We start from the raw sequence: 56,675 nt of genomic DNA, 5'->3' as shown, positions 1-56,675 counted from the left end.
GGAGCAGGAAGCACAGCAAAGGGACGACACCGAGGACGCGTGAGCGCCTATAATGTCCGGGCCATTTTTTTGCTGAACAAAATGGTCCCCTGCTTCACGCTTTCTTAGGCGCCTCACATAGAGATTCCAGATCCATGAAAAAACTGCTCGCGGCACTGGCTTCCAGTGTCCTGATACTTTCTTCCGCCGTCGCCCAGACCCTTCCTGCCCCGACCATCGCCGCCAAGTCCTGGCTGCTGCTCGATGCCACCAGCGGCCAGCTGATCGCCGCGCAGGACCCGAACTTGCGCGTCGAGCCGGCTTCGCTGACCAAGATCATGACCGCCTACCTCACGTTCGAGGCACTGCGCGACAAGAAGCTCGACATCAACCAGAAAGTCAATGTCTCCGTACGTGCCTGGAAGGTCGACTCCTCCAGCTCGAAGATGTTCATCGATCCGGCGGTGCCGGTGTCGATCGACGACCTGCTGCACGGCCTCATGGTCCAGTCGGGCAACGACGCCGCCGTGGCGCTGGCCGAAGCGGTGGCCGGCGATGAAGCCACCTTCGTCACGCTGATGAACCGCGAGGCAAAACGCCTCGGCATGACGAACACCCGCTTCGCCAACCCGCACGGCCTGCCCAGCCCGGACAATTTCACCACCGCGCGCGACCTGTCGGTCCTGGCCAAGCACGTGATCCAGGAATTCCCTCAGTACTACAAGATCGACTCGGTCAAGAGCTTCACCTACAACAAGATCACGCAGCAGAACCGCAACCGCCTGCTGTGGCTCGATCCGACCGTGGACGGCATGAAGACGGGCCACACGGAATCGGCCGGCTATTGCATGGTGGCGTCGGCCAAGCGGCCAAGCGGCAACATCGAGCGCCGGCTGATCTCGGTGGTGATGGGCACCAACTCGGATGCGACCCGAACGGCCGAAAGCCAGAAGCTGCTGAACTGGGGCTTCCAGAACTTCGATACCGTGAAACTGTATGCCAAGGGCCAGGCCGTCGACACGCCGCAGATCTGGAAAGGCTCGAAGAACACCATGAAGATCGGCTTCCGCCAGGATGTGATGGTAACGGTCCCGAAGGGTGTGGCTGCCAAGATGAAGCCTGTGCTGGAACGGAAAGACCCGCTGGTGGCGCCGGTACCGGAAGGCGCCAACGTGGGCAAGCTGAAGATGATGGTCGATGGCAAACCGCTGCTGGAACTGCCGGTCGTTGCGCTGGAAACGGTGGAACAGGCATCGATCTTCGGACGTGCCTGGGACTCGATGCGCCTGTGGCTGAAATAAGGCTTCACGCAAGCTGCAAAAAGCCCGCCACCCGGCGGGCTTTTTTTATCCTCGCCGCTCTATAATCGTCGCTCCATTCAAATTGAAAGAAGGCCGCCCATGACTTCCTGCCCCGCCGTCCGCACCGCCGAAAATGGTCCCGCGCTGTCCCGCATCGTCGCCGGCATGTGGCGCATGGCGGAATGGAAGATGGCGCCGCAGGAGCGCCTGGCGCTGATCGAGCACTGCATCGAACTGGGCGTGACGAGCTTCGATCATGCCGATATCTACGGGCATTACAAGGTGGAAGAGCTGTTCGGCGAAGCGCTTGCCCTGCGGCCGGCGCTGCGCGAGCGGATGCAGCTCGTGAGCAAGTGCGGCATCCAGCTGGTATCGCCGGCGCGCCCGGCGCACGCGATCAAGCAGTACGATACGTCGGCGGCGCATATCACTGCCTCCGTCGACAATTCGCTGACAGCGCTGCGCACCGACTTCCTCGACCTGCTGCTGATCCACCGCCCCGACCCGCTGATGGATTTCGACGAGATTGCCGAAACCTTCGAGGGCTTGCGCGCGGCGGGCAAGGTAAAGCATTTCGGCGTATCGAATTTCAGCCGGCACCAGTTCGAATGCCTGCATCGACGCATTCCGCTGACCACCAACCAGGTGGAGTTCTCGCCGCTGCACACGGCACCGCTGTACGATGAAACGTTCGACGGCCTGCAGGATCTGGGCGTGGCGCCGATGATCTGGTCGCCGCTGGCTGGCGGCCGCCTGTTCCGCGACGATCCCGCCACCGCGGAGCTGCGCGCCACGATCGCGCGCATCGCCACGGAAATCGAACAGCCGTTCGGCAGCGTGGTTTTTGCGTGGATCATGCAACTGCCTTCGAGCCCGATCCCGCTGACGGGCAGCGGGCGCATCGAGGCGATCGAAGAGGCGGTGCGCGCCACGCAGTTCAAGCTGTCGCGCACCCAGTGGTTCGAGATCCTGGGTGCGGCCCAGGGGCATGAAGTACCCTGAAGCCTCGCGGTTCAGCCACGCGGTTCAGTCGTCCTCGTAGACGAGCGGCGGCGGGATGCCCTTCCAGCCGCTCTTCCAGGCGAGATTGAGCGCCAGCGTGGCGGCGATGTACACCACGAAGAACAGCACGAAGTAATAGAAACGCAGCCAGACGAGCAAGCCCACGTTCACCAGCAGCAGCACCAGCGCGGCCATGCTTTTCTTTTGCTTGGAGCTGGGGAAGCGGATCGTGGACACCATCAGGCTGCCCACGACGAACAGCAGCGCCACCATCAGCCAGCCGTGCAGGCTCGTCTCCGGCGGGAACGGCCACGCCACCACCACCGATGCCACGCAGGCGGCGCCCGCCGTGATCGGCATGCCCACGAAATACTTCGGATCGGTACGGCCCACGCTCACGTTGAAGCGGGCCAGGCGCAGCGCGCCGCAGGCCACGAAGATGAATGCCGCCAGGCCGCCGACACGAAGCAGCGTGGGATCGGCCGGCCCGATCTGCACGAACGCATAGCAATACAGCAGTATCGCCGGCCCGATACCGAAGTTCATCACGTCGGCGATCGAATCGAGCTGCACGCCGAACTCCGAACTCGTGCCGGTGGCGCGCGCGACAAATCCATCCAGTGCATCGAAGATGCCTGCCAGGACCAGCAGCGCGGCGGCCAAGCGGTAATCCTGCGGAAAACCGATGTGCGCATTGTCCACGGAAATCACGATGCTGCCGAAACCGCAGGCGATCGACAGCAGCGTCACGAAACTGGGCAGGGCAAATTTGGCGCGTTGCATGCGCCGGGTGCGCGTGTTTTTCAATTGGCTGGCCTTTGATGGGTAGACCTTATTGTAACGCCGGCATCCGGTACATCGCTGCCCAGCCCGAATGGTAACAGGCGTAACAAGGGCCGCCACGGCACCTGATCTGGCATAAAATCCGTCGATGGCCGGGCTAGCCGGTAACAAAAAAAAATGGAGAACTGCCATGCGTGCGGCACGTATGCGGAACCTGCAATGGAAAGCGCGATTGCCCGCCTTGCCGATGGCGCCGGCGCTAGCTGCCTGTGATGGCGGTCATACGCAACCGGCCGCTCACCATGCAGGCAGGCGACAGGAATGACCAATCCCGTACTCGACATCGAGGGAGGCATCGCGCGATTGCTGGGCAACAGCGCGATCTATTTCAGCGCCTTGAAGCGCTTTAGCGTGCACATGGCCGCCGTGCGCGCCATGAAGGCGCAGCTCGCGGCTGGCGATCATGCCGCCGCCTGCCGCAACGTCCACACGTTGCGCGGGGCGGCCGGGCTGCTGGGTGCGGGCGAAGTGCAGGCAATCGCTATCGAAGTGGAGAAAGCGCTGGCATGCGGCCACCCGGTGCATGCGCTGCTGGACGATCTCGAAGCGGCGCTGCAACGCGTGCAGGCGTGCATTGACGTGACCGTACCAAAGGATGCCGCCATACCGGTCAAACCGGTACCGCCGGCCGCGATGCGCGACGTGCCGGAACTGCTCGACCGCCTTGGCGCGCTGCTCGACGAGGGCAACGGCATGGCGATCGATATTCTGGACAAGTATGGAATAGTGCTGGAAAAGGCACTGGGGGCGGCTGCCTGGCAGACCATCCTGGCAGCGGCGCGGGATTACGACTTCGACCGCGCCCACACAGTGCTGCAGGGCGCACGTTCGATCGCCAGGCGCTGAACACCTTGGCCGCCGCAGCCGGTTACCACAACCCGACCGGCGAAACACGTGCATCAGCGGGTGTATTCGGCTTCTTCGTCGAACGACGACGCGCAATCCTTGCCGCAAAAGCGCTTCACGCTGTCGAGCGGTTTTTCGCAATACCAGCAAGAGCCCTTGGGCGGCAGCGTTTGCCGCGGCCGCGGCGCTGCGGCCATGGTCGGCATCATCGCTGGCCTCATTGTCGGCATCAGCGACAGCGCGCCGTCCGGTGCCACCTGTTCCTGGGTCGTTTCCATGCTCTTCCCCTCTCCAGACACATCAACTGCTAGCAAGATTACGTCAGTGGAAGTAAGCGGACGTGACCAACATCAATACCTTAAGCCTTGTCGCTCGCCGCGCCAGACAGTGTTGCTCAAATCAATCATAGCAGCATTAAATCAGGCCAACAGGCCGGTTTACGTGCGCCAGCACACGCAACGGGGTCAATCACGGCGTGGTTGCTATAAAGCGAAGAGTGACTAAAAATTTTTTAATGGAAATGAACAGGGCGATAGGGCTACGCCATGCAACGCTGTAAAAGCTGCGGCAGGGAAAGCTCCGAACACAAGCAGATGCGATGCCGGTAGCCTTATTTGCCGCTCACTTGCCAATACAAAACCGGCTGAAGATCACGCCCAGCAGATCGTCCGAAGAGAACGCCCCGGTGATCGTGGAGAGCTGCACTTGCGCCAGCCGCAGTTCTTCAGCGAACAGGTCGAGCGACTGATCGGTTTGCGCTGCGTGCTCCTCGGCATGGTCCAGGTGGCGCGCGGCCGATTTCAGCGCGATCAGGTGCCGCTCGCGGGCCAGGTACAGCGATTCGCCCGTCTGCTGCCAGCCCGCGATGCGCAACAATTCCTTGCGCAACAGGTCGATGCCGGTGTGATCGTGTGCCGACAGATAGATGTGCGTGGCATCGTCGCTCGCATCGATCGAGGGCTTGTGGCCCGACAGGTCGATCTTGTTCCAGATGCGCAGCACCGGCACGCCGGCAGGGAATGCCGCGAGGATCGATTCGTCCGCACGGGTGGGGCCGTGGTTCGCATCCAGCATGTGCAGGATCACGTCCGCCTTGCCCACTTCGCCCCAGGTGCGCTCGATGCCGATGCGCTCGACCAGGTCCACCGCCTCGTCATGCCCACGGATCCCGGCCGTGTCGATGATGTTCAGGGGAATGCCTTCGATCTGGATCGTTTCGCTGACCTTGTCGCGCGTGGTGCCGGCGATCGGCGTGACGATGGCAACATCCGCCCCTGCCAGCGCATTGAGGAGTGACGACTTGCCAACGTTCGGCTGGCCCACCAGCACCACGTTCAGCCCTTCGCGCAGCAGCGCGCCCTGGGATGCCTGGCGGAATACGTGATCGACCGACTCGACGATACCGCGCAGCTGGCCGCGGGCATCGGATTTTTCCAGGAAGTCGATTTCCTCTTCCGGGAAGTCCAGCGTGGCTTCCACCAGCATGCGCAGGTGCGTGACACGGTCGACCAGCGCATGGATCGCCTGCGAGAAGGCGCCGGACAGCGATTGCGAAGCGGACTTTGCCGCCGCCTCGGTGGATGCATCGATCAGGTCGGCCACCGCTTCGGCCTGCGCCAGGTCGAGCTTGTCGTTCATGTAGGCGCGGCGCGTGAACTCGCCCGGTTCGGCCAGGCGCAGGCCAACGTCATGGCCGGCCTCGAGCACGCGTTGCAGCAGCATCTGCAATACCACGGGGCCGCCGTGACCCTGCAACTCCAGCACATCCTCGCCCGTGTACGAGTGAGGGCCCTTGAAGTAGATCGCGATGCCCTGGTCGATCAGCGTGCCATCGGCCTGCGTGAATGCGATATAGGTGGCATGGCGCGGTTTCAGCTCCACGCCATTGAACAACACCTGTGCCAGCGGCTTCAGGTTCTTGCCGGAGGCGCGCACGACGCCGATGCCGCCGCGGCCCGGGGCGGTAGCGATCGCGGCGATGGGGAAAGTATCGAGATTCATGGATCGATTTTAATGGAACGAAAAAAAACCCGTGTCGCGCACGGGTTTCGTTTTTGCTGGAACGCCACGGATGTTGCTGTGAAAATGGGGTACGTCCCCATTTTCAGAGCAACTTTCCTTACTTCGCGTCCGGCATCATCTTCTTCGTGATTACCCACTGCTGGGCAATCGAGAACAGGTTGTTGACAACCCAGTACAGCACGAGGCCGGACGGGAAGAACAGGAACATCACCGAGAACGCCAGCGGCATGAACAGCATCATCTTCGCCTGCATCGGATCGGCCGGCTGCGGATTGAGCTTCATCGTCACATACATCGAGATCGCGTACAGCACTGGCAGGATGAAGAACGGATCCGGCTTGGTCAGGTCGGTGATCCAGCCCAGCCATGGCGCACCGCGCATTTCGACGGACGAGTTCAGCACCCAGTACAGCGCGATGAAGACCGGCATCTGCACCACGATCGGCAGGCAGCCGCCCAGCGGGTTGATCTTCTCCGTCTTGTACAGCTCCATCATGGCCTGGTTCATCTTCGTCGGATCGCCTTTGAAGCGTTCGCGGATCGACGTCATCTTCGGCGTGACCAGCTTCATCTTCGCCATGCTGCGATAGCTGGCGGCGGACAGCGGGAAGAAGATCAGCTTGATCAGGATCGTGAAGGCAATGATCGTCCAGCCCCAGTTGCCCAGCGCGGCGTGGATATGCTCCATCACCCACCACATCGGCTTGGCGACGATCGTCAGCATGCCGTAGTCCTTCACGCGTTCCAGGCCCGGCGACAGCTTTTCGAGCACGGTCTCTTCCTGCGGGCCGGAATACAGCTTGGCGCTGTTCGACACGGTGGCACCCGGCGCGAGTGCGCCCAGCGGCTGCACTACGCCGATCGAGTAGGTATTGTGGCCGACCTTGCGCGTAAAGATGTCATGCATCTGCTTCTGTTGCGGCACCAGTGCGGAAACAAAGAAGTGCTGCGAGATCGCCACCCAGCCATTGTCGGCCTTGGTCGGATGATCCGGCACGAAGTTCGGGTTCTCGCGCTTGGACGCGTCTTCCTTCTCGACTTTCTCGAACGACAGCTTCTGGTAGTGATCCGCTTCCGTGTACAGCGTTGGGCCCGTGAAGCTCGGGTTGAACCACGAGGAACCTTCCGGCTTGTTGCCGTCGTGGACCAGCTGCAGGTACAGCTCCGGGGTCACCGGTGCGGTGCCGGTATTGGTCACGTCGTGGCGCACGTCGATCGTGTAGTCGCCGCGCTTGAACGTGAACGTCTTGGTCAGGCGCACACCGCCCTGCTCCGCGTCCATCACCAGTTGCACCTGGTTGCCGCTGTCGAGCACGCGCGGGCCCGGACGAACGGTAAAGCCGGTGTTATGGTTCGGCAGGTTGGCTGCGCCCACCAGGCCGGTCTGCGCCAGGTACACGCGGTCGCCCGCCTGCTGGAACAGCCGCTGGTTCTTCGTGGGGTCGAAGCCGTCCTTGAACTTCAACAGTTCGAGGCGCTTGATCTGCCCACCCAGCGTGTCGATGTCCACCTTGAACACGTCGGTGGTGATGGTCACGATCTGGCTCTGGAATGGCGCCGCGGTACCCGGCACGGCAGCAGCGCCGGCAGTGGTACCGACAGCGGCGGGAACGCCGGCCGGGGTGGTCTTGGCATCGGCCTGGGCGGTCTTCGGCGGCGGCGCCGCGAACATGGACGGCCGGCCGGTGTAAATCATCCACTCGTTCCACAGGGCGACCAGCGAAACGGCGAAGACGATCCACAGGATTGTGCGTTTATTGAGATCCATTGGGTCAAGTCAGGAGTGGTTGCAACCGCAAGCGGTCGATGAGGAATGCTTCGGCGGAACGGGATCGAATCCGCCGGCGTTCCACGGATGGCAGCGGCAAATGCGGCGCACCGCCAGCCAGCCGCCCTTCGCCGGGCCATGCTCGCGCAGCGCTTCGAGCGCGTAATTCGAGCAGTTGGGGAAGAAACGGCAGCTGGGCGGCATCAGCGGGCTGATGGCGATCTGGTAGCCGCGCACGAAAAGTAGCACGAGCTTCAAGAGCGCCGATTTCATCGCCGCACTTTCGACTGCGCCGCGAACAGGCGCGCCAGCTCGACGCGCAGCTCGGCCTTCAGCTTTGCATTCGTGGCCGGGCCGGCCTTGGTGTTGACCGCCTTCGACAGGCGCACGACACAATCGATGGCCGGCAAGCCCGTGGTGCGGAACAATTCGCGTGTTACGCGCTTGATGGTATTGCGCGTGACCGCGCGAGGTGCAAGGCGTTTGGCAACGACAACGCCCAGCCGCGCATGAGGCAGCTGATTCGGGCGGGTATAGAGCACGAAGTGCGCGCTTTTCTGGGCCGGGCGCAAACGAAAAACGGATGAAAATTCATCCGTTTTAACGATGCGCCGAGCGCGCGCGAAGTCGTGGGAACCTTCGCCTGTCGAGCCGTTGGAACTGCTGTCCACGCTCAGCGAACGAGCGACGGCTTATACAGCCAGACGCTTGCGGCCCTTGGCGCGGCGTGCGTTCAGAACCTGACGGCCACCACGGGTAGCCATACGTGCACGGAAACCGTGGGTGCGCTTGCGACGCACGACGGAAGGTTGGTAAGTACGTTTCATGTTGGTCTCGCTAAAGAAGCAAAAAAATGCAAAATCGGGATGCCGCACCGCTGACAAGTCAGACTTGGCGCCAGTTCGTCCCTTCAGTTATTGGTGCCAATGACATTTCGCGCACTTATGCCAACACGTCCGGCACAAGCTGGCCAATCTCATCGCCCGCAAGGATCCGCGCTGATCGTAAACTGAAAAAACACGGAGTACGGGCGGGGAACCCTGAATTATCAGCATTCAGGCATGCCTTGTCAACAGCGGAACCGACTTGCAAAGCCGCTTTTCGGCCGTTTTTTCGGCGATTTCCGGCACAACCCTGTGGATAACTTGTGGGATTCGGAGTTAGAATAGCGTGTTACGTGTGGCGCATATGCGTCAGTTGCCGCGCCGTTACCAACGGAACCCGCGGCCGACACATGCTGCCCTCTCACAGCTTTTGCAGATAGACGATTCATGGAAAATTTCTGGCAGACCTGTTCCGCCCAACTGGAACTGGAGCTGACGCCGCAACAATTCAGCGCGTGGATCAAACCACTGGTGCCGCTCGATTACGAGAACGGCAAGCTGCGCATCGCGGCGCCCAACCGCTTCAAGCTCGACTGGGTGAAGTCCCAGTTCGCCAGTCGCATCACCGCCCTGGCATCGCAATACTGGGAAGCGCCGATCGAGGTGCAGTTCGTGCTGAACCCCGTGCTGAACCCGCCGCGCCCCAAGCCCACGGAGAACACCAGCACCGTGCCCAGCGTGCCGAACGGCGGCGGCGCACCCGCCATGCATCCGGCGGATGTGCGCACCGGCGACCCGGTCACGCCACCCGCGGGCAATGAGTATGCGAACCAGCGTGGCCGCGAGCAAAGCCGCATCAACACCGATCTCACGTTCGAAAGCTTCGTGACCGGTAAGGCCAACCAGCTGGCGCGCGCCGCCGCGATCCAGGTCGCCAATAACCCGGGTGTGTCGTACAACCCGCTGTTCTTCTACGGCGGCGTGGGCCTGGGTAAAACCCACCTGATCCATGCGATCGGCAACCAGGTGATGGCCGACCAGCCGGGCGCGCGCATCCGCTACATCCACGCCGAGCAATATGTGCGCGATGTGGTGACGGCCTATCAGCGCAAGGGCTTCGACGATTTCAAGCATTACTACCACTCGCTGGACATGCTGCTGATCGATGATATCCAGTTCTTCGGCGGCAAGAGCCGCACGCAGGAAGAATTCTTCTATGCGTTCGAGGCGCTGATCGCCGCGAAGAAGCAGATCATCATCACGTCGGACACGTATCCGAAAGAGATCACGGGCATGGACGATCGCCTGATCTCCCGCTTCGACTCCGGCCTGACGGTGGCGATCGAGCCGCCGGAGCTGGAAATGCGCGTGGCGATCCTGCTGAAGAAGGCAAAGTCCGAAGGCGTCACGCTGTCCGACGACGTGGCCTTCTTCGTGGCCAAGCACCTGCGCTCGAACGTGCGCGAGCTGGAAGGCGCGCTGCGCAAGATCCTGGCTTACTCGCGCTTCCACGGCAAGGACATCTCGATCGACATCGTGAAGGAAGCGCTGAAGGACCTGCTCTCGGTGCAGAACCGCCAGATCAGCGTGGAGAACATCCAGAAAACAGTGGCGGACTTCTTCAACATCAAGGTCGCGGACATGTATTCGAAGCGCCGCCCGGCCAACATCGCAAGGCCGCGCCAGATCGCGATGTACCTGGCGAAGGAACTGACGCAGAAGAGCCTGCCGGAGATCGGCGAGCTGTTCGGCGGCCGCGATCACACCACGGTGCTGCACGCCGTGCGCAAGATCGCCCAGGACCGCACCAAGAACCCGGAGTGCAACCATGAGTTGCACGTGCTGGAGCAAACGCTCAAAGGTTGAAGAACCAGCATTGAAAATGCGGCGCGCGCCCTGGTTGCAATACGGACCAACTGGCCTGCGGCGCCGCTTTGCCTTCTGGCTCCGCAACCTTTAGCATTACAAACTAGTTATTAATCTTTTATCGAGGATATCCATGCAACTGGTCAAAACCACCCGAGATACGTTACTCCGGCCACTGCAGATCGTGAGCGGTATTGTCGAGCGTCGGCATACGATGCCGATTCTGGCCAATATCCTCATCCGCAAGGAAGGCGAAGCCGTTTCGTTCCTGTCCACCGATACGGAAGTGCAGATCACGACGAACGCCAACATCGGCTCCGGTGCCGACATTACCGGCACCACCGTGGCCGCGCGCAAGCTGCTCGACATCCTGCGCGCGCTGCCGGAATCGGGCGACGTGTCGCTCACGCTGGTCAACAAGCGCCTGACGGTACAAAGCGGCAAATCGCGCTTTGCGCTGCAAACGCTGGCCGCCGAGGAATTCCCCACCGTGCAGGAAGCGGAAACCTTCAATGCCTCGTTCACGCTGCCGCAAAAAACGCTGAAGCACCTGTTCAACATGGTGCACTTCTCGATGGCCCAGCAGGACATCCGCTACTACCTGAACGGCCTGCTGCTGGTGCTGGACGGCGAGAACGTGATCGCCGTGGCCACCGACGGCCACCGCCTCGCCTTCTGCCAGGTGAAAACGGAGCAGGCGTTCGAACGCCAGGAAGTGATCATCCCGCGCAAGACCATCATCGAGCTGCAGCGCCTGCTGGAAGAGAACGATGAACCGGTGCAGCTGGACATCGCCGCCAACCAGGTGAAACTGGGCTTTACCGACATCGAGCTGATCTCCAAGCTGGTCGAGGGCAAGTTCCCCGACTACACGCGCGTGATCCCGAAGGGCTACAAGAACGACTTCACGATCGGCCGCGACGAGCTGCTGCGCTCGCTGCAGCGCGCCGCCATCATGACCAGCGACAAGTTCAAGGGCGTGCGCTGCATCATCAGCCCGGGTTCGCTGAAGATCTCGTCCACCAACGCCGATCAGGAAGAAGCGGTCGAGGAACTGGAAATCGATTACGGCGGCGACAGCCTCGACATCGGCTTCAACGTCACCTATTTGCTGGACGTGCTGAACAACCTGAAGTGCGAGCAGGTCAATGTGGCGCTGGGCGATTCGAATTCGTCCGCCCTGATCTCGATTCCGGACAATCCCGACTTCAAGTATGTCGTGATGCCGATGCGGATCTGATCCCGCCCAATTGCGCGCAGTTAGAAATCGACAGTAATACGTTTTTTGAGAAAGTAGTCCATGTCCGAACGCCAAAACCTAGTACCAGTGCAGGTCAACTCCGAGGATTACGGCGCCTCCTCGATCCAGATCCTGGAAGGCCTGGAAGCAGTCCGCAAGCGCCCCGGCATGTATATCGGTGACACCTCGGACGGCACCGGCCTGCATCACCTGGTATTCGAAGTGCTGGACAACTCGATCGACGAATCGCTGGCCGGCTACTGCACCGAAATCCACGTGACGATCCATTCGGATAACTCGATCTCGATCACCGACAATGGCCGCGGCATTCCTGTCGGCCTGAAGATGGACGACAAGCACGAACCGAAGCGCTCCGCCGCCGAGATCGTGCTGACCGAACTGCACGCGGGCGGCAAGTTCGACCAGAACTCGTACAAGGTGTCCGGCGGCCTGCACGGCGTGGGCGTATCGTGCGTGAACGCGCTGTCGAAACTGCTGCGCGTGACGGTGCGCCGCGACGGCAAGGTGCACCAGATGGAATTCGTGCGCGGCGTGCCGCAAAATCGCGAAATCGAGATCCGCGACGGCGTGGCCGTCTCGCCGATCAAGGTCATCGGCGAAACCGACAAGCGCGGCACCGACGTGCACTTCTGGGCCGACGAAGAGATCTTCAGCCACGTGGAATTCCACTACGAGATCCTGGCCAAGCGCATCCGCGAACTTTCGTTCCTGAACAACGGCGTGAACATCAAGCTGTCCGACCAGCGCACCGGCAAGGATGAAATCTTCGCGTTCGAGGGCGGCACGCGCGGCTTCGTGGAATACATCAACAAGGCCAAGACGGTGCTGCACCCGACCGTGTTCCAGGCCACCGGCGACCGCATGTCCGACCAGAACACGAATATCTCCGTGGACGTGTCGATGCAATGGAACGATGCCTTCAATGAACAGGTACTCTGCTTCACGAACAACATTCCGCAGCGCGACGGCGGCACCCACCTGACCGGCCTGCGCGCGGCAATGACGCGCGTGATCAACAAGTACATCGACGAACACGACTTCGCCAAGAAGGCCAAGGTGGAAATCTCCGGCGACGACATGCGCGAAGGCCTGACCTGCGTGCTGTCGGTGAAAGTACCGGAACCGAAGTTCTCGTCGCAGACGAAGGACAAGCTGGTGTCCTCCGAGGTGCGAGGCCCCGTCGAGGAAATCGTGGCGAAGACGCTGACGGACTTCCTGGCGGAGAAGCCGAACGACGCCAAGATCATCTGCGGCAAGATCGTGGAAGCCGCACGCGCCCGCGAAGCGGCCCGCAAGGCCCGCGACCTGACGCGCCGGAAAGGCGTGATGGATGGCCTGGGCCTGTCGTCGAAACTGGCCGACTGCCAGGAGCGCGACCCGGCGCTGGCCGAGCTGTACATCGTCGAGGGTGACTCCGCAGGCGGTTCCGCCAAGCAGGGCCGCGACCGCAAGTTCCAGGCGATCCTGCCGCTGCGCGGCAAGGTGCTGAACGTGGAAAAGGCGCGCTTCGAGAAGATGCTGTCGTCCGAGCAGATCACCACGCTGATCGCCACGCTGGGCACGTCGATCGGTCCGGATGAATTCAACGTCGAGAAGCTGCGCTACCACCGCATCATCATCATGACCGACGCGGACGTCGACGGCGCCCACATCCGCACCCTGCTGCTCACGCTGTTCTACCGCCAGATGCCGCAACTGGTGGAACGCGGCCACATCTACATCGCCCAGCCGCCACTGTACAAGGTGAAGTCTGGCCGCGACGAGCGCTACCTGAAGGACGATACGGAAGAAGCCAGCTACATGATGACGGTGGCGCTGAACACCGCCGTGCTCACGCCGCGCGAAGGCGCCGACCCGATCACCGGGGAACCGCTGACCGAACTGGCCCGCCAGTACAACCTGGCCAACGCCGTGATGCTGCGCCTGACCCGCGTGATCGACCGCGCCGCGCTGACCGCCATCATGACCGGCGTGCAGCTCGACCTGTCCACGATGGACGCCGCCCGCGCCTCCGCGCAGGCGCTGGCCGACAACATCAACGACCCGGCAGTGACGGTGTCGGTGCGCTCGGACGATCTGTCGGACAAGCACCTGCTGTGGATCGAGCGCCTCCACCACGGCAATGTGCGTGTCTCCACGATCGATGCGGACTTCGTCAGCGGCGCCGATTACGGCGTTCTGTCCACCGCCGCTGCCACCTTCACCGGTTTGATCGGTGAGGGTGCCATCATTCGCCGTGGCGAAGGCGAGCGCACCAAGGAATTCGCCGTGCGGGACTTCCACGAAGCGATGCAATGGCTGCGCGACGAAGCCGAGCGCACCGTGTCGAAGCAGCGCTACAAAGGTCTGGGCGAGATGAATCCCGAGCAGCTGTGGGAAACCACGATGGATCCGACCGTGCGGCGTTTGCTGAAGGTGCAGATCGAGGATGCCATCGCGGCGGACCAGATCTTCACCACGCTGATGGGCGACGATGTCGAACCGCGTCGTAACTTCATCGAGACGAATGCGCTGCGGGCGGGGAATATCGACGTTTGATGTTCTTGCGCTGTCATTGAAAAGGGGCCTTGCGGCCCCTTTTTTATTGCGCGCTCGTACCCGGGTTCTTCCGGCGGCGCGCCACCGCGCCGATGGCCCCCAGGCCAAGCAGCATCATGCCGTACGTCGAGGGCTCCGGCACGGCGGCAACCGAGTACCCGAACGTGAACGTGGCCGAATTCCAGACGGCGTCGGCGCCCGGCAGGCTGTCGATGTTCTCTGCAAATTCGAGACGCAGGATGCCGTCCGCCCCGACGCTGAAACTGTAGTCTCCCTGCTCCGCATCCGTATCCAGGCCACGGAAGTCCACGCTGCCCGAGTAATGCTCGGTCCCCGCATGGTAGCCCCCGTTCGGATCAGCCAACAAGCTGGGCAGGAAGTAAAGCTGGTTCCATTGCTGGCTGTCGCTGAGCTGCATGAATGCCTCGTTGAGCATGCTGCCCTGGTTGGCGGTGAGCGTCACATCCCACGCCATCGTGTTCAGGTGCGCCCTGGAGCCCAGGTCGATCTCCACGATCGTATTGCCTTCCCAGCTGAGATACGTGTTGCTTGCCACATCGGACAGCGTGACCGTCTTGACCAGATCCGCGGCGTTGGCGGTTCCACTCAAGGCGCATGCCGCGATGGCGGCGAACATCACACTGCGTACCAGTTTCAGGTTTTTCACTCGTTGCCCTTTCAGGTTGGGTGCTTCGCTTGGTATCAAAAACATAGCACCGGCTGGACAGTTTGGCTGTCCCCCGAAAGAGTATTGAGACAAAAGCGGCTTGAAATACAACTATCCGGCACGTCGTCCCGGCATCCCGCAATATCAGGCAGGAGTCGCCGCCTTTTGCCGCACCATCCGCGCAATAGTCACCAGATTGACCACGGCGATCACCACTTCCAGCGCCGTGCCGCCGATCGAATCGGAAATCACGTTATTGGCGATCCAGAAGATCGTCCCGACCAGCATCACGAGCCGCATCGGAATGCCCTGCAACAGGAACAGCGCCAGCGTGCCGAGTCACGATGCGCCGAGAGGCAGCCAGTCGCTGGGCTGCTTTGCGAAGTACAGGCCAAGGCAGATATTGATCGCCACCACGGCCAGTGCTACCCACACGGAGCGGGTGCGCAGCGCGAGCAGGGAGCGCAGCAGGGACATGGTGGAACTCGCCACAGCAGTGGGGTTGCCGAGCAGCGTGAAGTGCACGACATAGGCCAGGCATTCGCCGGCCATGAACAGTTTGAAGCGGCGATCGTCGGTCTGCAGGAAGGAGCCGACGCCGAGAACGAACGCAACGTAGCCGACGCATTGCGCCGGCGAGAACCAGTCGATGGACATTGAAACAGGGAAGTGAAAAGCGGCTGGCGATTATACCCAAGGCACACCACACCTGCCGCCGGTCCCCCCCGGGTCTTAGCCTAATGTATCGGCCCAGATATTCGCGGCCCAGCTCAGCGCATACTCCCCTTCGAGCGCGTTCGCTTCCTTCGACAGCCCGCCCGAACCCGGCACCACGAGCAGGGTCTTCCTGGCCGCATCCCACGCATGGACCGATGCGACATGGATCACCTCCCGGTCCGACACGAAGCTGTAGCAGGTGTTGGTCAGCACCGGCGCCGTATTCGGCGCGCGGTCCGCGAGCAGGTCGACCACGGCGGCGGCGCATATCTTGGCATGCTGGTTTGCCATGTGGGCGGACTTGGGCATCAGCGGCGCGGTCTGGATCGCGTCGCCGATCACGTGCACGTACGGTGCCCGCTTCGATTCGAACGTGATGAAGTCGACCTCGCACCAGCGCCCGTTGACGTTGGCGAGGCCGGCAGCGGATGCGATCGCGCCGGCGCGGTGCGGCGGGATCGCGTTCAGCACATCGGCCTTCACCTTTTCACCGAGCTCCGACACCGCTGTGCGGCCGGCCGCATCGATTTCCACCGTCCGGTAGCCGGGCCGGTATTCGACGATCCCGCCATACCGCTCTTTCCAGATGCGCTTGAACAGCGGCCCTTTCGACACCACGTCCTCGTTCGCGTCGAGCAGCAGCACCTTCGAGCGAGGCTTGTGGCGGCTGAAGTAGTGCGCCACCTGGCATGCCCGTTCGTATGGTCCGGGCGGGCAGCGGTAGGGCGCCGGCGGCACTGTCAGCGCATACACGCCGCCATCCGGCATCGCTTCCAGCTGCGCGCGCAGCGCCACGGTCTGCGCACCGGCTTTCCAGGCATGCAGGATCGGCCCGTCGGCCGCCATGCCCGGCAATTCGTTGAACAGGAATTCGATGCCGGGCGAAACGATCAGCCGGTCATACGTCAACCGGTCGCCGCCTGCCAGCACCACCATGCGCTTGTCGGTATCGATGGCGGTGGCGCTATCCCGCACGATGCGGATGCCATGCCGGGTGCCCAGCGCATCGTAGCCATGCGTCAGGTCGCCGATGCGGCGCGAACCACCCAGCACCAGGTTCGACAGCGGGCACGAGATGAAGGCCGGATTCGGTTCCACCAGTGTCACGTCCACTTCACCCGCACTCCACAGCCGCACGTAGCGTGCCGCAGCGGCGCCGCCGTAGCCGCCGCCGATGACGACCACGTGCGCCTTCGCGCGCGGCGCAACACTAGCGCAGCCGGCCAGCACCATTGCCGCGCCGGCCGCCTGCAACAGGTCGCGGCGCTTCATGGCTTTTCTCCCTTTTCTCCCTGCTGCGCGGCGAACCAGGCGGCAACCTGCTCGAGCTGCTCGTCCGTATATCCCTTGGCGAGCTGGGTCATGATCGTGGCCGGCCGGCTGCCGTCCTTGAATGCCTTCAGGCTGGCCAGCAGCGTTTCCTTCGGTTGCCCGGCCAGCGGCGGCAGCGCCGTGCCGCTGGTATTACCGCGCGTGCCGTGGCAGGCGGTGCACGTGGCGGCCAGCCGCTCGCCGGCGCTCACCGGCTCGGCGGCAAACGCCGGTGCGCACACCAGCGCCGGCACCAGTATCAACGTCGCCAGCATCATGAACTTCATGGTCGAACTCCCGGAGATTCCATTGTCATGCCTTCGGCCCGCAATGCCAGCCACGCTTCGAGATCGACGAGTTCCTGTGCATCGGGCGGCGGCACGGCGGCCCGCACGCCGGTCATGCAGTTGCGCAGGCGCCGCTGCAGGCTGCCCATGCCTTGCCATTCCAGCCGGTAGATCGGGTAGGCGTTGGCATGTCCCTGCGGGATCGTGGCGCCGGCCAGCTTGCGGCCCCAGTTGGCGTCGTGGCACTGCGCGCAGGACATATTCAGTTGCCCGATGCGCTGGCCGAACAGTTTCCTGCCCCGGTCGGCCGCCGCCCGCGTGCCGGCATCGCGCGGCGGCGCGACGGGCATGCCGCGCGACTGCAGCGCGATATACGACTGCAGCGCCAGCACCTCATCGGCATCCGGCTTCGAGGGCGGCATGCCCTGCTTGCCGGTGCGGCACTGCTCGATGCGCTGGCCCAGCGTGATCACCTTGCCGGTGCCCTTGTCGAATGCCGGAAAGCGTGCCGCCACGCCACGCATGCTCTTCGTTGCGTCGCCGTGGCACGCGGCGCAGCTTTTTTTCGCCCCCGTATTCCAGGCAGCCTCCCCGTTCGCTACCCATAGCATCCCTGGATTTTGCGTATCGTCGCGCTGCATCGCGCGCGTGGATTCGCCCATGAAGTCGGCGCCGGACTTGCGCACGTCTTCTGCCGATGCTTGTGTCGATGCCTGTGTCGATGCCTGTGCCGATGCGGCCAGGGCCACCAACGCCAGCGCGGCAGGCAGCATTCTCATGACGTGACAGCAAGCGCCATGCGCTCGGTCTGCGTAAATCCGCTGTCGCCGGACCAGGAGAATTCCAGCGTGCCGGTATTCGTCGCCACCGTGAAAAATGCGATGTACGGATTGGCGGAAATCGCCGGGTGCAGCTCGGCGGCAAACACCTGTTCGCCATCGTACTTGCACGTGAACTGGCGGATGATGTCCTGCGGTACGGCCTTGCCATCGGCACCGGGGCGGTAGCCGGATTCCATCGGATGGGCGATCAGCGCGCGGATCTCGATCACTTCGCCCGCCCTGGCGGTTTTCGGCATGTGGATCAGGGCCCGCGCCATTACATGGCCTCCCCTTCGATGCAGGCGGCCAGCGTGACGATCACGTCGACTGCCTGCTGCCAGCAGCTGCCATCGCTCATCTTCGCCACGGCCACCAGCTTTTGCGACGTGGCAAGACGGATGCGGGTCGATACCTCCGCCTTGCCCGCGCGCGGGCCCAGCGTGAACCGCACCACGTCGGTTTCCGGATTCTTCTCGTTGAAGATGGCGATGCCGGTCACGTGGTCTTCTTTCGTCAAGGGACTCTCGACGCGGATCGTCACGGGCACCGCATTGCCGTTGTCGATCAGTTGGGCGATCTCGAATTTTATCCGGCCTGTTTGCGGCAGACGGTTGCCGGTATAGGCCGAGATCGCGGACGCCATCTGCTGCGGCGTGGCGGCGGCCGGGCGCACGAGCGCCAGCAGCGTGCCGGCGGCAAGCAGGTGGCGGCGGTGGCGGTTCGGCTTCGATGGTCTCATGGCGCATCCTTCAGCGTGACAAGGTAGGCTACGACATCCTCGATCTGCTGGGCGCTCAGGATCGTCTTGCCCGCATGGGCGGGCGCCACGCGCGTCAACCCTTCGGTGCGATAGTACGACGGCATGATCGTGGCCGGGTTCAGGCGGGAAGAGTCGGCGATGCGCAGGCGCAGTTGCGGAACTGTCCAGCGCGCGCCGGCGCCGGCCAGGCTCGGTGCCAGGTCGCCCTGGAAGCGCTCCTCGGTGATCGGGGCCGAGTGGCACAGCAGGCACAGGCCCACGTGGCGGTCGGCCACGATGGCGCGGCCGCGCTGGGGGTCGCCGGTGGTGGCGCCGGGGAGAGGAGCCGGGATACCGTCGGCAATGGCGAAAGAAGACGCGCACGCCAACAATACCGGGGACAGCCGGATCGCCGTACCGCCCCATGCCAGCGCCCGCGGCAAAGGCCAACGCCGCGGGATGACGGGGTCTGTCCCCTGCGGCATGTTGCTACGCCTTCTTCAGGCTATGGTTCTTCAGCGGCAGGTCCCGGATCCGCTTGCCGGTAGCGGCGAAAATCGCGTTCAGCACGGCAGGTGCCGCCACGGCGATCGTCGGCTCGCCCACGCCGCCCCAGAACCCGCCGGACGGAATGATGATCGTCTCCACGGCCGGCATCTCGTCCAGCTTCATGACCTGGTAGGTGTCGAAGTTGGATTGCTCCATCTGCCCGTCCTTGACCGTGCATTCGCCGTACAGCGCGGCGGACAGGCCGTAGACGAACGAACCTTCCACCTGCGCCTCGATCTGCTGCGGGTTCACGGCATGGCCCGGGTCGGTGGCGGCCACGATGCGGTGGATCTTCAGCTTGCCTTCCTTGTCCACCGAAACTTCGGCGCAGGCGGCCACGTAGCTGCCGAAGCCATGCGTTTGTGCCAGGCCACGGAAGACGCCTTTCTTTGGCTTCTTGTTCCAGCCGATCCGCGCGGCCACCGCGTCCAGCACGGCCAGGTGCTTCGGGCTGTCCTTCATCAGCTTGCGGCGCAGCGCCAGCGGGTCCTGCTTCGTGGCGTGCGCGATCTCGTCGAGGAAGCATTCCAGGTAGATGGCATTCTGGTTCAGGTTCACGCCGCGCCAGAAACCCGGCGGCACGGGCGGATTGCGCATCGCGTGGTCCACCAGCAGGTTCGGCACCGTGTAGCCGATCGACGCATCCGTGCCCGGCGCGTTCAGGCCCTGGAACACGGCGCCATCCTTGCCGTTCTTGATATTGCCGGGGAAGAGCGATGCCACGATCGACTGGCCCGAGATGCGCATGTGCAGCGCCGTCAGGTTGCCCGCCTTGTCCAGCCCCGCCGACAGTTTGCACTGCGTGACCGGGTGATAACGGCCGTGCAGCATGTCTTCCTCGCGGGTCCAGATCAGTTTTACCGGCGTGCCCGGCATTTCCTTTGCGATCTGCACCGTCTGGCGCACCCAGTCGTGCACGGCACCGCGGCGCCCGAAGCCGCCGCCCAGGTGGATTTTATAGACGTCGCACTTGTCCTGCGGCAGGCCGGCCGCTTCCGATGCGGCGGCCAGCGCCGCCTCGCCGTTCTGCGTGGGCGTCCAGACCTCGCAGCGCTCCGGCGTCCAGCGCGCGGTGGCGTTCATCGTTTCCATCGTCGCATGGTTCTGGTGCGGATACGAATACACGGCTTCGATGCGGCGCGCGGCCCCTGCAAGCGCAGCCTTCGCGTCGCCATTCGCGTTGCCGACCGCCGCTTCCGGCGCATCCAGCCCTGCCTTCAAGGTTGCCGCCACATCCTTGCTGGACAGGCTCGCGTTCGGGCCCTTGTCCCATTCGATCGGCAGCGCATCGAGCGCGGTCTTGGCGCGCCACCACGTATCGGCCACCACGGCCACGGCGGAATCCCCGACCTGCAGCACCTTCTTCACGCCCGGCTTGTCCTTGATCGCCTCGGCATTGAAGCTCTTCACTTTGCCGCCGAATACCGGGCAATCCTTGATCGCCGCGTTCAGCATGCCGGGCATGGCGAGGTCCATGCCGTAGATTTGCTTGCCGGTGGTCTTGTCGACGGTATCCAGCCGCGCCAGCCGCTTGCCGGCGATCTTCCACGCCTTCGGATCCTTCACCACGATGTCCTGCGGCGCTTCCAGCTTGCCGGCCGCATCGGCCACCTTGCCATACGTGACGGTGCGCCCGCTCGGCACGTGCGTGATCACGCTGTTCGCGGCGCGGCATTCCGTTGCCGGCACGCCCCACTGCGTGGCCGCAGCCTGCACCAGCATCATCCGCGCGGCGGCGCCGCCCTTGCGCACGTACTCATGCGAGCCGCGCACGCCGTTGCTGCCGCCGGTGGAAAAACTGCCCCACACGCGCTTGCGGGCCAGGTTCGTGCCCGGCGTCGGGTATTCGGTGGTGACCTTGCTCCAGTCCGCGTCCAGTTCTTCCGCCACCAGTTGGGCCAGGCCCGTCAGGGTACCCTGCCCCATCTCGGAACGTGCGATGCGGATGACGATCGTATCGTCCGGCTTCACCACGACCCAGGCATTCACCTCGGGCGATGGGGCAGACTGCGCCTGCGTGGCGAACGGAATGTGGAAGGCGACGACGAGGCCGGCGGACTGGCCGAGGAAGCGGCGGCGCGATGGAGAGACGGCGGCGCTCATGCCTTGCTCCCTTCGCGGTGTTCGATGGCCAGGCCGGCGCTCTTCGGATCGCCGCCGCGCGCCACCACGTGGATCGCCTTGCGCACGCGGTTGTAGGTGCCGCAACGGCAGATGTTCGTCATCGCCATGTCGATGTCGGCATCGGTGGGTTTCGGTTTTTCCTTCAGCAGCGCGGTGGCCGCCATGATCATGCCGCTCTGGCAAAAGCCGCATTGGGGCACGTCCAGTGCCGTCCAGGCTTTTTGTACCGGATGCGAGCCATCCGGGGACAGGCCCTCGATCGTCACGATCTTCATCTGTTCGGTCACCGTGGACACGGGCCGCACGCAGCTGCGCATCGCCTCGCCATCGATGTGCACGGTGCAGGCGCCGCACTGGGCGATGCCGCAGCCGTACTTGGTGCCGGTCAGGCCCAGCTGTTCGCGCAGCACCCATAGCAGCGGGGTATCGTCTTCCGCGTCGAATTCGCGGACCTGTCCGTTCACGTTCAGCTTCATGCCTGGTCTCCTGAAGAGGTTGGGTGCGTAGCGCAATTGATTACTTGTTTTATACCTTTCTATATTCGTCCCAGCAACTTTGGACATGTATCAATTTTTTTACAGAAGGTTTTGTCACACGGTGAGTGACCGCAACTAGGCGCGTCGGAGAAACTGGGGACGTACCGGATCGCCGAACCGCCTGGTTTCAGGCAAGATTTCCTGGAAACCAGGGTACGTCCCCAGTTTTGCCGTCAGCTATTGGGAGAGTTCCTTGCGCAACTCTCGTGCCAGTGCGCGGCGGGGTTCTTCGGGCAGCCAGGTGCCGACGTCGACAGTGATACCGCGTGCGATGAGCAGGATCGGGTCGCGCCGCCGTTGCGGGGGCACGATGCGCAGCCAGGTGGGATCGAGCGAGATGGTGGAGGTGCGGCCGCCACGCACCTTTTCGACGGACAGCGTGCCGGGCTCATAGACGATGCGGTCGCAATCGGTGGCATGCCGGCTGTAGACGACGAAGGCCACCGTCACGGCGCCCATTTCCAGTGCGGAAAATACCAGCACGTACCAGGCGCCTTGCCAGGTGAAGAACACGCCCACGGCCAGCGATACCGCGAGCAGCGCCGCCCATGCGGCCGTGGTTTGCCGTGGTGTCAGCGAACAGTTGCGCCGCACCAGCCATTCCCGCCTGCCGCCATCGATGGGCCAATCGCGTTTCACGGTGCGCCCTCCTTCCATGCATTGTACGAAAGGCAGCGAAACCGGCAAGCACGGATCGGAAAATCAGATCGCCGGCTGTGCCTCGCGCGGCAGCGCCAGCGTGAACACGGAACCTTCGCCCTGCCGGCTGGCCACCGCCAGCGTTCCCCGGTGCGCCTCGGCCAGCTGGCGCGAGATGTACAGCCCCAGGCCCAGTCCGGATGGCACGCCATTGCCGGCCACCCGCTCGTAGGGCAGGAAAATGCGTGCCTGCATGGCTTCGTCGATGCCGGGGCCCTGGTCGATCACGTCCACCCGCGCCTCGGTGTCGGTGGCCGTCAGGCGGATGCGCACCGGCTTGCCGCCGCCATAGCGCAGCGCATTGGTCAGCAGGTTGACGATCACCTGCTCGATGCGGAACTCATCCCACCAGCCGCTCACGGTATCGGGCGCCTCGAGTTCGAAGGTGGTGCCGGCATCCTGCGCCTGTCGCGACAGGTCGTCCGTCAGGCGGCGCAGCATGGCTTGCAATTCGGTCCAGGCGGGCCGGATCGACAGCACGCCGCTGCGGATGCGCGACACGTCCATCATGTCGTCGATCAGCCGGATCATGGCCTGGATCTGGCGGCCATCGCCCTCCACCATCTTTTCCAGCGCCGGCTTGCCGAACGCTTCGAGGTTGCCGCGCTCGAGCTGCATCTTGCGCATCTGCGTGCCCAGGAACAGGGTGTTCAGCGGCGTTCTCAACTCGTGCGCCACCATCGACATGAACTCGTCGCGCACGCGCAGCGCATAGCGCAGTTCTTCCTGGGCAGCGCGCAGCTCGTTCATCATGGCGTGCTGCTCTTCCACCCGGCGGCGGATCTCCATGCGCTGGCAATGCAGGTCGACGAACACATTGACCTTGCTGCGCACCGCGTCGGGATCGAGCGGCTTGTAGAGGAAGTCGACCGCGCCCGTTTCATAGCCCTTGAACGCGTAGTTCAGTTCCTTGCCGGCCGCGCTCACGAACACGATCGGAATATGGCGCGTCTTGTCCGTGCCGCGCATCAGTTCGGCCAGCTCGAAACCATCCATGCCCGGCATCTGCACGTCCAGGATCGCCAGCGCGAAATCGTGCTCGAGCAGCAGCGTCAGCGCTTCCTCGCCGGACGATGCCTGGTACACGGCGCGGTTGTCCGCCCGGATGATGGCGTTCAGCGCGCGCAGGTTTTCCGGCAGGTCGTCGACAATCAACAGCTTCGTCACGTTGCCGACGGGGTGTCCAGGTGCGCCGTTCGTCAATCCCAGGCTGCATTCCTTGTTGGGCACATTATTCATTGCAAATTCTCCATCGACAGTTGCAGCAACCTGCGGATGTCCCGCAGCGGCAGCACCAGGTCCGGCGCGCGCAGCCGGATCGCTTCATTCGGCATCACGCTCACTTGCGCTTCCGCCGGGTCCTGCACCACCGTCAGGCCGCCAGCCTCGCCGATCGCGGCCAGCCCCGCCGCGCCATCGTGGTTGGCGCCGGTGAGCAGGATGCCTACCAGTTCGGGGCCGTACACGTCGGCCGCCGTTTCCATCGTGATGTCGATCGCCGGCCGGGCAAAATGCACGGGCGGTTCGAGGCTCAGCGAAAACACGCGATCGGCCTCGATCGACAGGTGGTAATCGGCCGGCGCGAAGTACAGCGTGCCGGCCACAGGTGCTCCTTTGTCCACCGCTTCCTCCACCTGCAAGGCGAGGCGCTGGCTGAACACTTCCACCAGCTGGTTCTGGCGCGCGCGCATCACATGCAGCACCGTCAGCACCGGGTACGGGAATCCGCGCGGCAAGCCCGGCAAAATCTCGATCAGCGCATTCACGCCACCGGCGGAAGCGCCGATGACGATCGCCGAGATGCGGCGTCCCGCCAGTGCCGATGCGAGGGTAGCGTCATCCATTACAGTTTCCTGAACAGCCGCTCGCGCTTGACGATCGGTTCGAACAGAGGACCATAGGGCGAGAAGTCGATGCTCTCCTTGCTGCCCAGGCCCAGGAAGCCACGATGGCACAGCGACTCGTGGAACAAGCCCAGCGCACGCTCCTGCAGCTTCTTTTTAAAATAGATCATCACGTTGCGGCAACTGATGAACTGCGTTTCCGCGAACACCGCATCGGTGGCCAGGCTGTGATCCGCGAACGTCACGTTCTCGGCCAGCGAGCGGTCGAACAAAGCGGCATTGTACGCCGCCGTGTAGTAGTCCGAGAAGGCGCAACGGCCGCCCGCGGCCTGGTAGTTTTCCGTGTACGCCCGCATGTTATCCAGCGGGAAAACACCTTTCTTGGCCTTTTCCAGCGACTGCGGGTTGATGTCGGTTGCGTAGATGATACTGCGTTCGAGCAGCCCTTCCTCCTTGAGCAGGATGGCCAGCGAATACACTTCCTCGCCGGTGCTGCAGCCGGCCACCCAGATCTTCAGCGACGGGTAGGTGGACAGGACGGGCATCACGTGCTCGCGCAGCGCCGCGTAGTAGGTCGGGTCGCGGAACATCTCGGTGACGGGAATCGTCAGGTATTGCAGCAGTTCGGAAAACGCGGCCGGCTCGTGCAGCACGCGCGATTGCAGCTGCGAGATCGTCTCGCAGCTCATTTCCTTCATCGCATGCAGCACACGGCGCTTCTGCGAAGCGCCGGTGTAGTCGCGGAAGTCGTAGCTGTACTTCAGGTAGATCGCCTCCATCAGCATTTTCAGCTCGATGTCGGTATCGCTGTGCTGGGCGCGGATTGGCTGCATCGTCGTCATCTCAGATACGGTCCAGGGCCGGCATCCATACCCGCAGCAGCGAGTACAGGCGCGACAGGTCGATCGGCTTGGCCAGGTAATCGTTGGCGCCCGCCGCAATGCACTGCTCCTGGTCATCCTTCATCGCCTTGGCGGTGATGGCGATGATCGGCAGCCGGTTCCAGCGGCCGTCGGCACGGATGCGGCGCGTGGCTTCCAGGCCGTCCATGCCCGGCATCATCACGTCCATCAGCACCAGGTCGATATCCTGCACCTGTTCCAGCTTGTCCAGGGCCTCGAAGCCATTGCGGCCGATCTCCACGATGGCGCCCTTCTGCTCCAGCGCCGAAGTGAGCGCGAAGATGTTGCGCACGTCGTCGTCCACCAGCAGGATGCGGCGGCCTTCGAACACGCGGTCGCGCGAACGCACCGTCTTGAGCATCGTCTGCCGTTCGGACGACAGTTCCGATTCCACCTTGTGCAGGAACAGCGTCACCTCGTCGAGCAGGCGCTCCGGCGAGCGGGCGCCCTTGATGATGATCGAGCGCGAATACTTGTGCAGATCCGCTTCCTCGGCGCGCGTGAGGTTGCGGCCCGTGTACACGATCACCGGCGGGAACGAGGCGATCTCCTCGTGCGACATGCGCTGCAGCAGTTCGTTGCCCTGCATGTCCGGCAGCTTCAGGTCGATGATCATGCAGTCGAAGACATTGGTGCGCAGCAGGGCCAGCGCTTCTCCGCCCGAGGCCACCGCCTCGATCTCGATATCCTCGTCCGAGATCAGCTGCACCACGCTGTCGCGCTGGCGCGCGTCGTCCTCCACCAGCAGGATGCGCTTGATCTTCTGCGTGAACTTCTGCTCCAGGCGGGCGAATACTTCCTGCAGGTCCTCGCGCGAGGCCGGCTTCAGCGCGAAGCCCACCGCGCCCATGTGCAGCGCCGCCTCGCCCGCGTCCGACGCCGATACCACGTGCACCGGGATGTGGCGGGTGCGCGGATTATCCTTCAGCAGCTGCAGCACGGAGAGGCCGGAGCGGTCGGGCAGGCGGATGTCCAGCAGGATCGCCGTCGGCTGGTACTTCTCGGCCATCTGCAAGCCTTCGTCCGCTGCGAACGCGACCAGGCAACGGTAATCCATTTCGTGTGCCAGGTCGTACAGGATATGCGCGAACGCCGGTTCGTCCTCGATCACGAGCACGGTGCGCTCGGGCGGCGCCGGCTTTTCACGGTCGTCATCGAACGGGCGCTGCACGGGCGCGGGCGCCGGCGCGGTGGCGAACGATACGGCGGCAGGCGTGGCCGGCACGGGTACCGGGGCTGGCGCCGGCGCCGGCGCCAGCGACGATTCCACGCGGTGTGGCGCCGCCGACCATTGCATCGGCAAGGTCAGCGTGAATGTGCTGCCCTGGCCCACCGTGCTGTGCAGCGTGATCGTGCCGCCCAGCAGCATGGCCAGGTCGCGCGAGATCGACAGGCCCAGGCCCGTGCCGCCGTACTTGCGGCTGGTGGTGCCATCGGCCTGCTGGAAGGCGCCGAAGATGGCCTCGTGCTGGTCGGCGCGGATGCCGATGCCGGTATCTGTCACCGCGAAGCACACCTGGCCGTTCGATCCCGGTTCCACGCGCAGCGTCACCGCTCCCTCATCGGTGAACTTCAGGGCGTTGGACAGCAGGTTCTTCAGGATCTGTTCCAGTCGCTGGCAATCCGTATACACGGTGTCCGGCAGGCCCGGCGCCAGCGCCAGCACGAAATCCAGCCCCTTCTGGCGGGCCAGCGGTTCGAACGTGCGGCGCAGGCCTTCCATCACCTGCTGCAGGCGCAGCTCTTCCGGGTTCAGCTCCAGCTTGCCGGCCTCCACCTTGGAGATGTCGAGGATGTCGTTGATCAGGTTCAGCAGGTCGTTGCCGGCCGAGTAGATCGTTTGCGCGAAGCGCACCTGTTCCTCGTTCAGGTTGCCCTGTGTATTGTCGGACAGCAGCTTGGCCAGGATCAGCGAGCTGTTCAGCGGCGTGCGCAGCTCGTGCGACATATTGGCCAGGAACTGCGATTTGTACTGGCTGGCGCGCTCCAGGTCGCGCGCCCGCTCTTCCAGCTGGGACTGGGCATCGTTCAGCGCCGTGTTTTTCTGGTCCAGCGCCAGGGCCTGCTCGGCCAGCTGCTCGTTGGTCTGTTCCAGCTCCGCCTTCTGGTTTTCCAGGCTGGCCTGCGATTCCTCCAGCACGCGCGACTGCTCTTCCAGCTCCTCGTTCGCCGTGCGCAGCTCTTCCTGCTGCACCTGCAGTTCCTCGTTCAGCTGCTGCGTTTCCACCAGCAGCTCCTGCATGCGCTGGCGCGCCAGCGTGGCTTCGATCGCGGTACCGATATTGTCCGCCACCAGGTTCAGGAATTCCGTTTCCTTCTCGCCCACGGGGTGCAGGAAGCCCAGCTCGATCACGCCGTTGACGCGGCCATCGCTGGCCACCGGCAGCACCAGCACCTGCGTGGGCGTGGCGCTGCCCAGCGCCGACGACAGTTTCAGGTAGTCGGGCGGCAGGTTTTCCAGGTGGATCAGGCGGCGCATCATCGCGGCCTGGCCCACCACGCCTTCGTCGGGTGCCAGCAGGCGACCCCGTTCTTCATCCTCGGCCGAGAAGCCGAAGGCGGCGGTGCGGCGCATCAGGCCGTCCGATTCGCGCACATACATCGCGCCCACCACGACATCGAGGTAGCGCGCCAGGAAATGCAGCAGTGTCGTCGACAGGGCCTGGGTCGAGAGCTGGCCGATGCCCTGCTCCGCCATCTGGCTCTGGCCCGAGCGCATCCACGATTGCCGCTGCACACGCTCGGCATGCTTGCCCTGCTCCGACAGGGCTTCGTTATAGGCCTCGGACAGGCGCATCAGCTCCTTGCGGCCGAACCAGGCCAGGAAACCGCTGAGCACGAGGCTGACGGTAAGGAAGCCCACCACCGTGATGTAGGTGACGCTCTTGGCATCGCGGTTGCGGTCCATGCGCAGCCGCTCCTCGGCGGAGATGAAGGCGATGAACAAGGACCGTAATTCGTCGAATTCGATCTTGCCGCGCTGCGCCCGCACCGTGGACAGGTAGTCGCCGCCGTTCTTGCGCAGATCGATCATTTCCTGCGCCGCCCGCTCCCATTGCGTCTGCTGGGCGCGAATATTGCGCAGCAGGTCGACCTGGGTGGGGTTGTCAGCCACCAGTTCGGTCAGCGTCCGCAATGCGGTGTCGAACTTGGGCCGGGCCAGCTTGTAGGGTGCCAGGAACGATTCCTCGCCGGTCAGCAGGTAGCCGCGCATGCCGGTTTCCATGTCCACAGCCAGCTTGCGCATTTCCTGGGCATTTCCGACCACCCGCTCGGAATGCTCGACCAGGGTCAGCGCATTCAGCAGGTAGGCAAATACGGCAATGAAGACGGCCGCGCTAACGATGCCCGCGGCCAGCGGCAGCGTGATGTTACGGAACAGAATGCGGCGGAAACTCTGGTCGTCGATGCGGGTGTGAGGCATATGCGCGAACTGGACGGGAAAAGGACAAGTTTATCCTAAGTGCAACGAATGCTGCCAGGTTGGGCAATTGTGCGTGCATCGCTATAATCGGCCAGACACCCACCGCCAGGACAAATCAAGATGCGCAAGCTGATACTGCCGACCCTGCTGCTGCCCGTCCTTCTGGCCGGCTGCTACAACGATTCCGCCACTTACTATGCGGACAGCACCCAGGAACACACATTGACCGTGCGGCGCCAGCAAGACTATTTCTGGAGCGAGCAAGGTCGCTTCGTGCTGATGGCCACCCGCCTGCCCGATTGCCAGCGGCGCATCGACCTGGCCGAACTGCCGCTGGAAGACACGACCATGGAACTGTTCAGCGAAGGCGACAACCAGTGGGCGCTGCGCGCCGGTAGCCAGGTGTGGCACGTGGAAACGCAAACGTGTTCACTCGTTTCCACGGAGGGGCCGGCCACGGGAACGAAGGTAGGCGATTTCAAGGCGGAAATCGATGAGATCACTTTCACCGAAACCGGCGAAAAATAGTTGTCGAAAATGGGGCGGTATGGCGACCCCATTCGCCAGAAAATTTCACCTTACCCAGCACCGAGATCAAGTATTTCTTGAGCAACGTTGCCGAAAAAATGGGGTACGTCCCCATTTTTTCGGCAACGTTTTTTGAACAGCCGGAGCTCGCGGTTTCAGTCCCGGGCCAGCGCCAGGAACTCGGTGCGCAGCGCCAGGTTCGGCTGCAGTTCGCCCAGCATGGCCGACGTGATCGTTTCCTCGCCTGGCGTGCGGATGCCGCGGCTTTCCATGCACATGTGCCGGCATTTCACGACAACGCCCACGGCCTTCGGTTCCAGCACTTCCATCAGCGTATTGGCGATCTGCACCGTCATGCGTTCCTGCACCTGCAGGCGCTTGGAGAAGCAGTCGACCAGGCGGGTCAGCTTCGACAGGCCGACGATCTTGCCATTCGGCACGTAACCGACAGTGGCCTTGCCGAAGAACGGCGCAAGGTGGTGTTCGCAGTGGCTGTACACAGGGATATTGCGCACGACGATCAGCTCGTTGTACTCCTCCGCGCCATCCTCGAACGCCTTCAGCAGCTCGACCGGATCCTGGTCATAGCCGGACGTCCAGTGCTTCCAGGCCTTGGCCACGCGGTGCGGGGTTTCCGCCAGGCCCGGGCGATCCGGGTCTTCCCCCAGCGAGGTCAGGAAACGGCGCCAGTCGTGATCGGAAAATGCGTCTTTAGACATGATGAATGCTGCTCAAATGAAAGGGTATCCGCCAGTATACATAAAATAGTGACCTTTCACCGGCCACCGCGCCCCGGACGATGCGCCGCCAGCAGCGCGCTGGCGATCGACACGGCGTGCGGCGACTCCGGCCAGTCGTCGTCCGGCCCGAACCAGCGCGCATCCTCGATCTCGGCCGGATCGACACGGATCTCGCCATCCAGGTACTCGGCGGTGAAGGCGATCATCAGCGAATTCGGGAAGGGCCACGACTGGCTCTTGAAGTACTGCAGGTTATGCACGCGCAGGCCCACTTCCTCGTACACCTCGCGGTGGATCGCTTCCTCGATCGATTCGCCCGCTTCCAGGAAACCGGCCAGCGCCGTATAGCGCCGCACCGGCGTGTTCGTATGCAGTGCCAGCAGCACCTGGTCGCCCTTGCGGATCAACACCATCATCGCCGGGCAGATCTGCGGATACGCGGTGAAGCCGCATGCCGCGCATTTGTAGGCGCGCTCGCCGGTGGCGCGTGCCATCGGCGTTGCGCACACGCCGCAATAACGGTGCGTGCGTGCCCATTCGGCGATCTGGCTGGCCCGTCCCGCCAGGCCGAGGAAGCCGTCGTCGGCAATGCCGAACAGCGCGCGCAGGTTGTGCCATGCATGGCTGTCGTCGGGCAGCGCATCGTCGTCGACCCACGCGGCACGGCAATAGCGGCCGTGCCAGGTGCCGACCGGGTGCAGCCGTTCCGGCGGGATGTCCAGCCCGGCGAGACCGGCGGGCAGCGCCCGTTCCGCGCCATCCAGGCCGGTACCGCGCAACAGGAGCTTGCCACGATGGAAGACAAACGTGAGCGGCGGCTGGGCCGGCTTCGCATCACTGCGTGGGGTGTCGATCAATGGAACAAAAGCGGATGGCGTCTGGAGCATGGCGGTATCGTTGTGCTTCGGGTGCCCCATCTTACCGAGTTCGGCGGGTACGCGTTGATTGGTTGTCACAGTTACTTAAAGGCTACAAAATCCACGCTGGCGCCACAGTTGACAGAGTATGATTACGCTTCACTTACCGCCGGCCAGAGACCACCACCGATGAGCGTACCCGCGATCCCCGATGCATTGTTCCGCCAGGCCGAACGCGGCGTACTGCCGCTCGGAGAGCTGTTCGAGGGAGCGCAAACGCTGATCGATGAAGGCGCCCCGCACGCGGCGATCCGGCTCTATGAAACCTGGCTGGAGCACACCCGTTCGCCGCTGGCCTATGCGGTGTGGTTCAACCTGGCGATCGCCTACGGCGGCACAGGCAACGACACCAGTGCCGAGCGGGGCTACATCAAAGCCATTTCCGAGAATCCCCGTTTCATCGAGGCGCGCCTGAACCTGGGCACGCTGTACGAACGCCTGGGGCGGCCGGACGATGCGCTGGCCACGTGGAACGCGGTGCTGGCGGAGGTTCCCGACCTTGCCGAGCAGCAGAAGCTGCACGTGCAGACCCTGAACAACCTCGGCCGCCTGCTGGAGATCCGCAAGCGCCTGCCGGAAGCCGAGGATATGCTGACGCGCAGCCTGGCGCTCAATCCGGACCAGCCGAACGTGCTCACGCACTGGGTACACCTGCGCCAGAAGCTGTGCCGCTGGCCCGTGTATCAGCCGTTCGCCGGTATCACGGTGGAAACGATGCGGCGCCATACCTCCGCGCTGGCCATGCTGGGCGCGTCGTCCGATCCGGCCGAGCAGCTGGCCGCATCGCGCAACTTCATCGCCGAGAAGGTGGCCGATGCCGGCCCGGCGCTGGCGCCGCCGGATGGCTACCCGCACAAGCGCATGCGCATCGGCTACCTGTCCTCCGACCTGTGCTCGCACGCCGTGTCGATCCTCACCGCCGAACTGTACGAGCTGCATGACCGCTCGCGCGTGGAAGTCTATGCATTCTCGTGGAGCCGCGAGGACAATTCGCCGCTGCGCGCCCGCGTGGTGGGCGCGATGGATCACTATATTCGCATCGACCGCATGACGGATGAGGAAGCGGCGCGCTGCATCCGCTCGCACGAGATCGACGTGCTGGTCGACCTGCACGGCCTCACGCTGGGTGCCCGCCCCGGGATCCTCGGCTGGCGGCCGGCGCCGGTGCAGCTCACGTGGCTGGGCTTCCCCGGGCCGACGGCCATTCCCGGCGTCGATTACGTGGTGGCGGATGCGTTCGTGCTGCCGCCCGAGCTGGAGCCGCACTTCACCGAGAAGCCGCTGCGCATGCCGCACACGTTCCAGATCAACGACCGCCAGCGCGCGATCGGCGCCACGCCGGAACGCGCGGCCAGCGGCCTGCCGGAAGGAACGGAGAGCGCGCAAGGCGCATTCGTGTTCTGCTCGTTCAACATCAATTTCAAGTTCACGCCGGACGTGTTCGACGCGTGGATGCGCATCCTGCGCCGGGTGCCCGATAGCGTCTTGTGGATCGTGGCCGATGCCGACGCCACGCGCAGCAACCTGGTGCGCGAGGCCGAGGCGCGTGGCGTCGCCGGCAACCGGCTGCTGTTCGCCGGTCGCGTGCCGCCGGCCGAATACCTGGCCCGCTTCCGCCTGGCCGACCTGTTCCTCGACACCAATCCGTTCAACGGCGGCACCACCGCCAGCGATGCGCTGTGGGCCGGGCTGCCCGTGCTGACATGGGCGGGCCAGACGTTCTGCTCGCGGATGGCCGGCAGCCTGCTGCATGCGGTGGGCCTGCCGGAGCTGGTCACGCATTCGCTGGCGGACTACGAGGAAACCGCCGTGGCGCTGGCCACCGACCTGGCACGCATGGCGGAACTGCGCGCCCGCCTGGCCGCGAACCGCGATGCCAGCCCGCTGTTCGACACACCGCGTTTCGTGCGCGACTATGAAGACCTGCTGGCCACGGTCGTGAAGCGTCCGGCCGGTCTGCCGCTGTCGGACGAAGCGGATCCGATCCGTACCCACGCGGTGCCGGAACCTTCGCCGGGGCAGCTCAGCGTGCAGCAGGACAGCATGCTGGCCCTGATGCGTCCGGGCATGCACAGCGTCGTCGAAGTGGGCGGCGCCACGCTGGCACAGGCCTGGCGCGCGCGCGAAACGAAATCGCACTTCACCGCCATCACGACGGATCCGGAAGCCGGCGGCTGGAGCACGAACGTGATCCGCGCCGACCCGGAAGCGATGGACGACGTGCAATGGCAGCAGGCCGCGCCGGGCCAGTGCTGGCTGTTCCCGGAAACGCTGGAGCGGCTGCGCGATCCCTGGGCGTTCCTGCAGCGGTTGCGCAGCCAGGCGCTGGGCCGGGTGGAAGTCATCGCCTGCGTGAACAATGCCCAGAACTGGCTGGTGCAGTCGCTGCTCGCCTCCGGCAATTTCCATTACCAGGCCGGCGGCGTGCCGGACCGCCGCAACCTGCACCTGTTCACGCGCGCCTCGGTGGCGGCCTTGCTGCAGGAATGCGGTTTTGCCTTGGTCGAGATGACGGCCGTGCATGCGCACCAACCCACGCCCGCAGTGCTCGCTGCGATCCGGCAGCTCGCCGAAGCCGCCGGTACCGATCCTGTGCTGGCCGAGCAGGATGCGCTGCCTTATCAATACCTGGTGCGCGCGGTCGCCGCCTGACGGGGATACGAACCGGACAGGGCTGGCAGGGCCTGCACGGCCCTCAGTGCGATCGCTGCCTTCCCTTCTTTGCCCCAGGGAGCAACGATCGTGAATCCGGCAATCCAGGCCTCTGCTGCACGACCGTATGATCCGGTGTCAGGACAAGCTGGCAGATGTGTTCAGCGAGACCCCGGACCCTGATTGAAAGCGGCGGCGATGGCGCTGATTACGCTGGATTCAGCAGCCGATATTGGCCGCTTCGATTGCAGCCACGCAACTGGCGGACAGCGCGCCAAACTGCACGGGCGACAATACGCTGATCTGGTTCGACGTCAATACGATTGGCTGGCTGGCCGCTTGCGCCAACTTGAAAGCGGGCACCTGTGCAGCGGTAATTACCTCGGTCCGGCTGTTGTTCGATGCCTGGCGGTGCAGCGCGTCGCGCGCGGCAAAGTCCACCGTGGCCAGCGCGGCATTTTGCTCGGCGGTCAGATCGGCTATTGATGCAGTCATACCGGGGACGATATTCATAGACTTCTCCTGGAAAATTTCGACATTCGCCATACCGAAGCCTGCAACAGGGCTTCAACCCAGCAAGATGACGACATTCTGTTATACGACAGCCGATCGCACGATGATGCGGTGAGGAAACTTAACCGCCAGTATAGCGAAATTTTTGCTGCAGAGAACTTTCAGACGGTTCTCTGTTGTGCCCAGGGAACGATGTTTCGATAACGTTAGCAGGCGATCAATCGGGCTTGGGTTCCCAATGTGCCAGAAACGGACGGGCGAGACCTGCGTGTGGTGCTCGGCGGTGACAATGCCGGCGTCCTGTGGCCAGTGCAGGTGCGAGGCGGGCAGTGTATCTGTCGCCATTCAGAAGGCTGAAAGATCATGTCGATAACGAAAAGCCCGCTGTTCTTTCGAACAGCGGGCTGCAATCGGCAAAAAGCGATCGATGCGATCAGAACGGAATATCGTCGTCCATGTCCGAGAAGTTCGGAGCCGGCTTCGGTGCCGGGCGCGGTGCCGGTGCGGCAGCCTGCGGGCGCGGCGCCGGGCGGCTTGGCGGAGCATCGTAGCCGCCCATGTCGTCGCCACCCATCGCATCGCCGCCACCCATGCCCTGGCGGCCACCCAGCATCTGCATTTCCTGCGCAATGATGTCGGTTGCGTATTTTTCAACGCCATCCTTGTCCGTGTACTTGCGGGTTTGCAGGCGGCCTTCGACGTAGACCGACGAACCCTTCTTCAGGTACTGGCCCACGATTTCCGCCAGGCGGCCGAAGAACGAGATGCGGTGCCACTCGGTGATTTCCTTTTGCTCGCCCGTGTTGCGGTCTTTCGACTTGAACGACGTGGCGACGGCAATGTTGGCGATGGCATCGCCGCTCGGCATGTAGCGGATCTCCGGATCGCGGCCCAGGTTGCCGACGATGATGACTTTGTTGACAGATGCCATGTAGTACTCCTGCGTAAATTTTTACCAAACGAACATTATAAGACAGCGCCTGTGTGGACGGCATACCACGCGACGGATGAATTTTTGATGCCAAGTCTGGGGGTTTCCGCGTGACGTGCGCAGCGGAATTTGAATACTGGTATTATATACAGTATTCGTCGACCACGGTTCGTTCTCGTCCTGATCCGTATCAAAATCGTCCGAAGGCCTTGAAATCGAATCGAACGCCAGCATAGTGGCTAGGTTTGGTCTCCGGACGCCGCACTTTATTGCATATTTTCATTGTCAATCATGAAGCGGGCGATCAATCCAGGTGGGCCGTCTCCTGTCGTTTCCTCGCATACTCAAGGCACATACATACATGGAAGAAATCCGCATTCGCGGCGCGCGCACCCATAACCTGAAGAACATCAACCTCGACCTGCCTCGCAACAAGCTGATCGTGATCACCGGGCTGTCCGGTTCCGGCAAGTCGTCGCTGGCGTTCGACACGCTGTATGCCGAAGGCCAGCGCCGCTACGTCGAGTCGCTGTCGGCGTATGCGCGCCAGTTCCTGCAGCTGATGGAAAAGCCGGACGTGGACATGATCGAGGGCCTGTCGCCGGCCATCTCGATCGAGCAGAAGGCCACGTCGCACAATCCGCGCTCCACGGTCGGCACGGTGACGGAAATCCACGATTACCTGCGCCTGCTGTATGCCCGCGTGGGCACGCCGTATTGCATCAACCACCCGGACCATGCGCTGTCGGCGCAATCGGTGTCGCAGATGGTCGATGCCGTGCTGGCCATGCCGGAAGGCACCAAGCTGATGATCATGGCGCCCGTGGTGGCGAACCGCAAGGGCGAGCACGTGGACCTGTTCGGGCAGATGCAGGCCCAGGGCTTCGTGCGCTTCCGCGTGCAGAGCGGCACGCACGAGGCGAAGATCTACGAAGTGGACGATTTGCCGAAGCTGAAGAAAACGGAAAAGCACACGATCGACGTCGTCATCGACCGCATCAAGGTGAATCCGGACATCAAGCAGCGCCTGGCCGAAAGCTTCGAAACGGCGCTGCGCCTGGCCGATGGCCGCGCGGTCGCCTACGACATGGATGCGGGCACCGAGCATGTGTATTCGAACAAGTTCGCCTGCACCAGCTGCGGCTATTCGCTGCAGGAACTGGAGCCGCGCCTGTTCTCCTTCAATAACCCGATGGGTGCCTGCCCCGAATGCGACGGCCTGGGCCACATCGAGTTCTTCGATCCGAAGCGCATCGTGGCATTCCCGAACCTGTCGCTGGCCTCGGGTGCCGTGAAGGGCTGGGACCGCCGGAACCAGTTCTATTTCTTGATGCTGCAAAGCCTGGCGAACCATTATGGTTTCGACCTCGATGCGCCGTTCGAGAAACTGAACGCCACTGCGCAGAACGCCGTGCTGCACGGCTCGGGCAAGACCGAGATCGCGTTCTCCTATGTCAACGAGCGTGGCCGCGCCGTGATCAAGGAGCACACGTTCGAAGGCGTGGTGAACAACCTGGCGCGCCGCTACCGCGAAACGGATTCGATGGCCGTCAAGGAAGAGCTGGCCAAGTTCATCAACGAGAAGAAGTGCCCCACGTGCGAAGGCGCGCGCCTGCGCGTGGAAGCACGGCACGTGAAGGTGGGCACCGGCAAGCAGGAAAAGGCGATCTACGAGATCGCCGAGAAGCCGTTGCGCGACACGCTGTCGTTCTTCGAGCAGCTGAAGCTGAAGGGTGCGAAGCGCGACATCGCCGACCGCATCGTCAAGGAAATCGTGTCGCGCCTCTCGTTCCTGAACAACGTGGGGCTCGATTACCTGTCGCTGGACCGTTCCGCCGATACGCTGTCGGGCGGCGAAGCCCAGCGCATCCGCCTGGCGTCGCAGATCGGTTCCGGGCTGACGGGCGTGATGTACGTGCTCGACGAGCCGTCGATCGGCCTGCACCAGCGCGACAACGACCGCCTGATCGACACGCTGAAGCACCTGCGCGACATCGGCAACAGCGTGCTGGTGGTGGAGCACGACGAGGATGCGATCCGCACCGCCGACTACATCGTCGACATGGGTAAAGGCGCAGGCGTGCATGGCGGCGACGTGATCGCGGCCGGTTCGCTGAAGGATATCCTGAAGAACAAGGAATCGCTGACGGCGCAGTACCTGAACGGTTCGAAGAAAATCGAAGTGCCGGCGAAACGCCACCCGGCCGACCCGAACCGCCAGCTGGTGATCACGGGCGCCAAGGGCAACAACCTGAAGAACCAGACCCTGATGGTGCCGGTGGGCTTGCTCACCTGCGTGACGGGTGTGTCCGGTTCGGGCAAATCGACGCTGGTCAACGACACGCTGTACCCTGCCCTGTCGCGCCACCTGTACGGTTCGCAGAGCGAGCCGGCGGAGCACGAATCGATCAGCGGCCTGGAACATTTCGACAAGGTCATCTCCGTCGACCAGGCGCCGATCGGCCGCACGCCGCGTTCGAATCCGGCCACCTACACGGGCGTGTTCACGCCGATCCGCGACCTGTTCTCCACGGTGCCGACGGCGAAGGAACGCGGCTACACCGCGGGCCGTTTCTCGTTCAACGTGAAGGGCGGCCGCTGCGAAGCGTGCCAGGGCGACGGCGTGCTGAAAGTGGAAATGCACTTCCTGCCGGACGTGTACGTGCCGTGCGACGTGTGCCACGGCAAGCGCTACAACCGCGAGACGCTCGAGGTCCACTACAAGGGCAAGAGCATCACCGAAGTGCTGGACATGACGGTGGAAGACGCGCACGAGTTCTTCAAGCCCGTGCCGACGATCGCCCGCAAGCTGCACACACTGCTCGACGTGGGCCTCGGCTACATCAAGCTGGGGCAGAGCGCCACCACGCTGTCCGGCGGCGAGGCGCAGCGCGTGAAGCTGTCGCTCGAACTGTCCAAGCGCGACACCGGCCGCACGCTGTACATCCTCGATGAACCGACGACGGGCCTGCACTTCCACGACATCGACCTGCTGCTGAAGGTGATCCACCGCCTGCGCGACCAGGGCAACACGCTCGTCATCATCGAGCACAACCTGGACGTGATCAAGACCGCCGACTGGATCGTCGACCTGGGCCCCGAAGGCGGCGCGGGTGGCGGGCGCATTATCGCCACCGGCACGCCGGAGGACGTGGCGAAGAATCCGGAGAGCGTGACCGGAAAATACCTGGTGCCGCTGCTGAAGAAGAAGTAATCCTCCGCAATGCCCCACGAGCCGGCTCCCAGCGAGCCGGCTTTTTTTCGCCCTCATATTGCCAGGCAAACAAACTGGGGACGTACCCCTGTTTAGAAGAAATACCGGCACTGAAGGCAGCGCCTGCCAGGCAGTCAGCTGTCAAGACGTGTTTCGCGACGCTGGTAGTTTCCTGGAAACAGGGGTACGTCCCCTGTTTTGCTCAGTAGAACGTGAAGTCCTCATTGCACTTCGGAACAGCACGTACCACGTCCGATACGACATGCCACACCAGCCCTGCAACGGGCAGCACCAGCAACCATAGAGCGGCCATGACAGCCTCCTCGATCATTATTTCGCACAGGTGTGCGAAATTAGGGTGAATAAAAGGCGGGCATGGCCCGGCCACCTCGCGGCTATTCCACTTCGTTGAAACTCCTGTACGTCGAGATCAGGCGGTTGAATGCCCGTGTCATCCGCTTCGGCGCCGTATCGTCGCGCAGGAAGCGCACGTCGTGCATCACGCCGATGATCAGGCTGTAGATCTCGAACACCAGCTGTTCGGGGTCGGTATCCGGCCGCAGGTGGCCCGCTTCCATGGCCTGCAGCACCGTCTTGCGCAGCGAAGCGCGCCAGCGCGCCACGCCCTGTTCCAGCCGGTCGCGCAGCGGGCCGGCCAGGTCGTCGAATTCAAAGGCGCCCGCCGTATAAAGGCATGCGCCGCGCGGTGCTTCGTCGCTGCCCTTCTTCAGCCACAGGTTCACCTGCATCACGAGCCGCGGCAAGCCTTTCGCCGCCGCCATCGACGGCATGAACACTTCTTCCGCGAAGCGGCGGTCGTATTCATCCAGCACCGCGCCCTGCAGCGCCTCGAGCGACCCGACACGCGAAAACACGCCACTCTTGCTGATGCCCGTGCGCTTGGCCAGTTCGCCCAGCGACAGCTTGCCGATGCCTTCGGCGGCGGCCATGTCCATTGCTGCGGAGATGATCGTGGCGTAGGTCGTTTCGCTTTTGGCAGTGGTATTCATGCATTAACTTTAGCACAGGTGTGCGAAACTGCAAGGGATTTAGGGCGGGTCGCGAACCTGTTCTTCTAGCGAACGCCACCGAAGACTGGATGGCTGGACAATTGCGCCATGCCACGTGGCACAAGGGAGGGATATGGGAGGCATTGCATTGTGGGTCCAGGCCGGATTCTGGGGTTTCGTGGCGGGTTCGGCCCTGCTGCTGGGTGCGGCCGTGGGCTACTGGATGCCTGTACCGCAGCGTGTGATCGCCGCCATCATGGCGTTCGGCAGCGGCGTGCTGATCTCGGCACTGTCGTTCGACCTGATGGATGAAGCGTTCCGCCAGGGCGGTTTCAATGCCACCGCGATCGGCTTCCTGGGCGGGGCGATCCTTTTCACAGTGGCAAACCGGATATTGTCGTCATTCGGCGCCAAGCACCGCAAGCGCTCCAGCGGGCGGCAGGTCGATGAAGGCAATGGCACCGCGCTTGCGGTCGGCGCGCTGATGGACGGGATACCGGAATCGATCGTCATCGGCCTGTCGCTGCTGAAAGGCGGGGCCGTCAGTACCGTGACCGTGGCGGCGATCTTCCTGTCGAATATTCCGGAGGGGCTTTCCAGCGCCGCCGGCATGAAGCGGGCGGGCCGTTCGGTGCGGTACATCTTCGGCATCTGGGGTGGCATCGCGCTGGCATCGGGCGCGGCGGCGCTGGTCGGGTATTCGGCATTCCAGCGCTTTTCGCCGGCCGTGATCGCAGCCACCACGGCCGTGGCGGCCGGCGCCATCCTGGCGATGCTGGTCGATACGATGATCCCCGAAGCGTTCGAGGAAGCGCATGACTATGCGGGCCTGATCACCGTTGCCGGTTTCCTGGCCGCGTTCGCACTGTCGAAGCTTGGCGGTGCCTGACGCTCCGGCCAGAGACGCGACCGGGCTGCAGGCCAAGGATGGAAACCGCCCTTCGGGCCAAGGGTGGGAGGCCGGCCTCAGGCCAAGGTGGAGACCGGCCTCAAGCCGTTAGCGCGGCGGCAGCGATTCCAGCAGCGCCGCGGTATCGGCAGCTCCCATCCTGCGCGCCGCTTCCAGGATCGACACGCCGGCGGCATCGGCGGCGAACGGGTCGGCGCCCCGCCCGATCAGCAGGCGTGCGATGTCGACGCGGTTGAACATCGCGGCAAACATCAAAGGCGTCTTGCCATCCCGCCCCGGTCCGTCGGGCTGCGCGCCGCCATCGAGCAGCAGCGTGGCGATCGCCAGGTCACCCTTGAACGCGGCGCCCATCAGCGGGCTCTGGCCGGCGTCGTTCTGCAATTCCGGGTCGGCACCGCGCTCGAGCAGCACCCTGGTCGTGTCGGGGTGACCGTTGTAACTGGCCAGCATCAGCAAACTGTCGCCCCGTTCGTTGCGCAGGTTGGCCGGCATGCCCTGCTCCAGCAGCGTGGCCAGCGCTTCCGTTTCGCCGCCGCGGGCCATCTGGAAGACCTTGCGGGCGAACGCGAGGGTGTCGTCGTCGAGCTGATTGGGATCGGGATGGTTCATGCAATGCTCCTGGTGGTTCGGCAGGCCACAGCATACCGTGTTGGCGGCAGTCGCGGCGGGCGTAAAAAAAGCGCGCACCTCACGGTGCGCGCTTGCCGTACATTCCCCGAAGCCGGATCAGCCCAGGCGTTGCTCCAGCTTGGCCTTATTGGCCAGCAACTCCTGCGGCAGGCGGTACGCCAGCTTGTCGAACAGTTCGGCGTGCAGCTTCAGCTCTTCACGCCAGGCATCCTTGTCGATCGACGTGATCGTCTCGAATTCTTCCGGCGAGAACGGGATGCCGTCCCAGTGCAGGTCGCCGTAGCGCGGCGTGGTGCCGAACAGCGTTTCGATGCCGCCGGCCGTGCCTTCGATGCGCTCCAGCATCCACTTCAGCACGCGCATGTTGTCGCCGAAGCCAGGCCATACGAAGTGGCCGTGCTCGTCGGTGCGGAACCAGTTGACGCAGAAGATCTTCGGCAGCGCCGCCGGGTTGGCCGCCTGCACTTTCTTGCCGAGGTCCAGCCAGTGCTGGAAGTACTCGCTCATGTTGTAGCCGATGAATGGCAGCATCGCGAACGGATCGCGGCGCACCACGCCCATCTGGCCGGCGGCGGCCGCGGTGGTTTCCGAACCCATCGTGGCAGCCATGTACACGCCTTCGACCCAGTCGCGCGCCTCGGTGGCCAGCGGCACCGTGGTGGAACGGCGGCCGCCGAAGATGAAGGCCGAGATCGGCACGCCGGCCGGGTCGTCCCAGGCCGGGTCGATCACCGGGTTCTGCACGGCGGACACGGTGAAGCGCGCGTTCGGGTGCGCAGCCTTGGTGCCGGAAGCCGGCGTCCAGTCTTTACCTTGCCAGTCGATCAGGTGCGCGGGCGCTTCCTTCGTCATGCCTTCCCACCACACGTCGCCGTCGTCGGTCAGCGCCACGTTCGTGAAGATGACGTTTTCCTTCAGCGAAGCCATGCAGTTGGAGTTGGTTTTCTCGTTCGTGCCCGGGGCCACGCCGAAGTAGCCCGCTTCCGGGTTGATCGCATACAGGCGGCCATCGGCACCCGGCTTGATCCAGGCGATGTCGTCGCCGATCGTGGTGATCTTCCAGCCCTTGAACGATGCGGGCGGGATCAGCATGGCGAAGTTGGTCTTGCCGCAGGCGGACGGGAACGCCGCCGCCACGTAGTGCTTTTTACCTTCCGGCGATTCCACGCCCAGGATCAGCATGTGCTCGGCCAGCCAGCCGGCGCCGCCCTGCTGCGCTTCCTGGTAACCCATGTTCGACGCGATGCGCAGCGCAAAGCACTTCTTGCCCAGCAGCGCGTTGCCGCCGTAGCCGGAACCGTAGGACCAGATTTCACGGGTTTCCGGGAAATGCACGATGTACTTGGTCTTGTTGCAAGGCCATGCCACATCCTTCTGGCCGGCGGCCAGCGGTGCGCCCACGGTGTGCACGCATGGCACGAAGTCGCCGTTCTCGCCCAGCACGTCGTACACGGCCTTGCCCATGCGCGTCATCATGCGCATGTTGACGGCCACGTACGGCGAGTCGGACAGTTCCACGCCGATGTGCGCGATCGGCGAACCCAGCGGGCCCATCGAGAACGGCACCACGTACAGCGTGCGGCCGACCATGGCGCCATCGAACAGGCCGTTCAGCGTGCCGCGCATTTCGGTCGGGTCGATCCAGTTGTTCGTGGGGCCGGCTTCTTCCTTGTTGGCCGAGCAGATGAACGTGCGGTCTTCCACGCGCGCCACGTCGGTGGGATCGGAGCACGCCAGGTAGGAGTTCGGGCGCTTTTCCGCGTTCAGCTTTTTCATCGTGCCCGCAGCCACCATCTCGGCGCACAGGCGGTCATACTCTTCCTGCGAGCCGTCGCACCAGTAGATACGGTCGGGCTTGGTCAACGCGGCCACTTCGGCCACCCAATTGATCAGCTTTTGATGTTTGATGTAAGCTGGCGCGTTCATCGCGGCGATGCCCTCCATCACGGGTTGGTTCATGGTACTACCTCCAATGCAATAAAGAATTCTGTCTCGTTCCGCGCTGTTCTCACGTGCGTTGCCCCGTGTGTCGTTCGGATGGCAGGATCGTCGTCAGCTTTTGGCTTGCGCGCGGAAGTGCATGAAAATGCATCGGCGGTACGGCGGTCTGTCGGTGCGCCCGATAGCGAGATCAAGGGCGCGCTCCCGGCGCTATTGTGAGCGCTACAACGGGAGTTGGAACGAGTAAGTGGAACGAATATTTGCCGGAGCACACTGCGGCGCTCAACGGCTTGATCGATTGTACACCCGCCCTAAAAGCTTTCCGACAAAAATGTAGGAAAAATGGTTGACTAAAGTAGTAAGCTATTCGAGATATTCACAATCCCGTTAACTAGCTACCAATTAAAAAGGAAATTCGTCTAACTCCCATGAAAATTGCCATACTCGACGATTACCAGGATGCGGTGCATGAACTGGACTGCTTTTCACTTATCGACAGTCATGACGTAAAAGTATTCAATCACTCCACGCGGGGCCTGGGCCAGCTCGCTGCCCGGCTGGCGCCATTCGATGCGGTGGTGCTGATCCGCGAACGCACGGCACTGAACCGGGCCGTGCTGGCCAAGTTGCCGAACCTGAAATTGATATCGCAAACAGGCAAGGCCAGCGGGCATATCGACGTGGCCGCCGCCACGGAGCTCGGCATCGCGATCGCGGAAGGAACGGGTTCGCCGGTGGCACCGGCCGAGCTGACGTGGGCACTGATCATGGCGGCCCAGCGCAAGATCGTTCCCTATGCCGCCAACCTGAAGGACGGCACCTGGCAGACGGCGTCGACCAGCCAGCCATTCACTACGCTCGGCACGGTACTGAAAGGCCGCACACTCGCGATCTGGGGGTACGGCAAGATCGGCAAGCTCGTGGCCGGCTATGGCAAGGCGTTCGGCATGGCGGTCATGGTCTGGGGCAGCGACGCGAGCCGCGCGGCAGCCGTGGCCGACGGCCATGCGGCGGCACCCTCGCGCGAAGCGTTCTTCGAGGAAGCGGACGTGCTGACCCTGCACCTGCGCCTGGCGGATGCCACGCGCGGCATCGTTGGCGCGGAAGACCTGGCGCGGATGAAGCCGACGGCGCTGTTCGTGAACACCAGCCGTGCCGAACTGGTGGCCGAGGGCGCATTGGAAGCGGCACTCAGGTCAGGCCGCCCCGGCGCCGCGGCGCTGGACGTGTTTGAAAACGAGCCGCTGCCGGCCGACTCGGTGCTGCTGCGCATGCCGCACGTGCTGGCCACGCCGCACCTGGGCTACGTGGAAAAGGACAGCTACGAGCTGTACTTCAGCCACGCCTTCCAGAACCTCGTCGATTTCTTCGATGGACAGTGCAGGACGATCCTCAACCCCGACTACCGGAATCACTTGCGCAACAAGGGCTGAGCCCTACAGCTGAGCCCCGGGGAAATCAGGCTTCCGGAATGCCGGTGAGGTTGATGCGCGGTGCCGGCATCGCATGCACCTTCGACCACAGCCCGGCCCAGCCGGGTGGCCAGCCGATGACGGGGCCGCTGTAAGGCGCCAGCCCGGCGCGCACGGGTACCACCGGCACCGGCGGCATGTCCGTCAATGGCGCGCCGGCGGGGCGCTGCATGTCCAGGCTGTACATATAGCCGGGCAGCAGCGCATCGCACACGCCGGCGAACCACGCCGTGTGGTCCTCATCCTTGCCCAGCGCCTGCGCCAGGCCTTGCGGATCGAATTTCGCCAGCGCATGGATCAGTTCCTCCGTGGTGGCGCCGGGCGAGTCGCCCCACCCCATCACGGGATTGACGTTGTAGTCGGCCCCCGAGCCATACCAGCCCTCGCGCCAGGAACGCTGCATCCAGTCGCGCTGGCCGGTGAACAGGTGCCAGCGCCAGTGCAGGCCGGAAGGCTTGGGCCATGCATACAGGTAGAGCTTCTGGTAGCCGGCCTGGTGCAGCGCGCGCACCATCGCCATCAGCCGCGCATGCGGCATGCGGTCGGGTGGCGCGCGGCGGAACAGGATCGCTTCGCCGTCGGCGTATTGCACTTCGTCGGTGGACAGGTTCAGGTCGAGCGTGCGCGACTCGCTGCCGAAACGGGCGGAGATCCACCCGGTCAGCAAATTGACAGCCGTGATCACGCCATAGCCGCGGTGGCGATGGAAGATGACGGTTCCCGGGGCGGGCGTTTTCACGGTCATGGCGAAATGGGCAAAGAACCTGGTGGGTCACCTGGCGACTGATCGTAGGTTAAAAGCGTGTATTTCCGCGCCGTTGCCAAGTGACCCACTAGTGTACTCAACGACGTGACAACATGCCAGACGAGTGTCAACAAAGTTTTTTGTTGACGGTGCGACGCGGGCGCGGGCTATCATTGAGCATTCCTGCAACTTTTTACGAAACACCATGACTTTGCGCATCATCGCCACGGGCGGCACCTTCGACAAGCATTACAACGAACTGAACGGCACACTGGGCTTCGCCGACAGCCACCTGCCGGCGGCCATCGCCCGCGCCCGCATCACCGCGCCCGTCGAGCTGGAACTGCTGCCTCTGCTCGATTCGCTCGACATGCAGGATGCCGACCGGGAGCGCGTGCTGGCCTCCTGCCAGGCTGCGCCGGAACGGGCCATCGTCATCGTGCACGGTACCGACACGATGAAGGAAACCGCCGCGGTGCTCGGCCCCGCCGCACTGGACAAGACAATCGTGTTCACCGGCGCGATGATTCCCTACGAGATCGACGGCTCCGACGCCCTGTTCAACCTGGGCTTCGCCTGCGGTGTCGCGCAGGCGCTGCCGGCAGGCGTGTATGTCGCGATGAACGGCCGCATCTTCGCGTGGGACAACGTGCAGAAAAACCGGGCGGCCGGCGTGTTCCAGCCAATGTAATTCGGGGTGTAATTCGGGGTGTAATTCGGGGATGTAATTCGGAATGTAACGCGGGGAATGTCGTGCCGGGAATGTAGTGCCGGGAATGTAGCGCGGGGAAGTTGGTACGGGAAGGCCGGCGCGAAAGCGCGGGCAGACGGCAGGGCCGGCTGGCGGCCCTGCCGTGCGGGTCAGGCGGTGGCTTCGCCGCCCAGTGCTTCGACGATGTCCCTCAGCAGCAGCGACAGTTCGCCCGTCATCAGCATGAAGTCGCCGTCGAAACGCTCGTCGTCGTTGCGGGTCACGGCATCGTTTTCCTTCAGCACGTCGAGCGGCTTCACGCTCTTGATCGCCAGCGATTCGGTCAGCACGAACGAAATCTTGCTTTCCCACGTCATGGCCAAGCGCGTGCACTGCTTGCCGGCGGCGATGTGGCGGCGCACTTCCTCGGGTTCCAGCGTGTGGCGCACATAGCGCACGGCCGCCTTGCTCTCACCGGTCGCGCGCAGTTCCGTATCCATGTCGACGGTAAAGCCGGCCGGCGCTTCGTCTTCCTGCAGCCAGGCTGTCATGACCCCGACCGGCGAGCGCTGCACGCGCAGGCTTTCCAGCGGCATGCGGTCGACTGCCTTCAGCAGCAGCTTGATCACGTCGTCCGCCTTGGCCGGGCTGGCCGCGTCGACAACCAGCCAGCCATTGACAGGGTCGATCCACGTCCACACATTGCTGCGGATCGTGAACGCGCGCGGCAGCAGTTCGTCGTGCACGCGCTCCTTCAATTCCTTCATCGCCTTCTTGCCGGGAGCGAAACCTTGCTGTTCTTCCATCTCGGCGGCGCGGGCCTTTGCGACCTGGTTGACCACGGTCGACGGCAGCAGTTTCTTCTCGGTGCCGAGCAGCAGCAGCATCTGCCCGTTCACCACGTGCACGAGCGATTCGTTACCGCGCGGCGAGTCCCAGCCCTGGCGCAGCATCTCGTTGCTGCTGGCCGGCGTGAACGCCGCGGGGCGCAGTGCCTCATCGAGTTTTTCGGGAGCGAACGCCCACGGAGCGGGCAGTCGGTAGATCTGTAGATTCTTGAACCACATGCTCAAATGACCTTGTTTTACGCGTTGCAAAGCTCAGCATTTTACACCCGGTCGGGCAGGCGAACCATCGCGATTTTCTGCGGAATCGTGATGCACCGGAGGCTCTCATGCACACAGATGCTGGTTGGACGTCCATCGCGTTGACGCTGAAGCTTGAGTACGGGCAAGTGTGATTAGTTTCCATCGACTAATGTCGAGTGAGCACACATTTTCTTACTTCGATGGAGGCATGGGATGGCACGTGAACAGAACGCATCCAGGGGCCTTGCGTCGGCACAGTCCAGGATACAGGCATGATCCGCATCCGGATCGTCATCCTGTCGGCAGCGTGGGCATTTGCCTTTTCTGCTGCAGCGGCCACCGGGCTGGAGGTGCGTCCATGGCCGGAGCCCACCAATTGCCAGGGATGCATGACGATTCAGTTCGAGGAGCTGGAGATGCGTTTGCCGGTTGCAATGATGGGTCGGCTGTTTTCCTTCGCCGATGCATCGGGCCTGCACTTCCTGCCGCCAGGCGGCCCGCGCCGGGCACTGCTGCTGTTTGCCACCAGCCGGGAAAAGGTTATCGGGAAATATTCCACGATCGACCGGGTTACCGGTGCACGACAGTTCTTTGACAAGCTGGGCAGTGATGAACGTTACGCCGCAGCCTGGAAAGCGGAGGGCGTTGAGCGCGCCGCCAGGTATTCGAAAGCTTTCAACGGCAAATTGCATGTGTACTGGATCGAAGCGGCGCCGGGCGATACGCAATACGTGCAGATCGTCATCGACGGTGGAGACAAGATCTACACGCTGGCTGGTAATGTCACGCCGCAATGGTACGAAGCGGTGCTATCCAACCTTCGCATTGCCCCCATACCGTAGTCCTCACCCCGGAAACAATTCTCCCTGCTCCCCTGCCCTGTACCGCTCGGCCTCGTCGAGCGGTACCAGCGCGCTGACCCGCACGCCCAGCAGGCGCAGGCGCTGCTCCAGCGGCACGCGCCGCAGGCATTCGCCGGCGGCGCGCCGGATCATGGCGGCATCGGCCGTGGGCGACGGCAGCGTGACATCGCGCGTCACGGTGCGGAAATCGGCATAGCGCAGCTTGATGCCCACGGTGCGGCCGGCGTAGCGCTTGCGGTGCAGGTCTTCGGACAGCCGCGTGCACAGCCGCGTGAAGATTTCGGACAGCGTGTCGCGGTCATGTTTCGCATGCAGGTCGCGCTCGAACGTGGTTTCGCGGCTCACGCCCTTCGGATCGGACCGCGTGACGACTTCGCGCTCGTCATGCCCGTGCGCCACGCGGTGCAGCCACTCGGCGGAATTGAGGCCGAAGTGTTCCTGCAACAGCTTCGGGTCGGCTTGCGCCAGCTGGCCCACCGTTTCGATGCCGAGCGATGTCAGCTTGGCATAGGCTTTCGGGCCGATGCCGTTGATCTTCTTTGCCGACAGCGGCCAGATACGCGCCGGCACGTCGTCCAGCGACACGATGGTGAGGCCATCGGGCTTGTCCAGGTCCGAGCTGATCTTCGCCAGCAGCTTGTTGGGCGCGATGCCGATCGAGCACGTCAGTCCGGTGGCCTCCTTCACGGCCGCCTTCAGCCGCATGCCCAGGGCCCGCGTTTCTTCCGGGTGATCGGTGAGGTCGAGGTAGATCTCGTCGATGCCGCGGTCTTCGATATCGGGCACGATCTCCGCCACGGCGGCCTTGAACAGCCGCGAATAACGTTTGTAGGACTCGAAATCGGTCGGCAGCAGGATCGCCTCGGGCGCCAGCGCCGCCGCCTTCATCGTGCCCATCGCGGAAAACACGCCGAGCGCCCGCGCTTCGTAGGTAGACGTGGTGACGACGCCGCGGCCCGCGTAGTCGCGCAGCTTCGCGAAGCGGCGCGTGCCGTCCGGCTGCAGCACCGGCTGGTGCCGCGAGCCGCCGCCCACCACCACGGGCAGGCCGCGCAGTTCCGGGTAGCGCAGCAATTCCACCGATGCGAAAAACGCATCCATGTCGAGGTGGGCAATGCGGCGCGGCGGTAGCATGACTGATCGGCGGACTTGTACAGATAGCGCGCAAGGCGCGGACACTGTGATTATATCCAGTGTGCACCACGCTCCGCCAGCGCCTGGCGCGTTGCATTAATTGGTTTATTTTTCAATCACTTAGTGCTTTTTTATCCATCGTATTTACGCAACAGTAGCAATGCACAAGTATCGTGCGCGGGAGGAAGGCGCGTACCATCGGGTCTTTCAACCACGCACGCGAACATGGCTGCCAGACTCCGTCTTTATTGCTGGGTTCCCCTTCTGGCCTGCGCCCTGCCCGCCGCGGCGCAAACGTCGGTCACGATCATGGGCGGTGTCGATGCCTTCGTGGGTTCGATGAAAAACAGCGGCGACGCCGCCCGCACCACGGTGCTTGGCAGCGGCGGCATGACCACGTCGTGGTTCGGCTTCCGCGGCAAGGAAGAACTGGGCGACGGCCTGTACGCGGAGTTTTACCTGACCGGCTTTTTCCAGACCGATACCGGCACGTCCGGCCGCTTCGGCGGCGACAACCTGTTCTCGCGCGATGCCAACGTGGCCCTCGTGGGCCGCCTCGGCCGGCTGCAGGTGGGGCGCGCCTCGGCACCCAGCTTCCTGCCGAACATCCTGTTCAACCCGTTCGGCGATTCGTTCACCTTCTCGCCGCTGGTGCTGCACTCCTACGTGCCCACCGGGCCGTTCGGCACCCGCACCTGGGCCTCCACCAACGCCGGCGACAGCGGCTGGAGCAACCAGGTCGTGTACACCACGCCGTCGTTCGGCGGCGCGCGTGCGAGCCTGCATTACCAGGCCGGCGAGCAGGCCGGCAACGCGGACTGCAACAACCTGGCCGTCAGCACGATGGTCAACAGGGGCCCGCTGGCATTGACCGCGTTCGTGCATCGCGTGCGCGTCAGCAACCCGAATGCGGGCAACGCCATCATCGACCCCACGCGCAGCCCGGTGAACTACGCATTGCTGGACGGGCAGCGCGCCGTGTTCGTCGGCGCCACCTACGATTTCACGCGCATCAAGCTGTACGGCACCTGGCAGCGCACCGTCAACGACGCGGCCGGGGCCGAGGGGCTGCGCGACCGCACCGTCAGCCTGGGCTTCGCAGTGCCCGCCGGCCCCGGCGCGGTGCTGTTCGACGTGGCCGATACCCTCCGCGAAGGCACGTTGTTCGGCAACGAGCGTTCGCGCCGCACGGCATCGCTCGGCTATGACTACCGGCTGTCGAAACGCACCGACCTGTACTCGGTCGCCATGCGCGACCGCATCACCATGCTGCCTTCCGCCATGAGCTATGGCATTGGCGTGCGCCACTCACTCTGACCGAAGGGAACTCGATCGTGAACCTCTCCAACATGCGCATCGGCGCCCGTCTCGCCCTCGGCTTCGCGGTGGCCATCGTCATCATGTTCATCATGTCGCTCGTCGGCATCAGCCGTATCCAGGAAGTGGCCGCGCGAACCGACCAGCTCGTGAATGACCGCTATGTCAAGGTCACGCTGCTCAACGACATGCGCAGCCAGGTCAATCGGGGCGCGCAGGCGGTGCGCAATGCGATGCTGACGCCGGACGCGGCGCAGACGCAGGAATTCCTGCGCCAGATGGCCGAGGCGGACGAAGCCGGCGGCGTCTCGGCCGGGAAAATGGCGAAGTCCGACCTGACACCGGATGTGCGCGCCGTGTTCGATCAGCAGAACACCGCGTATTACGCGTACAAGGAACTGCTCGACAAGGCGATCGCGCAATACCGCGGCGGCGACCGCGAAGGTGCGGTGCAAGCCATGTTCGCCCGTGTAATCCCGGCGCAGACGGTGTATTTCCGCCACCTCGACGAACTGCTGAAAAAGCAGCGCGACCTGATGACGCACGATGCCGAAGCGGCGACGGCGGCGGCGAAATCGGCCACCACGCTGATGATCGTGCTGCTGGTGGTGGCCACGATCGTGTCGGCCGTGATCGGCTGGCTGATCACGCGCTCCGTTACCGGCCCCGTCAGCGAAGCCGTGCAGATCGCCGAAACGGTGGCGGCGGGCGACCTGACGGCGCAGATCGTCACCACGCGCAAGGACGAGATGGGCCGCCTGCTGGGCGCCCTGCGCGACATGACGGCGGCGCTGACCGGCACCGTGCGCACGGTGCGCGACAGCACCGACACGATCAATACCGCGGCGGCCGAGATCGCTTCCGGCAACATGGACCTGTCCAACCGCACCGAGCAGCAAGCGGCCAGCCTCGAGGAAACCGCATCGTCGATGGAGGAACTCACGTCCACCGTGCAGGCCAACGCGGAAAACGCGCGCCAGGCGAACCAGCTGGTGGTCTCGGCCGCCAACCACGCGAACGAAGGCGGCCAGGTGGTGAGCCAGGTCGTGGAAACGATGGGCTCGATCAAGGAAAGCTCGTCGAAGATCGTCGACATCATCGGCGTCATCGACGGCATCGCGTTCCAGACCAATATCCTGGCGCTGAACGCCGCGGTGGAAGCGGCGCGCGCCGGCGAACAGGGCCGCGGTTTCGCGGTGGTGGCATCGGAGGTGCGCAACCTGGCGCAGCGCTCGGCCAGCGCCGCGCGCGAGATCAAGGAACTGATCAACGATTCGGTCGACAAGGTCGACGCGGGCAGCCGCCTGGTGGACCAGGCCGGCACCACGATGGACCGTATCGTGACGTCGGTACAGCAGGTGGCGGACATCATGAACGACATCGCGTCCGCCAGCCAGGAGCAGAGTTCCGGCATCGCCCAGGTGAACACCACGATCACCACGATGGATACCGCCACGCAGCAGAATGCCGCGCTGGTCGAAGAAGCGGCCGCTGCCGCCGCCAGCATGCGCGAGCAGGCGCAGCGCCTGGTGGCCGCGATCTCCACATTCCGCATCGACGACCGCGCCGTCGCGCCGGCCTTCCCCGCGCCCGCCGTTTCGTCCCCGGTGCGGCCGACGGTCCCGCCGGCATCCGCCGTGGCACACCCGCCTTATCCCAAGCTGGGCAGCAAGCCACCGGTGCAGGCGCGGGCGGGCGCCGGCAAGGGCACGCCCAAGGCGACGCCTGCCAAGAAGGCCCCCGAAGGCGACGACTGGGAAGAGTTTTAATCGGGGCGCCGCGCCGGGCATTGCCCGGCCGGCGAGCGGTGCATCGAACCGGCCGTTGAACCATTGGCGGTTGCCGCAGGAGGCCGGCGTGGCCGCCACGCAGGCGCGCGGCGCTTGTGTACTTATGCGCTTATGCGCTTCTGTGCTTATGTGCTTATGTGCCCGGCAATCGCCGGCGCGCCAGCACGAGCAGGCCGCCCAGCACCAGGCTGGCCGCGAGCAGCGAGATGCCGATGGCGGTGCTGCCGGTGGCATCGCGGATCGCGCCCACGAGGTAGGGGCTCGCGAAGCCGGCCAGGTTGCCGACCGAGTTGATCAGCGCAATGCCCGCCGCCGCCGCGGTGCCGCCCAGCAGCGCCGTCGGCAGGCTCCAGAAAATGGGGAACGTGGTCAGGATGCCGGCCGTGGCGAGGGACAGCGCGGCCAGCGCCAGCACGGTATCGTCCGCCCATGCGGTGGCCGCCAGCAGCCCGGCGGCGCCGGCGAAACCGGCAATGGCGGCATGCCAGCGCCGCTCGCCGGTGCGGTCCGAATGGCGCGCCGCCAGCACCATGACGACGGCCGCCACGCCATACGGGATCGCCGTCAGCAGGCCGATGTGGAACACGTCCTGCACGCCGCTGTTCTTCAGCAGTTGCGGCAGCCAGAAGCTCACGCCATACAGTCCCATCACGAACAGGAAGTACACCAGCGCGAGCAGCCATACGGTGCCGCTGGCGAACACCTGCCGCAGCGGCAGGTGCTGCTTCGCCGCCGCTTCCACGGCGAGCTCGCGTTCCAGCACGGCCTTGTCGGCGTCGCCCAGCCAGCGCGCGGCGCGGATGCCGTCGTCCAGGTAGAACAGCGTCCAGATGCCCAGCGCGACCGACGGAATGCCTTCCAGCAGGAACAGCCACTGCCAGCCATGCAGCCCCGCCTGGCCGGCGAACGCCGCCATGATCGCGCCGGACAGCGGCCCGCCCACCACGCCGGCCACGGCCACGCCGCTCATGAACAGCGCCACGATGCGGGCGCGACGATGCGCCGGATACCAGTAGGTGAGGTACAGCACCACGCCCGGAAAGAACCCTGCCTCGGCCACCCCGAGCAGGAAGCGCAGCACGTAGAAGCTGACAGGGCCGGTGGCGAACATCGTGGCCGCCGACACCAGCCCCCAGCTGATCATGATGCGGGCGATCCAGCGCCGCGCGCCCACCCGTTCCATCAGCAGGTTCGATGGCACTTCGAACAGGAAATAACCGAGGAAGAAGATGCCGGCACCGATGCCATAGACCGTGTCGGACAGTGCGAGGTCGGCCTGCATCTGCAGCTTGGCGAAGCCGACGTTGACGCGGTCCAGGTAGGCGGCCACGTAGCACAGGAACAGGAACGGCAGCAGGCGGCGGCTGACGCGCCCGTACAGTGCATCGAGCGCAGTGGCGCTGGCGGTCATCGGTTCTCCCCGGCTGGAAAAACCGCAGCGTAGCATCGCCGGTGCCCCACGAGATGAGGCTGGCTGGAAATATTTTCGCGAAAGTCCTTGCGAAATCTCAAAACTGCGCAGTAGAATACGGCCTCTTCTGAACGTTGTGACAAACGTTCGAAGCATCGAAGGTGATGATGAGGGCGCTTAGCTCAGTTGGTAGAGCGGATCCCTTACAAGGATTAGGTCGGGAGTTCGAGCCTCTCAGCGCCCACCACACATCGATGTTGAAGACCTGGAGCGGTAGTTCAGTTGGTTAGAATACCGGCCTGTCACGCCGGGGGTCGCGGGTTCGAGCCCCGTCCGCTCCGCCAGGATTTCGAAGAGAGCCCGAACAGCGGGCTTTTTTCTTGCAGTTTCTTCAGTTGCCGTTCTACGGGAATTGATTGGAGCGGTAGTTCAGTTGGTTAGAATACCGGCCTGTCACGCCGGGGGTCGCGGGTTCGAGCCCCGTCCGCTCCGCCAGCATCAGTAAAAAAGCCCGGCTTGCCCGGGCTTTTTTGCGTCTGATGCTGGCGCAGCGGAGTGCTTCCCCTGCGGGAAGCACGGCGGGGATCGAAGGAAATCGCCTACCAGCGATTTCGCGGCCGGCAGGATGTCGGCGAGCCGCAGCCCTGCATGGCTGCGTCGTTCGGCAGGCGCGAAGCAGTGCTTCGCGAAACCCCTGCCTTACCCCCGTCCGCTCCGCCAGCTGCCAGTGAAAACCAGCCCGGCTCGCCGGGCTTTCACTGCCAGCTCATTATTCCGCCGTGCCTTGCAAAGGCACGGCATGCGCGAAGCGCTGCTTCGCTTGAAATTTCTCCGGCTGCCTCCGCCCGCTTCGCCCCTCCGCTTCGCCCCTCCGCTCTACCCCTCCCGCTCCGCTCCGCACCTCCGTCTCGCTGCAATCCCCCGCTACCCGCAACCCTCCCCCATCTGCACAGGCAGCATCCCAGAAAATCCCCTTCGCCACGTTTTTCCGCTTTCTCACCACTGTGTGCGTCCTGCAACACCACCGCCCTTACAAAACCGGCGACAATGACAATGCAACCACCCCTTTCCTGGAGCCCTACGTGATTTTCGGTTTTCTGAAGCCGCCCGCCCTATCGCCACGCCTGGCCAGGCTGCGCGAAACCGTCCTCCTCAACTCGCTGACGCCGCTGGAACTGAAGATCGTGGACGGCCTGATGCATGAACGGCGCTACCTGGCGGGCGAGATCATCTTCGACGAGGGCGAGGAAGGCCAGGCGCTGTACCTGATCACGTCAGGCCACGTGCAAATCAACCGCAACATCAACGGCATGCCCGAGATCATTACCGAGCTGTCGCCCGGCGCATTCTTCGGCGACCTGGCGCTGCTGGACAACTCGCCCCGCACCGCACAGGCCCGTGCCTGGGACGACTGCGAACTGGCGGTCTTCTTCCGCGCCGATTTCATGAGCCTGATGGAAACGGATGCCGTCATCGGCTACAAGATCTCGCTGGCGCTGGCGCGCCATATCGGCGCCCGGCTGCGCGAGCGGATGTCGATCGATTCGCCGCACGTCGAGGTCCTGTGATGGCCGACCGGCAGCAGTCCGGGCCCATCGTCTGGTGCGGCATCATCGCCGCGACCTGCGTGCTGCTGTACCTGCTGCAGCGCGTGTTGTGGCTGTCGATTCCCTTCCTTCTGGCGATCATCCTGTATTACGTGCTGCTGTCGCCGTTCCAGCGCCTGCTGCGCATGGGCTTCACGCGCAATACGGCGGCCATGCTGGTCGGCGCCGCGTTCGTGCTGAGCATGCTGCTTGCCGTCCTCGTGGCCTTCGTGTGGATTCCCACGCCGGCGACCGACTGGCAGGACATGCCGGCCCGCTATCTCGACGCGGGCGTGCGCTTCGTGCGCAACATGCTGGGTGCGCTGGAACGGCAGTTCCCGTTCCTGCGGCCGGCCCGCCTGGGCGATTCGGTGAACCTGAACCTGGCCGAGTACTCGCGCGAATTCGTCCAGCGCCACCTGGGCGGCGTGCTGGTCACGGCCGCCGCCTGGGTACCGTCGCTGCTGCTGGCGCCGTTCCTGGCCTTCTTCTTCCTGCGCGACGGCCGCCGCTTCAAGCGCTTCCTGGCCCGTGCCGTGCCGAACGCCTTCTTCGAGAAGACGCTGTTCCTGCTGCATGAAGTCGACCAGACCGCGCGCCGCTACTTCCACGGCATGCTCAAGCTCACCGCCATCGACACCGTCGTACTGGCATTCGGCCTGTGGGCGATCGGCCTGCCATCGCCGCTGCTGCTCGGCTTCATCGCCGCCATGCTGGCGTGGGTGCCTTACGTGGGTTCGATCGCCGGCTGCCTGCTGGTGGTGCTGGTGGCATCGGCCGATGCGCCGGACAACAACGCCGCGGCCTACAGCGCCATGTTCGTGTTCATCATCGCCCGCCTGCTGGACGACTTCATCTTCATGCCGATGACGCTGGGCCGCAGCTTGCGCATGCACCCGCTGGTCACGGTGGTGATGCTGTTCGTGGGCGGTGCGCTGGCCGGCGTGACCGGCCTGATGCTGGTGCTGCCGCTGCTGGGCGTGGTGATGGTGGTCGGCGAAACCATCGGCGTGCTGATCACCGACGCCCGGCTGCAAGCCCGGCACCGCTACTCCCGCTCCCTGCGGGTCAAGCAAGCCAGCATCGATCTCAAATAGTTGCGTTAAAACCGGTGACGTTAAAACCGGTGACAGACACTAATGCCGTTCAGTTAACGGAATTCGATGCAGTCCGCGACGCTGCCGTACTAGTGTCGGACACCGGCTTCTTGGTGTCGGACCGCTGCGGCGGACCGACTGGTTTTCCGCTGAGGAAATTGGCAACATCCTGCGAAGACCGGTGTCCGACACATTTTCCGGATGGAGCTCCCGGAAAAAATGTCCGACACCAGGCATGCTAATGCCTACTTATATAGCCCACGTCGCCTTAACTGAACGGCATTAGTGACAGACACCGGTTCTTTGGAAATGTTTCAAGAAAACCGGTGGTGAAGCAGGGATTTCTTGGAGCGTGCTCCAAGCCTGCGCAACAGAGATGGCCTGCAAGCCTTCTCTCCTTCCAGACACCGGTTTTCTGGCAACAAAAAAGGGAGCCGAAGCTCCCTTTTTTGTTGGCTGATGCGATGCCTTACGCGACAGCAGCGATGGCGGCCTGCTCGGCTTCCACTTCATCGTCACCCGAGCGGATCAGGTGGTCGAAGGCGGACAGCGCGGCCGTTGCGCCGGCGCCCACGGCGATCACGATCTGCTTGTACGGCACGGTGGTCACGTCGCCGGCGGCGAA

51 protein-coding genes, 3 tRNA genes and 1 pseudogene (2 of these 55 only partly in view) are annotated in these 56,675 nt (G+C 63.8%); 21 read left to right on the top strand and 34 right to left on the bottom strand.

Features of this window, described 5'->3' with window-relative positions:
• The 3 genes from ACY65G_RS19720 to ACY65G_RS19710 all read left to right on the top strand — a co-directional run.
• Positions 1-43 carry the final stretch of an alpha/beta hydrolase gene (locus ACY65G_RS19720; RefSeq protein ID WP_464999002.1) on the top strand. The gene continues 629 nt to the left of window position 1, outside the view, so the window shows 43 of its 672 coding nt (coding positions 630-672); the start codon falls outside the window, past its left edge; its stop codon occupies positions 41-43.
• A 91-nt stretch (positions 44-134) separates the two neighbouring features.
• Positions 135-1,280: a D-alanyl-D-alanine carboxypeptidase family protein gene (locus ACY65G_RS19715; RefSeq protein WP_464998986.1), complete on the top strand. Its 1,146-nt coding sequence runs from the start codon at positions 135-137 to the stop codon at positions 1,278-1,280.
• A 99-nt stretch (positions 1,281-1,379) separates the two neighbouring features.
• On the top strand, positions 1,380-2,282 hold the full coding sequence (locus ACY65G_RS19710) for an aldo/keto reductase (protein ID WP_464998985.1): 903 nt from the start codon (positions 1,380-1,382) through the stop codon (positions 2,280-2,282).
• A gap of 24 nt (positions 2,283-2,306) precedes the next feature.
• On the opposite strand, the gene pssA is transcribed toward ACY65G_RS19710, so the two are convergent.
• On the bottom strand, positions 2,307-3,065 hold the full coding sequence (gene pssA, locus ACY65G_RS19705; protein WP_464998984.1) for a CDP-diacylglycerol--serine O-phosphatidyltransferase: 759 nt from the start codon (positions 3,063-3,065) through the stop codon (positions 2,307-2,309).
• A 321-nt stretch (positions 3,066-3,386) separates the two neighbouring features.
• Between pssA and ACY65G_RS19700 the strand changes: the two genes are divergently transcribed.
• Positions 3,387-3,971, top strand: a complete 585-nt coding sequence (locus ACY65G_RS19700) for an Hpt domain-containing protein (protein WP_464998983.1) — start codon at positions 3,387-3,389, stop codon at positions 3,969-3,971.
• Positions 3,972-4,024: 53 nt separating this feature from the next.
• Here ACY65G_RS19700 and ACY65G_RS19695 read toward each other — a convergent pair whose 3' ends face one another.
• From ACY65G_RS19695 to rpmH, 6 genes are all read right to left on the bottom strand, one after another.
• The gene (locus ACY65G_RS19695) at positions 4,025-4,249 is read right to left on the bottom strand and encodes a hypothetical protein (protein WP_464998982.1); all 225 of its coding nucleotides are present in this window, start codon (positions 4,247-4,249) and stop codon (positions 4,025-4,027) included.
• Between the two features lie 343 nt (positions 4,250-4,592).
• Complete coding sequence (mnmE, locus tag ACY65G_RS19690) at positions 4,593-5,972, bottom strand: tRNA uridine-5-carboxymethylaminomethyl(34) synthesis GTPase MnmE (protein ID WP_464998981.1); 1,380 nt, start codon at positions 5,970-5,972, stop codon at positions 4,593-4,595.
• 118 nt (positions 5,973-6,090) lie between these two features.
• Positions 6,091-7,761 carry a membrane protein insertase YidC gene (gene yidC, locus ACY65G_RS19685; protein ID WP_464998980.1) on the bottom strand — a complete coding sequence of 557 codons (1,671 nt, stop codon included), beginning with the start codon at positions 7,759-7,761 and terminating at the stop codon, positions 6,091-6,093.
• A gap of 9 nt (positions 7,762-7,770) precedes the next feature.
• Positions 7,771-8,034 (bottom strand): membrane protein insertion efficiency factor YidD, encoded by a 264-nt coding sequence (yidD, locus tag ACY65G_RS19680; RefSeq protein ID WP_464998979.1) that lies wholly within the window; start codon positions 8,032-8,034, stop codon positions 7,771-7,773.
• Positions 8,031-8,369 (bottom strand): ribonuclease P protein component, encoded by a 339-nt coding sequence (rnpA, locus tag ACY65G_RS19675; protein WP_464999001.1) that lies wholly within the window; start codon positions 8,367-8,369, stop codon positions 8,031-8,033. The genes yidD and rnpA overlap by 4 nt, the downstream gene beginning before the upstream one ends.
• An 84-nt stretch (positions 8,370-8,453) precedes the next feature.
• A complete protein-coding gene (rpmH, locus tag ACY65G_RS19670) occupies positions 8,454-8,588 on the bottom strand; it encodes a 50S ribosomal protein L34 (RefSeq protein WP_040378179.1) in 135 nt (44 codons plus the stop codon).
• A gap of 444 nt (positions 8,589-9,032) precedes the next feature.
• Here rpmH and dnaA point away from each other — a divergent pair, with 444 nt between their 5' ends.
• From dnaA to gyrB, 3 genes are all read left to right on the top strand, one after another.
• Positions 9,033-10,451, top strand: coding sequence for a chromosomal replication initiator protein DnaA (gene dnaA, locus ACY65G_RS19665; protein WP_464998978.1), 1,419 nt, complete (start codon positions 9,033-9,035; stop codon positions 10,449-10,451).
• A gap of 133 nt (positions 10,452-10,584) precedes the next feature.
• Positions 10,585-11,691 (top strand): DNA polymerase III subunit beta, encoded by a 1,107-nt coding sequence (gene dnaN / locus ACY65G_RS19660; protein WP_464998977.1) that lies wholly within the window; start codon positions 10,585-10,587, stop codon positions 11,689-11,691.
• 60 nt (positions 11,692-11,751) lie between these two features.
• Positions 11,752-14,250, top strand: a complete 2,499-nt coding sequence (gene gyrB, locus ACY65G_RS19655) for a DNA topoisomerase (ATP-hydrolyzing) subunit B (RefSeq protein ID WP_464998976.1) — start codon at positions 11,752-11,754, stop codon at positions 14,248-14,250.
• Positions 14,251-14,293: 43 nt separating this feature from the next.
• Here gyrB and ACY65G_RS19650 read toward each other — a convergent pair whose 3' ends face one another.
• The 15 genes and pseudogenes from ACY65G_RS19650 to ACY65G_RS19580 form a co-directional block, all read right to left on the bottom strand.
• The gene (locus tag ACY65G_RS19650; RefSeq protein ID WP_464998975.1) at positions 14,294-14,917 is read right to left on the bottom strand and encodes an FxDxF family PEP-CTERM protein; all 624 of its coding nucleotides are present in this window, start codon (positions 14,915-14,917) and stop codon (positions 14,294-14,296) included.
• 144 nt (positions 14,918-15,061) lie between these two features.
• A pseudogene (locus ACY65G_RS19645) lies at positions 15,062-15,574 on the bottom strand (YgjV family protein).
• Between the two features lie 75 nt (positions 15,575-15,649).
• The gene (locus ACY65G_RS19640; protein WP_464998974.1) at positions 15,650-16,906 is read right to left on the bottom strand and encodes an FCSD flavin-binding domain-containing protein; all 1,257 of its coding nucleotides are present in this window, start codon (positions 16,904-16,906) and stop codon (positions 15,650-15,652) included.
• The gene (locus tag ACY65G_RS19635) at positions 16,903-17,232 is read right to left on the bottom strand and encodes a c-type cytochrome (RefSeq protein WP_464998973.1); all 330 of its coding nucleotides are present in this window, start codon (positions 17,230-17,232) and stop codon (positions 16,903-16,905) included. Before ACY65G_RS19635 ends, ACY65G_RS19640 begins: the two co-directional genes overlap by 4 nt.
• Positions 17,229-18,011 (bottom strand): sulfur oxidation c-type cytochrome SoxA, encoded by a 783-nt coding sequence (soxA, locus tag ACY65G_RS19630; protein ID WP_464998972.1) that lies wholly within the window; start codon positions 18,009-18,011, stop codon positions 17,229-17,231. Before soxA ends, ACY65G_RS19635 begins: the two co-directional genes overlap by 4 nt.
• Positions 18,008-18,331: a thiosulfate oxidation carrier complex protein SoxZ gene (soxZ, locus tag ACY65G_RS19625; RefSeq protein WP_464998971.1), complete on the bottom strand. Its 324-nt coding sequence runs from the start codon at positions 18,329-18,331 to the stop codon at positions 18,008-18,010. Before soxZ ends, soxA begins: the two co-directional genes overlap by 4 nt.
• Complete coding sequence (locus ACY65G_RS19620) at positions 18,331-18,792, bottom strand: SoxY-related AACIE arm protein (protein WP_464998970.1); 462 nt, start codon at positions 18,790-18,792, stop codon at positions 18,331-18,333. Before ACY65G_RS19620 ends, soxZ begins: the two co-directional genes overlap by 1 nt.
• Positions 18,789-19,277 carry a sulfur oxidation c-type cytochrome SoxX gene (gene soxX, locus ACY65G_RS19615; RefSeq protein WP_464998969.1) on the bottom strand — a complete coding sequence of 163 codons (489 nt, stop codon included), beginning with the start codon at positions 19,275-19,277 and terminating at the stop codon, positions 18,789-18,791. Before soxX ends, ACY65G_RS19620 begins: the two co-directional genes overlap by 4 nt.
• 4 nt (positions 19,278-19,281) lie before the next feature.
• A complete protein-coding gene (locus ACY65G_RS19610; RefSeq protein WP_464998968.1) occupies positions 19,282-21,444 on the bottom strand; it encodes a xanthine dehydrogenase family protein molybdopterin-binding subunit in 2,163 nt (720 codons plus the stop codon).
• Positions 21,441-21,941: a (2Fe-2S)-binding protein gene (locus ACY65G_RS19605; protein ID WP_464998967.1), complete on the bottom strand. Its 501-nt coding sequence runs from the start codon at positions 21,939-21,941 to the stop codon at positions 21,441-21,443. Before ACY65G_RS19605 ends, ACY65G_RS19610 begins: the two co-directional genes overlap by 4 nt.
• Before the next feature lie 237 nt (positions 21,942-22,178).
• Positions 22,179-22,640: a DUF2244 domain-containing protein gene (locus ACY65G_RS19600; protein ID WP_464998966.1), complete on the bottom strand. Its 462-nt coding sequence runs from the start codon at positions 22,638-22,640 to the stop codon at positions 22,179-22,181.
• 63 nt (positions 22,641-22,703) lie between these two features.
• On the bottom strand, positions 22,704-23,939 hold the full coding sequence (locus ACY65G_RS19595) for a hybrid sensor histidine kinase/response regulator (protein WP_464998965.1): 1,236 nt from the start codon (positions 23,937-23,939) through the stop codon (positions 22,704-22,706).
• Complete coding sequence (locus ACY65G_RS19590; RefSeq protein ID WP_464998964.1) at positions 23,936-24,544, bottom strand: chemotaxis protein CheB; 609 nt, start codon at positions 24,542-24,544, stop codon at positions 23,936-23,938. The genes ACY65G_RS19595 and ACY65G_RS19590 overlap by 4 nt, the downstream gene beginning before the upstream one ends.
• Positions 24,544-25,386: a CheR family methyltransferase gene (locus ACY65G_RS19585; RefSeq protein WP_464998963.1), complete on the bottom strand. Its 843-nt coding sequence runs from the start codon at positions 25,384-25,386 to the stop codon at positions 24,544-24,546. Before ACY65G_RS19585 ends, ACY65G_RS19590 begins: the two co-directional genes overlap by 1 nt.
• Before the next feature lies 1 nt (position 25,387).
• Positions 25,388-28,870, bottom strand: coding sequence for a response regulator (locus tag ACY65G_RS19580; RefSeq protein WP_464998962.1), 3,483 nt, complete (start codon positions 28,868-28,870; stop codon positions 25,388-25,390).
• A 120-nt stretch (positions 28,871-28,990) separates the two neighbouring features.
• On the opposite strand from ACY65G_RS19580, the gene ACY65G_RS19575 reads away from it, so the two are divergent.
• Positions 28,991-29,398: a hypothetical protein gene (locus tag ACY65G_RS19575; protein ID WP_464998961.1), complete on the top strand. Its 408-nt coding sequence runs from the start codon at positions 28,991-28,993 to the stop codon at positions 29,396-29,398.
• Positions 29,399-29,553: 155 nt separating this feature from the next.
• Here ACY65G_RS19575 and folE read toward each other — a convergent pair whose 3' ends face one another.
• Together folE and nudC are read right to left on the bottom strand one after the other, a co-directional pair.
• Positions 29,554-30,117 (bottom strand): GTP cyclohydrolase I FolE, encoded by a 564-nt coding sequence (folE, locus tag ACY65G_RS19570; protein WP_130187147.1) that lies wholly within the window; start codon positions 30,115-30,117, stop codon positions 29,554-29,556.
• Between the two features lie 56 nt (positions 30,118-30,173).
• Positions 30,174-31,025, bottom strand: coding sequence for an NAD(+) diphosphatase (gene nudC, locus ACY65G_RS19565; RefSeq protein WP_464998960.1), 852 nt, complete (start codon positions 31,023-31,025; stop codon positions 30,174-30,176).
• 159 nt (positions 31,026-31,184) lie between these two features.
• On the opposite strand from nudC, the gene ACY65G_RS19560 reads away from it, so the two are divergent.
• Positions 31,185-33,707: an O-linked N-acetylglucosamine transferase, SPINDLY family protein gene (locus tag ACY65G_RS19560; protein WP_464998959.1), complete on the top strand. Its 2,523-nt coding sequence runs from the start codon at positions 31,185-31,187 to the stop codon at positions 33,705-33,707.
• 219 nt (positions 33,708-33,926) lie between these two features.
• Here ACY65G_RS19560 and ACY65G_RS19555 read toward each other — a convergent pair whose 3' ends face one another.
• The gene (locus tag ACY65G_RS19555) at positions 33,927-34,220 is read right to left on the bottom strand and encodes a hypothetical protein (RefSeq protein ID WP_464998958.1); all 294 of its coding nucleotides are present in this window, start codon (positions 34,218-34,220) and stop codon (positions 33,927-33,929) included.
• A gap of 433 nt (positions 34,221-34,653) precedes the next feature.
• Complete coding sequence (gene ssb / locus ACY65G_RS19550; protein WP_464979332.1) at positions 34,654-35,151, bottom strand: single-stranded DNA-binding protein; 498 nt, start codon at positions 35,149-35,151, stop codon at positions 34,654-34,656.
• Positions 35,152-35,512: 361 nt separating this feature from the next.
• Here ssb and uvrA point away from each other — a divergent pair, with 361 nt between their 5' ends.
• The gene (gene uvrA, locus ACY65G_RS19545) at positions 35,513-38,365 is read left to right on the top strand and encodes an excinuclease ABC subunit UvrA (RefSeq protein WP_464998957.1); all 2,853 of its coding nucleotides are present in this window, start codon (positions 35,513-35,515) and stop codon (positions 38,363-38,365) included.
• Positions 38,366-38,760: 395 nt separating this feature from the next.
• Here the strand turns inward: uvrA and ACY65G_RS19540 are convergent, their stop codons facing one another.
• Positions 38,761-39,375 carry a TetR/AcrR family transcriptional regulator gene (locus ACY65G_RS19540; RefSeq protein ID WP_464998956.1) on the bottom strand — a complete coding sequence of 205 codons (615 nt, stop codon included), beginning with the start codon at positions 39,373-39,375 and terminating at the stop codon, positions 38,761-38,763.
• Between the two features lie 133 nt (positions 39,376-39,508).
• Here ACY65G_RS19540 and ACY65G_RS19535 point away from each other — a divergent pair, with 133 nt between their 5' ends.
• Positions 39,509-40,264, top strand: coding sequence for a ZIP family metal transporter (locus ACY65G_RS19535; protein WP_464998955.1), 756 nt, complete (start codon positions 39,509-39,511; stop codon positions 40,262-40,264).
• A 108-nt stretch (positions 40,265-40,372) separates the two neighbouring features.
• On the opposite strand, the gene ACY65G_RS19530 is transcribed toward ACY65G_RS19535, so the two are convergent.
• Both ACY65G_RS19530 and ACY65G_RS19525 read right to left on the bottom strand, forming a co-directional pair.
• On the bottom strand, positions 40,373-40,894 hold the full coding sequence (locus ACY65G_RS19530) for an ankyrin repeat domain-containing protein (protein ID WP_464998954.1): 522 nt from the start codon (positions 40,892-40,894) through the stop codon (positions 40,373-40,375).
• Between the two features lie 117 nt (positions 40,895-41,011).
• On the bottom strand, positions 41,012-42,874 hold the full coding sequence (locus ACY65G_RS19525) for a phosphoenolpyruvate carboxykinase (GTP) (RefSeq protein WP_464998953.1): 1,863 nt from the start codon (positions 42,872-42,874) through the stop codon (positions 41,012-41,014).
• 410 nt (positions 42,875-43,284) lie between these two features.
• Between ACY65G_RS19525 and ACY65G_RS19520 the strand changes: the two genes are divergently transcribed.
• A complete protein-coding gene (locus ACY65G_RS19520; protein WP_464998952.1) occupies positions 43,285-44,289 on the top strand; it encodes a D-2-hydroxyacid dehydrogenase family protein in 1,005 nt (334 codons plus the stop codon).
• Positions 44,290-44,314: 25 nt separating this feature from the next.
• On the opposite strand, the gene ACY65G_RS19515 is transcribed toward ACY65G_RS19520, so the two are convergent.
• Complete coding sequence (locus ACY65G_RS19515; RefSeq protein ID WP_464999000.1) at positions 44,315-45,067, bottom strand: L-asparaginase; 753 nt, start codon at positions 45,065-45,067, stop codon at positions 44,315-44,317.
• A 211-nt stretch (positions 45,068-45,278) separates the two neighbouring features.
• Here ACY65G_RS19515 and ACY65G_RS19510 point away from each other — a divergent pair, with 211 nt between their 5' ends.
• Positions 45,279-45,764, top strand: a complete 486-nt coding sequence (locus tag ACY65G_RS19510; RefSeq protein ID WP_464998951.1) for an asparaginase domain-containing protein — start codon at positions 45,279-45,281, stop codon at positions 45,762-45,764.
• Between the two features lie 170 nt (positions 45,765-45,934).
• Here the strand turns inward: ACY65G_RS19510 and ACY65G_RS19505 are convergent, their stop codons facing one another.
• Positions 45,935-46,831 carry a recombination-associated protein RdgC gene (locus ACY65G_RS19505; RefSeq protein ID WP_130187121.1) on the bottom strand — a complete coding sequence of 299 codons (897 nt, stop codon included), beginning with the start codon at positions 46,829-46,831 and terminating at the stop codon, positions 45,935-45,937.
• 293 nt (positions 46,832-47,124) lie between these two features.
• Between ACY65G_RS19505 and ACY65G_RS19500 the strand changes: the two genes are divergently transcribed.
• The gene (locus tag ACY65G_RS19500) at positions 47,125-47,694 is read left to right on the top strand and encodes a hypothetical protein (protein WP_464998950.1); all 570 of its coding nucleotides are present in this window, start codon (positions 47,125-47,127) and stop codon (positions 47,692-47,694) included.
• Between the two features lie 3 nt (positions 47,695-47,697).
• On the opposite strand, the gene dinB is transcribed toward ACY65G_RS19500, so the two are convergent.
• Positions 47,698-48,849 carry a DNA polymerase IV gene (dinB, locus tag ACY65G_RS19495; RefSeq protein ID WP_464998949.1) on the bottom strand — a complete coding sequence of 384 codons (1,152 nt, stop codon included), beginning with the start codon at positions 48,847-48,849 and terminating at the stop codon, positions 47,698-47,700.
• Positions 48,850-49,074: 225 nt separating this feature from the next.
• Between dinB and ACY65G_RS19490 the strand changes: the two genes are divergently transcribed.
• Entirely contained in the window at positions 49,075-50,166 is a 1,092-nt protein-coding gene (locus tag ACY65G_RS19490) for a porin (protein ID WP_464998948.1), read from the top strand.
• Between the two features lie 17 nt (positions 50,167-50,183).
• Positions 50,184-51,935 carry a methyl-accepting chemotaxis protein gene (locus ACY65G_RS19485; RefSeq protein ID WP_464998947.1) on the top strand — a complete coding sequence of 584 codons (1,752 nt, stop codon included), beginning with the start codon at positions 50,184-50,186 and terminating at the stop codon, positions 51,933-51,935.
• A 154-nt stretch (positions 51,936-52,089) separates the two neighbouring features.
• On the opposite strand, the gene ACY65G_RS19480 is transcribed toward ACY65G_RS19485, so the two are convergent.
• Positions 52,090-53,367, bottom strand: a complete 1,278-nt coding sequence (locus ACY65G_RS19480; protein ID WP_464998946.1) for an MFS transporter — start codon at positions 53,365-53,367, stop codon at positions 52,090-52,092.
• A gap of 171 nt (positions 53,368-53,538) precedes the next feature.
• Between ACY65G_RS19480 and ACY65G_RS19475 the strand changes: the two genes are divergently transcribed.
• The 5 genes from ACY65G_RS19475 to ACY65G_RS19455 all read left to right on the top strand — a co-directional run bounded on the left by ACY65G_RS19475 (position 53,539) and on the right by ACY65G_RS19455 (position 56,050).
• A tRNA-Val gene (locus ACY65G_RS19475) sits at positions 53,539-53,614 on the top strand.
• 20 nt (positions 53,615-53,634) lie between these two features.
• A tRNA-Asp gene (locus tag ACY65G_RS19470) sits at positions 53,635-53,711 on the top strand.
• 74 nt (positions 53,712-53,785) lie between these two features.
• Positions 53,786-53,862: transfer RNA gene (locus tag ACY65G_RS19465), tRNA-Asp, on the top strand.
• A gap of 587 nt (positions 53,863-54,449) precedes the next feature.
• A complete protein-coding gene (locus ACY65G_RS19460; RefSeq protein WP_130187116.1) occupies positions 54,450-54,935 on the top strand; it encodes a cyclic nucleotide-binding domain-containing protein in 486 nt (161 codons plus the stop codon).
• Positions 54,935-56,050, top strand: a complete 1,116-nt coding sequence (locus ACY65G_RS19455; protein WP_464998945.1) for an AI-2E family transporter — start codon at positions 54,935-54,937, stop codon at positions 56,048-56,050. The genes ACY65G_RS19460 and ACY65G_RS19455 overlap by 1 nt, the downstream gene beginning before the upstream one ends.
• 469 nt (positions 56,051-56,519) lie before the next feature.
• On the opposite strand, the gene ahpF is transcribed toward ACY65G_RS19455, so the two are convergent.
• Positions 56,520-56,675, bottom strand: partial view of an alkyl hydroperoxide reductase subunit F gene (gene ahpF, locus ACY65G_RS19450; protein ID WP_464998944.1) — the final stretch only. Its footprint extends 1,437 nt past the window's final position; only the last 156 of its 1,593 coding nucleotides appear in the window; its start codon lies off the right edge, out of view; its stop codon occupies positions 56,520-56,522.

The sequence above is a fragment of the Pseudoduganella sp. jia 12 genome, from assembly GCF_055502675.1.
Note: the sequence above shows the minus strand (reverse complement) of the source record. Positions and strands in the feature narration are given on the sequence as shown.

Excerpts from the sequence above, each read along its gene's own strand:
- ACY65G_RS19715 (WP_464998986.1), top strand. The coding sequence starts at position 135 with ATGAAAAAACTGCTCGCGGCACTGGCTTCCAGTGTCCTGATACTTTCT.
- ACY65G_RS19710 (WP_464998985.1), top strand. The coding sequence starts at position 1,380 with ATGACTTCCTGCCCCGCCGTCCGCACCGCCGAAAATGGTCCCGCGCTG.
- pssA (WP_464998984.1), bottom strand. The coding sequence starts at position 3,065 with ATGCAACGCGCCAAATTTGCCCTGCCCAGTTTCGTGACGCTGCTGTCG.
- ACY65G_RS19700 (WP_464998983.1), top strand. The coding sequence starts at position 3,387 with ATGACCAATCCCGTACTCGACATCGAGGGAGGCATCGCGCGATTGCTG.
- ACY65G_RS19695 (WP_464998982.1), bottom strand. The coding sequence starts at position 4,249 with ATGGAAACGACCCAGGAACAGGTGGCACCGGACGGCGCGCTGTCGCTG.
- mnmE (WP_464998981.1), bottom strand. The coding sequence starts at position 5,972 with ATGAATCTCGATACTTTCCCCATCGCCGCGATCGCTACCGCCCCGGGC.
- yidC (WP_464998980.1), bottom strand. The coding sequence starts at position 7,761 with ATGGATCTCAATAAACGCACAATCCTGTGGATCGTCTTCGCCGTTTCG.
- yidD (WP_464998979.1), bottom strand. The coding sequence starts at position 8,034 with ATGAAATCGGCGCTCTTGAAGCTCGTGCTACTTTTCGTGCGCGGCTAC.
- rpmH (WP_040378179.1), bottom strand. The coding sequence starts at position 8,588 with ATGAAACGTACTTACCAACCTTCCGTCGTGCGTCGCAAGCGCACCCAC.
- dnaA (WP_464998978.1), top strand. The coding sequence starts at position 9,033 with ATGGAAAATTTCTGGCAGACCTGTTCCGCCCAACTGGAACTGGAGCTG.
- dnaN (WP_464998977.1), top strand. The coding sequence starts at position 10,585 with ATGCAACTGGTCAAAACCACCCGAGATACGTTACTCCGGCCACTGCAG.
- gyrB (WP_464998976.1), top strand. The coding sequence starts at position 11,752 with ATGTCCGAACGCCAAAACCTAGTACCAGTGCAGGTCAACTCCGAGGAT.
- ACY65G_RS19640 (WP_464998974.1), bottom strand. The coding sequence starts at position 16,906 with ATGAAGCGCCGCGACCTGTTGCAGGCGGCCGGCGCGGCAATGGTGCTG.
- ACY65G_RS19635 (WP_464998973.1), bottom strand. The coding sequence starts at position 17,232 with ATGAAGTTCATGATGCTGGCGACGTTGATACTGGTGCCGGCGCTGGTG.
- soxA (WP_464998972.1), bottom strand. The coding sequence starts at position 18,011 with ATGAGAATGCTGCCTGCCGCGCTGGCGTTGGTGGCCCTGGCCGCATCG.
- soxZ (WP_464998971.1), bottom strand. The coding sequence starts at position 18,331 with ATGGCGCGGGCCCTGATCCACATGCCGAAAACCGCCAGGGCGGGCGAA.
- ACY65G_RS19620 (WP_464998970.1), bottom strand. The coding sequence starts at position 18,792 with ATGAGACCATCGAAGCCGAACCGCCACCGCCGCCACCTGCTTGCCGCC.
- soxX (WP_464998969.1), bottom strand. The coding sequence starts at position 19,277 with ATGCCGCAGGGGACAGACCCCGTCATCCCGCGGCGTTGGCCTTTGCCG.
- ACY65G_RS19610 (WP_464998968.1), bottom strand. The coding sequence starts at position 21,444 with ATGAGCGCCGCCGTCTCTCCATCGCGCCGCCGCTTCCTCGGCCAGTCC.
- ACY65G_RS19605 (WP_464998967.1), bottom strand. The coding sequence starts at position 21,941 with ATGAAGCTGAACGTGAACGGACAGGTCCGCGAATTCGACGCGGAAGAC.
- ACY65G_RS19595 (WP_464998965.1), bottom strand. The coding sequence starts at position 23,939 with ATGAATAATGTGCCCAACAAGGAATGCAGCCTGGGATTGACGAACGGC.
- ACY65G_RS19590 (WP_464998964.1), bottom strand. The coding sequence starts at position 24,544 with ATGGATGACGCTACCCTCGCATCGGCACTGGCGGGACGCCGCATCTCG.
- ACY65G_RS19585 (WP_464998963.1), bottom strand. The coding sequence starts at position 25,386 with ATGACGACGATGCAGCCAATCCGCGCCCAGCACAGCGATACCGACATC.
- ACY65G_RS19580 (WP_464998962.1), bottom strand. The coding sequence starts at position 28,870 with ATGCCTCACACCCGCATCGACGACCAGAGTTTCCGCCGCATTCTGTTC.
- ACY65G_RS19575 (WP_464998961.1), top strand. The coding sequence starts at position 28,991 with ATGCGCAAGCTGATACTGCCGACCCTGCTGCTGCCCGTCCTTCTGGCC.
- folE (WP_130187147.1), bottom strand. The coding sequence starts at position 30,117 with ATGTCTAAAGACGCATTTTCCGATCACGACTGGCGCCGTTTCCTGACC.
- nudC (WP_464998960.1), bottom strand. The coding sequence starts at position 31,025 with ATGCTCCAGACGCCATCCGCTTTTGTTCCATTGATCGACACCCCACGC.
- ACY65G_RS19560 (WP_464998959.1), top strand. The coding sequence starts at position 31,185 with ATGAGCGTACCCGCGATCCCCGATGCATTGTTCCGCCAGGCCGAACGC.
- ACY65G_RS19555 (WP_464998958.1), bottom strand. The coding sequence starts at position 34,220 with ATGAATATCGTCCCCGGTATGACTGCATCAATAGCCGATCTGACCGCC.
- ssb (WP_464979332.1), bottom strand. The coding sequence starts at position 35,151 with ATGGCATCTGTCAACAAAGTCATCATCGTCGGCAACCTGGGCCGCGAT.
- uvrA (WP_464998957.1), top strand. The coding sequence starts at position 35,513 with ATGGAAGAAATCCGCATTCGCGGCGCGCGCACCCATAACCTGAAGAAC.
- ACY65G_RS19540 (WP_464998956.1), bottom strand. The coding sequence starts at position 39,375 with ATGAATACCACTGCCAAAAGCGAAACGACCTACGCCACGATCATCTCC.
- ACY65G_RS19535 (WP_464998955.1), top strand. The coding sequence starts at position 39,509 with ATGGGAGGCATTGCATTGTGGGTCCAGGCCGGATTCTGGGGTTTCGTG.
- ACY65G_RS19530 (WP_464998954.1), bottom strand. The coding sequence starts at position 40,894 with ATGAACCATCCCGATCCCAATCAGCTCGACGACGACACCCTCGCGTTC.
- ACY65G_RS19525 (WP_464998953.1), bottom strand. The coding sequence starts at position 42,874 with ATGAACCAACCCGTGATGGAGGGCATCGCCGCGATGAACGCGCCAGCT.
- ACY65G_RS19520 (WP_464998952.1), top strand. The coding sequence starts at position 43,285 with ATGAAAATTGCCATACTCGACGATTACCAGGATGCGGTGCATGAACTG.
- ACY65G_RS19510 (WP_464998951.1), top strand. The coding sequence starts at position 45,279 with ATGACTTTGCGCATCATCGCCACGGGCGGCACCTTCGACAAGCATTAC.
- ACY65G_RS19505 (WP_130187121.1), bottom strand. The coding sequence starts at position 46,831 with ATGTGGTTCAAGAATCTACAGATCTACCGACTGCCCGCTCCGTGGGCG.
- ACY65G_RS19500 (WP_464998950.1), top strand. The coding sequence starts at position 47,125 with ATGATCCGCATCCGGATCGTCATCCTGTCGGCAGCGTGGGCATTTGCC.
- dinB (WP_464998949.1), bottom strand. The coding sequence starts at position 48,849 with ATGCTACCGCCGCGCCGCATTGCCCACCTCGACATGGATGCGTTTTTC.
- ACY65G_RS19490 (WP_464998948.1), top strand. The coding sequence starts at position 49,075 with ATGGCTGCCAGACTCCGTCTTTATTGCTGGGTTCCCCTTCTGGCCTGC.
- ACY65G_RS19480 (WP_464998946.1), bottom strand. The coding sequence starts at position 53,367 with ATGACCGCCAGCGCCACTGCGCTCGATGCACTGTACGGGCGCGTCAGC.
- ACY65G_RS19455 (WP_464998945.1), top strand. The coding sequence starts at position 54,935 with ATGGCCGACCGGCAGCAGTCCGGGCCCATCGTCTGGTGCGGCATCATC.